The sequence below is a fragment of the Streptomyces sp. NPDC027189 genome, from assembly GCF_055566975.1.
Window position 1 is genome coordinate 115,344 of record NZ_JBVHRI010000013.1, and the last position, 55,825, is coordinate 171,168.

Annotated in this window: 54 protein-coding genes and 1 tRNA gene (1 of these 55 running past the window's edge); 39 read left to right on the forward strand and 16 right to left on the reverse strand. The window is 70.5% G+C overall.

The window, feature by feature from the left end; all coding sequences use genetic code 11:
- From ACZ4RZ_RS28410 to ACZ4RZ_RS28465, 12 genes are all read left to right on the forward strand, one after another.
- On the forward strand, positions 1–341 hold the 3' portion of the coding sequence (locus tag ACZ4RZ_RS28410; protein WP_467748776.1) for a YqgE/AlgH family protein. 232 nt of this gene lie to the left of the window's left edge; the window shows 341 of its 573 coding nt (coding positions 233–573); its start codon lies off the left edge, out of view; its stop codon occupies positions 339–341.
- 29 nt (positions 342–370) lie between these two features.
- Positions 371–676 (forward strand): DUF3039 domain-containing protein, encoded by a 306-nt coding sequence (locus ACZ4RZ_RS28415; protein ID WP_362017694.1) that lies wholly within the window; start codon positions 371–373, stop codon positions 674–676.
- A gap of 100 nt (positions 677–776) precedes the next feature.
- Positions 777–1,868 carry a hypothetical protein gene (locus ACZ4RZ_RS28420; RefSeq protein ID WP_467748777.1) on the forward strand — a complete coding sequence of 364 codons (1,092 nt, stop codon included), beginning with the start codon at positions 777–779 and terminating at the stop codon, positions 1,866–1,868.
- Positions 1,869–2,046: 178 nt separating this feature from the next.
- Positions 2,047–3,354, forward strand: coding sequence for an extracellular solute-binding protein (locus ACZ4RZ_RS28425; RefSeq protein ID WP_467748778.1), 1,308 nt, complete (start codon positions 2,047–2,049; stop codon positions 3,352–3,354).
- Between the two features lie 329 nt (positions 3,355–3,683).
- Positions 3,684–4,661, forward strand: coding sequence for a carbohydrate ABC transporter permease (locus ACZ4RZ_RS28430; RefSeq protein WP_467748976.1), 978 nt, complete (start codon positions 3,684–3,686; stop codon positions 4,659–4,661).
- Between the two features lie 11 nt (positions 4,662–4,672).
- Complete coding sequence (locus ACZ4RZ_RS28435; protein ID WP_467748977.1) at positions 4,673–5,518, forward strand: carbohydrate ABC transporter permease; 846 nt, start codon at positions 4,673–4,675, stop codon at positions 5,516–5,518.
- An 18-nt stretch (positions 5,519–5,536) separates the two neighbouring features.
- On the forward strand, positions 5,537–7,183 hold the full coding sequence (locus tag ACZ4RZ_RS28440) for a beta-N-acetylhexosaminidase (RefSeq protein ID WP_467748779.1): 1,647 nt from the start codon (positions 5,537–5,539) through the stop codon (positions 7,181–7,183).
- Positions 7,184–7,463: 280 nt separating this feature from the next.
- A complete protein-coding gene (locus ACZ4RZ_RS28445) occupies positions 7,464–8,357 on the forward strand; it encodes an FAD binding domain-containing protein (protein ID WP_467748781.1) in 894 nt (297 codons plus the stop codon).
- Positions 8,354–9,892 (forward strand): (2Fe-2S)-binding protein, encoded by a 1,539-nt coding sequence (locus tag ACZ4RZ_RS28450; protein ID WP_467748782.1) that lies wholly within the window; start codon positions 8,354–8,356, stop codon positions 9,890–9,892. Before ACZ4RZ_RS28445 ends, ACZ4RZ_RS28450 begins: the two co-directional genes overlap by 4 nt.
- Positions 9,889–12,195, forward strand: a complete 2,307-nt coding sequence (locus tag ACZ4RZ_RS28455; RefSeq protein ID WP_467748784.1) for a xanthine dehydrogenase family protein molybdopterin-binding subunit — start codon at positions 9,889–9,891, stop codon at positions 12,193–12,195. Before ACZ4RZ_RS28450 ends, ACZ4RZ_RS28455 begins: the two co-directional genes overlap by 4 nt.
- On the forward strand, positions 12,192–12,320 hold the full coding sequence (locus ACZ4RZ_RS28460) for a hypothetical protein (protein ID WP_399080656.1): 129 nt from the start codon (positions 12,192–12,194) through the stop codon (positions 12,318–12,320). Before ACZ4RZ_RS28455 ends, ACZ4RZ_RS28460 begins: the two co-directional genes overlap by 4 nt.
- A gap of 386 nt (positions 12,321–12,706) precedes the next feature.
- Positions 12,707–13,864: an SUKH-4 family immunity protein gene (locus ACZ4RZ_RS28465; RefSeq protein ID WP_467748786.1), complete on the forward strand. Its 1,158-nt coding sequence runs from the start codon at positions 12,707–12,709 to the stop codon at positions 13,862–13,864.
- Positions 13,865–13,936: 72 nt separating this feature from the next.
- On the opposite strand, the gene ACZ4RZ_RS28470 is transcribed toward ACZ4RZ_RS28465, so the two are convergent.
- Positions 13,937–14,008, reverse strand: a tRNA-Cys gene (locus ACZ4RZ_RS28470).
- 364 nt (positions 14,009–14,372) lie between these two features.
- Between ACZ4RZ_RS28470 and ACZ4RZ_RS28475 the strand changes: the two genes are divergently transcribed.
- The 7 genes from ACZ4RZ_RS28475 to dapE all read left to right on the forward strand — a co-directional run bounded on the left by ACZ4RZ_RS28475 (position 14,373) and on the right by dapE (position 22,447).
- Positions 14,373–15,797: an MFS transporter gene (locus ACZ4RZ_RS28475; protein ID WP_467748787.1), complete on the forward strand. Its 1,425-nt coding sequence runs from the start codon at positions 14,373–14,375 to the stop codon at positions 15,795–15,797.
- Positions 15,798–15,845: 48 nt separating this feature from the next.
- Positions 15,846–16,037: a hypothetical protein gene (locus tag ACZ4RZ_RS28480; RefSeq protein WP_467748789.1), complete on the forward strand. Its 192-nt coding sequence runs from the start codon at positions 15,846–15,848 to the stop codon at positions 16,035–16,037.
- Positions 16,034–16,420 (forward strand): type II toxin-antitoxin system death-on-curing family toxin, encoded by a 387-nt coding sequence (locus ACZ4RZ_RS28485; protein ID WP_467748791.1) that lies wholly within the window; start codon positions 16,034–16,036, stop codon positions 16,418–16,420. Before ACZ4RZ_RS28480 ends, ACZ4RZ_RS28485 begins: the two co-directional genes overlap by 4 nt.
- A gap of 169 nt (positions 16,421–16,589) precedes the next feature.
- Positions 16,590–18,389, forward strand: a complete 1,800-nt coding sequence (locus ACZ4RZ_RS28490; RefSeq protein ID WP_467748792.1) for a DEAD/DEAH box helicase — start codon at positions 16,590–16,592, stop codon at positions 18,387–18,389.
- Between the two features lie 596 nt (positions 18,390–18,985).
- Entirely contained in the window at positions 18,986–19,627 is a 642-nt protein-coding gene (locus ACZ4RZ_RS28495; protein WP_467748793.1) for an IclR family transcriptional regulator, read from the forward strand.
- Between the two features lie 277 nt (positions 19,628–19,904).
- The gene (locus ACZ4RZ_RS28500) at positions 19,905–21,380 is read left to right on the forward strand and encodes an amino acid permease (protein ID WP_467748979.1); all 1,476 of its coding nucleotides are present in this window, start codon (positions 19,905–19,907) and stop codon (positions 21,378–21,380) included.
- The gene (gene dapE / locus ACZ4RZ_RS28505; protein WP_467748794.1) at positions 21,377–22,447 is read left to right on the forward strand and encodes a succinyl-diaminopimelate desuccinylase; all 1,071 of its coding nucleotides are present in this window, start codon (positions 21,377–21,379) and stop codon (positions 22,445–22,447) included. Before ACZ4RZ_RS28500 ends, dapE begins: the two co-directional genes overlap by 4 nt.
- Here the strand turns inward: dapE and ACZ4RZ_RS28510 are convergent.
- On the reverse strand, positions 22,419–24,026 hold the full coding sequence (locus ACZ4RZ_RS28510; RefSeq protein ID WP_467748796.1) for a PucR family transcriptional regulator: 1,608 nt from the start codon (positions 24,024–24,026) through the stop codon (positions 22,419–22,421). The genes dapE and ACZ4RZ_RS28510 overlap by 29 nt on opposite strands.
- A 214-nt stretch (positions 24,027–24,240) precedes the next feature.
- Between ACZ4RZ_RS28510 and ACZ4RZ_RS28515 the strand changes: the two genes are divergently transcribed.
- From ACZ4RZ_RS28515 to ACZ4RZ_RS28525, 3 genes are all read left to right on the forward strand, one after another.
- On the forward strand, positions 24,241–25,167 hold the full coding sequence (locus ACZ4RZ_RS28515) for a chorismate synthase (protein ID WP_467748797.1): 927 nt from the start codon (positions 24,241–24,243) through the stop codon (positions 25,165–25,167).
- A complete protein-coding gene (menC, locus tag ACZ4RZ_RS28520; protein ID WP_467748798.1) occupies positions 25,164–26,285 on the forward strand; it encodes an o-succinylbenzoate synthase in 1,122 nt (373 codons plus the stop codon). The genes ACZ4RZ_RS28515 and menC overlap by 4 nt, the downstream gene beginning before the upstream one ends.
- Before the next feature lie 138 nt (positions 26,286–26,423).
- The gene (locus ACZ4RZ_RS28525; RefSeq protein ID WP_467748800.1) at positions 26,424–27,212 is read left to right on the forward strand and encodes a S16 family serine protease; all 789 of its coding nucleotides are present in this window, start codon (positions 26,424–26,426) and stop codon (positions 27,210–27,212) included.
- Here the strand turns inward: ACZ4RZ_RS28525 and ACZ4RZ_RS28530 are convergent.
- The 7 genes from ACZ4RZ_RS28530 to ACZ4RZ_RS28560 form a co-directional block, all read right to left on the reverse strand.
- A complete protein-coding gene (locus ACZ4RZ_RS28530) occupies positions 27,209–27,391 on the reverse strand; it encodes a hypothetical protein (RefSeq protein ID WP_467748980.1) in 183 nt (60 codons plus the stop codon). The two genes, ACZ4RZ_RS28525 and ACZ4RZ_RS28530, sit on opposite strands and share 4 nt — an antisense overlap.
- A gap of 12 nt (positions 27,392–27,403) precedes the next feature.
- On the reverse strand, positions 27,404–28,012 hold the full coding sequence (locus tag ACZ4RZ_RS28535) for an ArsR/SmtB family transcription factor (protein WP_467748801.1): 609 nt from the start codon (positions 28,010–28,012) through the stop codon (positions 27,404–27,406).
- Positions 28,013–28,109: 97 nt separating this feature from the next.
- Complete coding sequence (locus ACZ4RZ_RS28540) at positions 28,110–29,075, reverse strand: glycine betaine ABC transporter substrate-binding protein (RefSeq protein ID WP_467748803.1); 966 nt, start codon at positions 29,073–29,075, stop codon at positions 28,110–28,112.
- Complete coding sequence (locus ACZ4RZ_RS28545; protein ID WP_467748804.1) at positions 29,072–29,926, reverse strand: ABC transporter permease; 855 nt, start codon at positions 29,924–29,926, stop codon at positions 29,072–29,074. The genes ACZ4RZ_RS28540 and ACZ4RZ_RS28545 overlap by 4 nt, the downstream gene beginning before the upstream one ends.
- Entirely contained in the window at positions 29,923–31,218 is a 1,296-nt protein-coding gene (locus ACZ4RZ_RS28550; protein WP_467748805.1) for a betaine/proline/choline family ABC transporter ATP-binding protein, read from the reverse strand. The genes ACZ4RZ_RS28545 and ACZ4RZ_RS28550 overlap by 4 nt, the downstream gene beginning before the upstream one ends.
- Positions 31,211–31,858, reverse strand: a complete 648-nt coding sequence (locus ACZ4RZ_RS28555; protein ID WP_467748806.1) for an ABC transporter permease — start codon at positions 31,856–31,858, stop codon at positions 31,211–31,213. Before ACZ4RZ_RS28555 ends, ACZ4RZ_RS28550 begins: the two co-directional genes overlap by 8 nt.
- Before the next feature lie 22 nt (positions 31,859–31,880).
- Positions 31,881–32,351, reverse strand: a complete 471-nt coding sequence (locus tag ACZ4RZ_RS28560; RefSeq protein WP_189184758.1) for an Lrp/AsnC family transcriptional regulator — start codon at positions 32,349–32,351, stop codon at positions 31,881–31,883.
- Between the two features lie 122 nt (positions 32,352–32,473).
- Here ACZ4RZ_RS28560 and hppD point away from each other — a divergent pair, with 122 nt between their 5' ends.
- The 4 genes from hppD (at position 32,474) to nthA (ending at position 35,058) form a co-directional block, all read left to right on the forward strand.
- Positions 32,474–33,619 carry a 4-hydroxyphenylpyruvate dioxygenase gene (gene hppD, locus ACZ4RZ_RS28565; protein ID WP_467748807.1) on the forward strand — a complete coding sequence of 382 codons (1,146 nt, stop codon included), beginning with the start codon at positions 32,474–32,476 and terminating at the stop codon, positions 33,617–33,619.
- Between the two features lie 258 nt (positions 33,620–33,877).
- Positions 33,878–34,204, forward strand: a complete 327-nt coding sequence (locus ACZ4RZ_RS28570) for a hypothetical protein (protein WP_467748809.1) — start codon at positions 33,878–33,880, stop codon at positions 34,202–34,204.
- Positions 34,197–34,484, forward strand: a complete 288-nt coding sequence (locus ACZ4RZ_RS28575) for an SH3-like domain-containing protein (RefSeq protein WP_467748810.1) — start codon at positions 34,197–34,199, stop codon at positions 34,482–34,484. The genes ACZ4RZ_RS28570 and ACZ4RZ_RS28575 overlap by 8 nt, the downstream gene beginning before the upstream one ends.
- Complete coding sequence (gene nthA / locus ACZ4RZ_RS28580; RefSeq protein ID WP_467748812.1) at positions 34,474–35,058, forward strand: nitrile hydratase subunit alpha; 585 nt, start codon at positions 34,474–34,476, stop codon at positions 35,056–35,058. The genes ACZ4RZ_RS28575 and nthA overlap by 11 nt, the downstream gene beginning before the upstream one ends.
- 13 nt (positions 35,059–35,071) lie before the next feature.
- On the opposite strand, the gene ACZ4RZ_RS28585 is transcribed toward nthA, so the two are convergent.
- Positions 35,072–36,664, reverse strand: coding sequence for a tetratricopeptide repeat protein (locus tag ACZ4RZ_RS28585; protein ID WP_467748813.1), 1,593 nt, complete (start codon positions 36,662–36,664; stop codon positions 35,072–35,074).
- Positions 36,665–36,756: 92 nt separating this feature from the next.
- On the opposite strand from ACZ4RZ_RS28585, the gene ACZ4RZ_RS28590 reads away from it, so the two are divergent.
- Complete coding sequence (locus tag ACZ4RZ_RS28590; RefSeq protein WP_467748815.1) at positions 36,757–38,172, forward strand: FAD-binding oxidoreductase; 1,416 nt, start codon at positions 36,757–36,759, stop codon at positions 38,170–38,172.
- Positions 38,173–38,182: 10 nt separating this feature from the next.
- Here the strand turns inward: ACZ4RZ_RS28590 and ACZ4RZ_RS28595 are convergent, their stop codons facing one another.
- Complete coding sequence (locus ACZ4RZ_RS28595) at positions 38,183–38,656, reverse strand: SsgA family sporulation/cell division regulator (RefSeq protein ID WP_467748817.1); 474 nt, start codon at positions 38,654–38,656, stop codon at positions 38,183–38,185.
- A 307-nt stretch (positions 38,657–38,963) separates the two neighbouring features.
- Here ACZ4RZ_RS28595 and ACZ4RZ_RS28600 point away from each other — a divergent pair, with 307 nt between their 5' ends.
- Both ACZ4RZ_RS28600 and ACZ4RZ_RS28605 read left to right on the forward strand, forming a co-directional pair.
- Positions 38,964–40,556, forward strand: coding sequence for an RDD family protein (locus tag ACZ4RZ_RS28600; RefSeq protein ID WP_467748818.1), 1,593 nt, complete (start codon positions 38,964–38,966; stop codon positions 40,554–40,556).
- A 98-nt stretch (positions 40,557–40,654) separates the two neighbouring features.
- Complete coding sequence (locus ACZ4RZ_RS28605; RefSeq protein WP_467748820.1) at positions 40,655–41,362, forward strand: RDD family protein; 708 nt, start codon at positions 40,655–40,657, stop codon at positions 41,360–41,362.
- 112 nt (positions 41,363–41,474) lie between these two features.
- Here ACZ4RZ_RS28605 and ACZ4RZ_RS28610 read toward each other — a convergent pair whose 3' ends face one another.
- Positions 41,475–41,768, reverse strand: a complete 294-nt coding sequence (locus ACZ4RZ_RS28610) for a hypothetical protein (RefSeq protein ID WP_467748821.1) — start codon at positions 41,766–41,768, stop codon at positions 41,475–41,477.
- Positions 41,769–42,207: 439 nt separating this feature from the next.
- Between ACZ4RZ_RS28610 and ACZ4RZ_RS28615 the strand changes: the two genes are divergently transcribed.
- Both ACZ4RZ_RS28615 and ACZ4RZ_RS28620 read left to right on the forward strand, forming a co-directional pair.
- Positions 42,208–44,562 carry an immune inhibitor A domain-containing protein gene (locus tag ACZ4RZ_RS28615; RefSeq protein WP_467748822.1) on the forward strand — a complete coding sequence of 785 codons (2,355 nt, stop codon included), beginning with the start codon at positions 42,208–42,210 and terminating at the stop codon, positions 44,560–44,562.
- A 121-nt stretch (positions 44,563–44,683) separates the two neighbouring features.
- Positions 44,684–45,025 (forward strand): hypothetical protein, encoded by a 342-nt coding sequence (locus ACZ4RZ_RS28620; protein ID WP_467748823.1) that lies wholly within the window; start codon positions 44,684–44,686, stop codon positions 45,023–45,025.
- Positions 45,026–45,451: 426 nt separating this feature from the next.
- On the opposite strand, the gene ACZ4RZ_RS28625 is transcribed toward ACZ4RZ_RS28620, so the two are convergent.
- Complete coding sequence (locus ACZ4RZ_RS28625; RefSeq protein WP_467748825.1) at positions 45,452–46,036, reverse strand: isochorismatase family protein; 585 nt, start codon at positions 46,034–46,036, stop codon at positions 45,452–45,454.
- Between the two features lie 279 nt (positions 46,037–46,315).
- Positions 46,316–47,644, reverse strand: a complete 1,329-nt coding sequence (locus ACZ4RZ_RS28630) for a nicotinate phosphoribosyltransferase (protein WP_467748826.1) — start codon at positions 47,642–47,644, stop codon at positions 46,316–46,318.
- Between the two features lie 91 nt (positions 47,645–47,735).
- Between ACZ4RZ_RS28630 and clpS the strand changes: the two genes are divergently transcribed.
- From clpS to ACZ4RZ_RS28665, 7 genes are all read left to right on the forward strand, one after another.
- Complete coding sequence (gene clpS / locus ACZ4RZ_RS28635) at positions 47,736–48,053, forward strand: ATP-dependent Clp protease adapter ClpS (RefSeq protein ID WP_467748827.1); 318 nt, start codon at positions 47,736–47,738, stop codon at positions 48,051–48,053.
- Between the two features lie 106 nt (positions 48,054–48,159).
- Positions 48,160–48,765 (forward strand): DUF2017 domain-containing protein, encoded by a 606-nt coding sequence (locus ACZ4RZ_RS28640; protein WP_467748828.1) that lies wholly within the window; start codon positions 48,160–48,162, stop codon positions 48,763–48,765.
- A gap of 400 nt (positions 48,766–49,165) precedes the next feature.
- On the forward strand, positions 49,166–50,617 hold the full coding sequence (locus ACZ4RZ_RS28645) for an amino acid permease (protein ID WP_467748830.1): 1,452 nt from the start codon (positions 49,166–49,168) through the stop codon (positions 50,615–50,617).
- Positions 50,618–50,737: 120 nt separating this feature from the next.
- Positions 50,738–51,160 (forward strand): M67 family metallopeptidase, encoded by a 423-nt coding sequence (locus ACZ4RZ_RS28650; RefSeq protein ID WP_467748831.1) that lies wholly within the window; start codon positions 50,738–50,740, stop codon positions 51,158–51,160.
- A gap of 100 nt (positions 51,161–51,260) precedes the next feature.
- A complete protein-coding gene (locus tag ACZ4RZ_RS28655; protein WP_313904860.1) occupies positions 51,261–51,362 on the forward strand; it encodes a putative leader peptide in 102 nt (33 codons plus the stop codon).
- Positions 51,363–51,476: 114 nt separating this feature from the next.
- Positions 51,477–51,755 (forward strand): MoaD/ThiS family protein, encoded by a 279-nt coding sequence (locus tag ACZ4RZ_RS28660; RefSeq protein WP_189184774.1) that lies wholly within the window; start codon positions 51,477–51,479, stop codon positions 51,753–51,755.
- Positions 51,756–51,772: 17 nt separating this feature from the next.
- Positions 51,773–52,723 carry a PLP-dependent cysteine synthase family protein gene (locus ACZ4RZ_RS28665; RefSeq protein WP_406169646.1) on the forward strand — a complete coding sequence of 317 codons (951 nt, stop codon included), beginning with the start codon at positions 51,773–51,775 and terminating at the stop codon, positions 52,721–52,723.
- Between the two features lie 139 nt (positions 52,724–52,862).
- Here ACZ4RZ_RS28665 and ACZ4RZ_RS28670 read toward each other — a convergent pair whose 3' ends face one another.
- Complete coding sequence (locus ACZ4RZ_RS28670) at positions 52,863–53,321, reverse strand: type II toxin-antitoxin system PemK/MazF family toxin (RefSeq protein ID WP_467748833.1); 459 nt, start codon at positions 53,319–53,321, stop codon at positions 52,863–52,865.
- A 261-nt stretch (positions 53,322–53,582) separates the two neighbouring features.
- On the opposite strand from ACZ4RZ_RS28670, the gene ACZ4RZ_RS28675 reads away from it, so the two are divergent.
- Entirely contained in the window at positions 53,583–54,335 is a 753-nt protein-coding gene (locus ACZ4RZ_RS28675) for an MBL fold metallo-hydrolase (protein WP_467748835.1), read from the forward strand.
- Between the two features lie 94 nt (positions 54,336–54,429).
- Here ACZ4RZ_RS28675 and ACZ4RZ_RS28680 read toward each other — a convergent pair whose 3' ends face one another.
- Positions 54,430–55,680 (reverse strand): PTS transporter subunit EIIC, encoded by a 1,251-nt coding sequence (locus tag ACZ4RZ_RS28680; RefSeq protein ID WP_467748836.1) that lies wholly within the window; start codon positions 55,678–55,680, stop codon positions 54,430–54,432.
- Between the last annotated feature and the right edge of the window lie 145 nt (positions 55,681–55,825).

The window sequence follows — 55,825 nt, forward strand, 5'->3', positions numbered from 1 at the left end:
CGGCGCTGGGCGTCGCGGTCATCCCGGGCGGCGCGTCCAGTGAACGCGCGCCCCTCGGCTGGCGGCGTGTGCACGGTGCGATCGGCCTCGTCGACCTGGAGGCCCCGCCCGAGATCCTCGCCTCGGCCCTCGGCTCACTGAGAATCTTCGCCGGGTACGCGGGCTGGGGCCCGGGTCAGCTGGAGGACGAACTGGTCGAGGGCGCCTGGTACGTCGTCGAGTCCGAACCCGGAGACGTCTCCTCCCCGTCACCCGAACGGCTCTGGCGCGAGGTCTTGCGCCGCCAGCGCAATGAGCTGGCGATGGTGGCGACGTATCCGGACGACCCGTCGCTCAACTGATGCGCGCGGGCTTCAGTACCCTTGCACTCATGAGCACTCTTGAGCCTGAGACCCAGCCCCAGCGAGGCACGGGGACGGGGACCCTCGTAGAGCCGACGCCGCAGGTGTCGCACGGCGACGGGGACCACGAGCGCTTCGCCCACTATGTCCAGAAGGACAAGATCATGGCGAGCGCCCTCGACGGCACGCCCGTCGTGGCCCTCTGCGGCAAGGTGTGGGTCCCGGGCCGTGACCCGAAGAAGTACCCCGTGTGCCCCATGTGCAAGGAGATCTACGAGTCCATGGGTGCCGGCGGCGACAAGGGCAAGGACGGCAAGGGCGGCGACAAGAAGTAACGCCCCCGGGTCGCCCGGCGCAGTAGGCCGCGTAGACCGAGCACGGCCGCGGTGCCCCAGGTCAGGGGCGCCGCGGTCTTGTCGTACCCGGGGGTGGGGCGTGGAGTTGTTGCTGCGGGCGCGGGAGCTGGCGGAGGCGCGGAAGTACCGCGAGAGCCGGGCGCTGGTGGAGCGGGCGGAGCCGGAGAGCGCGGAGGAATTGAGCCTGGCCGCGCTGGTGCTGGTGGAACTCCGGGATCCGCAGGCGGCCTTGCCGTTGGCCCGGCGGGCGGTCGCGCTCGCTCCGGACTGCTGGCAGGGGCATCTCGCCCTCGCCGATGCCGCCGGTCAACTGCGGCGGTGGAAGGAATCGGTCGCCGCCGGCCGTACGGCCGTGGCGCTGGCGCCGGAGGAGGCGGCGGCGCATCGGGCGTTGGCCGTGGCCCTGAACAGAACGCTGGGCGGCGGCCGAGAGTCCAGACAGGAAGCGAAGCGCGCCAAAGAGCTGGGCGGTCGCCGTGCGATGCGGATGCCGGGGCGGCACAGTCCGTGGCTGCTCCTCATGCTCGTGCCGGTGCTGCTCTCCGGCACGCTGCTGCTGGTGCGTGACTGGTCGGACGGTGTCGAGAACGTGCTCCAGCTGTTGCGCATCGTTCCGATGGGGGTGGTTCTGCTGTGTGTGGTGGCGCCCAGTCGGGCCGGCCTCACCTGGCGCGAGCGCATCGCCGAGATACGGGCCGCGAACGATGAGCGGTACGGCGGAGGGGGCCGCGCGGCACGCGGGCGGGCCGGTCTTGCCGCGGCTCCCTGGGGGTTCGCGGTGGGCTTTGGCACCGGAGCGCTCGCCCAGTTCGGGAAGTTCGGGAGCCCGTTGCCCGCGTCGTTCGCCGTGCCGGCGGTGCTGGTCGGCGCCTGCGTGGTGCCGATGCTCGCACGGCGCACCGTACGTCTCTGGTACGGGGAGCGCTTCCTGCGTGAGGTGTTCGTGCCGAGTCTCGCGGTGCGGGTCCATCTCGTCGCCGCCGGCGGGCTCGGCGGGGGCGTCCTGCTGCTGACGCTCGGGGACGCGCCGCGGGAGACATGGCAGGTGCTGCTCACGTCGACCGTTGTGTGGGGGCTGTTCTGCCTGGTGTCCGTACCGTTCCTTCCGGGGCCGGAGGAGGCCGAGACGAAGGCGGACCGGGGGGCCGGGGAGCAGGTCACCGACGCCTGACCGTTGCGTCGCGACAGGGCCGCCGATGGTGTGACCGTTGCACGGAGTGCGTCCCGTGGTCACAGAGTGGTTGAGACCTCTTGTGGGCATGTTCATGTACTCCATAGCCTCCGGAGTGTTGTGCAGAGCAAAACCGCCATTGCGCATGTTGCAACGCACCCCCACCGGAGGATGCTCGATGAAGCTCTCTGCGAAGCTCCCTGTCCGAACCGCCGCCGCCCTCGCGGCCCTTGTCGTCGCCACCGCCTGCGCCCCCCAGACCTCCGACAACTCCTCCTCCGGCAAGGACGAGAAGACCGGCACTCTGCGCGTCTGGCTCTTCCAGGAGGTCAACAACGCGCCGAAGCAGAAGGTCGTCGACGCGGCGCTCGACACCTTCAAGAAGGCCCACAAGGGCACCAAGGTCACCGTCGAATACATCCCCGTGGAGACCCGCGCCCAGCGCATCAAGGCCGCCTTCAACGACCCCAAGAGCGCCCCGGACGTCATCGAGTACGGCAACACGGACACGGCCGGCTACGTGAAGGACGGCGGACTCGCCGACGTCACCAAGGAGTTCACCGACTGGAACGAGGCCAAGGACACCGACCCGACGGCCAGGCAGTCGGTGACGGTGGACGGCAGGATCTACGGCGCCCCGTACTTCGTCGGCGTACGCGCCCTCTACTACCGCACCGACGTCCTCAAGGGACTGGGCCTCGAAGTCCCGAAGACCCAGGCCGAGTTGGCCGATACCGCCCGGAAGATCCACGCGGCGAAGCCCGACCTGTACGGTCTCGCGGTCGGCGGTGCCTACACCTACGGCGCGATGCCGTTCATCTGGTCCAACGGTGGTGAACTCGCCGAGGGCAAGGGCGGTTCGTACGCCTCCACCATCGACAGCGCGGACGCACAGAAGGGCATCAACGCCTACACCTCGCTCTTCGGCGACGACAACTGTCCGGCTGCCAAGTGCGCGGGCATGGGCGGCAACGACACGGTGACCGCCTTCGCCTCGGGCAAGGCGGGCATGGCCATCGGCGGTGACTTCAGCCATGCGGCGATCGAGGCCGGGAAGGTCAAGGGCAAGTACGCGGTCGTACCGCTGCCGGGTCTGAAGGCGGGCGAGATCGCCCCGGCGTTCGCGGGCGGCAACAACATCGGCGTTCTGAAGAGCACCTCGCACCGCACGCTCGCGGTCGACCTGATGAAGCAGCTGGCGTCGAAGAAGACCCAGAGAGAGCTCTTCGACGCGATGGGCTTCCTGCCGACGTACGGCGACGTGCGCGACGACGTCGCCGAGAAGGAAACGTTCGTCGCCCCCTTCGTGAAGACGCTCGCCGCGGGCGCCAAGTTCGTGCCCGCGTCGCCCGCCTGGGCGCAGATCGACGCCTCGCTCGTGCTGCCGACGATGTTTCAGGAGATCGTCAGCGGCAAGAAGGACGTGGTGGCGGCTTCGAAGGACGCGGCGAAGAAGATGAACGACGCGTTCAGCTCCGCTGGGTGAAGCCGATGAAGAAGCGCGCAGCGTCGACGGGCATCCCGCCCGAGGGCGACTCGGGCACTGACTCCGACGTCGGCCGCGGGTCCGGCTCTGGCACCGGATCCGACTCCGCGGCCGGCACCGGATCCGACCCTGGCGCCGGATTCGAACCCGGCACTGGATCCGACTCCGGCGCGGGCAGCGGCTCCGGCTCCAGCTCCGGCTCCAGCTACGGCGCGGGCCGCTCCGGTGAGCCCGACGCGGCCGCGTCCGGCCAGGTGGCGGCGGGTCCTCCGGCGCCGCGGAGCGGCGGCGCGCCCGTGCGCGACCTGCTGCCCGCGGCCGCCCAGGGGGTGCCCGGGCACCCCGCCGGGCCCGGCAGATCCGGGCCCGGGACCGGCAACCTCCGTCGCGGGACCGCCCATCCCCGCCTCGGCCCCGGTAAGTTCCGCCGCACCCGGGCCGGTTGGACCCCTTGGCTCTACCTCGCGCCCGCCCTCCTCGTCCTCGGCGGCCTGCTCGTCTACCCCATCTACCAGCTCGGCCTGATCTCGTTCCTGCACTACACCCAGGCCCAGGTCAGCGGCGGTGAGCCGACCACCTTCGAGGGCTTCGGCAACTACACGACGCTCTTCGCCGACGACCAGTTCTGGCAGGTGCTCCTCGCGACGCTGGTGTTCGCGGCGGCCTGCGTGGTCTCCACCCTGGCCGTCGGCTGCGCGCTCGCGGTGCTCCTCACGCGCGTGCGGGCCGTACCGCGTCTCGCGCTGATGCTGGCCGCGCTCGGCGCCTGGGCCACCCCGGCCGTCACCGGCTCCACGGTCTGGCTGTTCCTCTTCGACCCCGACTTCGGCCCCGCCAACCGGGTCCTCGGGATCGGCGACCACTCATGGACGTACGGGCGTTACAGCGCCTTCGCGCTCGTGCTGCTCGAAGTGGTGTGGTGCTCCTTTCCGTTCGTGATGGTGACGGTGTACGCAGGGATCCGCGCCGTACCGGGTGAGGTGCTGGAGGCGGCGGCCCTGGACGGTGCCTCGCAGTGGCGGATCTGGCGCTCGGTGCTCGCGCCGATGCTCCGGCCGATCCTGGTGGTCGTCACCATCCAGTCGGTCATCTGGGACTTCAAGGTCTTCACACAGATCTACGTGATGACGAACGGCGGTGGCATCGCCGGGCAGAACCTCGTGCTCAACGTGTACGCGTACCAGAAGGCGTTCGCCGCCTCCCAGTACAGCCTCGGCTCGGCGATCGGCGTGGTGATGCTGGTGATTCTGCTGGCGGTCACATTGGTCTATCTGCGGCTGCTGCGCAGACAGGGGGAGGAACTGTGAGCTTCCCGACGGTGAACTTCCTACGGGGTGTCGTACGGCGTCCATGGCTGCTGGCCGCCGAGGCGTCCGCGCTGCTGATCGCGGCCGTCGTCGCCCTTCCCCTCTACTGGATGGTGCTCAGCGCCTTCAAACCGGCCGGAGAGGTCGAGTCGACCGAGCCCCGCCCCTGGACGCTTTCGCCCTCCCTGGATTCCTTCCGGCGCGTCTTCGGACAGCAGGAATTCGGCCGGTACTTCCTCAACAGCCTTGTCGTAGCGGGCTCCGTGGTCGTCGTCTCGGCGCTGATCGCGTTTCTCGCGGCGACGGCCGTGACACGATTCCGCTTCCGTTTCCGGACCACCCTGCTGATCATGTTCCTGGTCGCGCAGATGGTGCCCGTCGAGGCTCTGACGATCCCCCTCTTCTTCCTCATGCGGGACTTCGGTCAGCTGAACACGCTGGGCTCGCTGATCCTGCCGCACATCGCCTTCTCGCTGCCCTTCGCGATCTGGATGCTGCGGGGTTTCGTAAAGGCCGTGCCGGACGCGCTGGAGGAGGCCGCGTACATCGACGGGGCGAGCCGGGCGCGATTCCTCTGGCAGATTCTGTTCCCCCTGGTCTTCCCGGGCCTTGTGGCCACGAGCGTGTTTTCCTTCATCTCGGCCTGGAACGACTTCCTGTTCGCCAAGTCCTTCATCATCAGCGACACCTCGCAGTCCACCCTGCCGATGGCCCTTCTCGTCTTCTACAAGCCGGACGAGCCCGACTGGGGCGGGGTGATGGCGGCCTCCACCGTGATGACGATTCCGGTGCTGATCTTCTTCGTACTCGTACAGCGACGACTGGTCTCCGGCCTCGGCGGAGCGGTAAAGGACTAGCGGTAAAGGACTGATGGCATGACGGACATGCAGCTGATTCCGGCGCCCCGGGAGCTCAACTGGTCACCGCCCGCCCCGGGGTACGAGAGCCTGGACGCGGAGACGACGATCGAGGCGCGGCCGGGCACCGGGGGCGTGGCGCGCTGGCTGCGCTCCACGCTGGGCGCGGCCACCGGGTTTCCGCTGGCCGACGGCCAGGACACCGACAACCGCATCGTCCTCGCCATCGATCCGGAGCTCGCCCCCGAGGGCTATCGCCTCGTCGTCGACGGGTCCGCGCGTCGCATCGAGGGAGGCAGCGCCGCCGGAGTCTTCTGGGGTGCCCAGACCTTCCGGCAGCTGCTCGGCCCCGACGCGTACCGACGGGCTCCGGTGCGGCCGGGACGGGACTGGGAACTTCCGATGGTGACCATCGAGGACGCGCCCCGATTCCGCTGGCGCGGCCTGATGCTCGACGTCGCCCGTCACTTCATGCCCAAGGACGGAGTCCTCCGCCATCTCGACCTCCTGGCCGCGCACAAACTCAACGTCTTCCACTTCCACCTCACCGACGACCAGGGATGGCGTGTCCAGATCAAGCGCTACCCGAAGCTGACGGAGGTCGGATCCTGGCGGGCGCGCACGAAATTCGGCCATCGCGCCTCTCCGCTGTGGGAGGAGAAGCCGCACGGGGGCTTCTACACGCAGGACGACATCCGCGAGATCGTCGCGTACGCCGCCGAGCGGCATATCAGCGTCGTCCCCGAAATCGACATCCCGGGCCACTCGCAGGCCGCCATCGCCGCGTATCCGGAACTGGGCAACACCGACGTCATCGACACGACCTCCTTGACCGTCTGGGACAACTGGGGCGTCTCCAAAAACGTACTTGCCCCCACTGACAACACCCTGCGCTTCTACGAGGGGGTGTTCGAGGAACTCCTGGAGCTCTTCCCGGCGGACGCCGCGCCGTTCTCGGGGTTCGTCCACATCGGCGGCGACGAGTGCGCCAAGGACCAGTGGAAGCAGTCGCCGACGGCCCAGGCGCGCATCAAGGAACTCGGGCTCGCGGACGAGGACGAGTTGCAGTCCTGGTTCATCCGGCACTTCGACAACTGGCTCTCATCGCACGGGCGTCGGTTGATCGGCTGGGACGAGATCCTGGAGGGCGGGCTCGCGGACGGCGCGGCCGTGTCCTCGTGGCGCGGCTACCAGGGCGGCATCACGGCCGCCCGCGCGGGCCACGACGTCGTCATGTGCCCCGAGCAGCAGGTGTACTTGGACCATCGTCAGCACGCGGGCGAGGACGAACCGGTGCCCATCGGCTATGTCCGCACCCTGGAGGACGTCTACCGCTTCGAGCCGGTGCCGCCGCAGCTCACCGAGGCGGAGGCACGGCATGTGCTGGGTACTCAGGCCAATGTGTGGACCGAGGTGATGGAGGACCACACGCGCGTGGACTACCAGACGTACCCCCGGCTCGCCGCCTTCGCCGAGGTCGCCTGGAGCGCCCTGCCCGCCTCCGCCGAACGGGACTTCGCGGACTTCGAGCGCCGGATGACCGCCCACTACGCGCGACTTGACGCCCTGGGAGTGGCCTATCGCCCGCCCGCGGGACCGCTGCCGTGGCAGAAGCGACCCGGTGTGCTCGGACGCCCGATCGAGGGGGCGCCCCCAAACGTGTGAGGTGACTCCCAACCGGTGTGTCCCGTCGTGTTCACCCTGCCACGGTCGCCTCACAAGGCAAAAGGCACCCAAGGGTCACCGAAGAGTGGCAATTCACTCTCACCGGTGATGCCGTGCCAAAACGGACCATCTCCCTGGTGAGAGGGGCGAATGCCTCCTAGCGGACCCCCGCGTCGGCGGTCGGGGAAGATGTGCCAGAGTTGCCACGTCCGCCCTGTCAGCACGTACCGTACGGCAGCACAGGTGGGACCAGGTGGGGCAGCGGGAAGGGGCAGCCGGTTTGACCACGCACGCACCGCAGGCGGCGCAGGCCGTGACGCTGCCCGCCTCTCTGGACGAGGCAGTGGCGGCGCTGGCCGCCATGCCCGCCGCCGTCCCGGTGGCCGGCGGCACCGACCTCATGGCCGCGGTCAACTCCGGACAGCTGCGGCCCGCCGCGCTGGTCGGCCTCGGCCGGATCAGCGAGATCCGCGGCTGGCAGTACCAGGACGGCCACGCGCTGCTCGGGACGGGCCTCACCCACGCCCGTATGGGGCGCCCCGACTTCGCGGCCCTCATCCCGGCGCTGGCCGCCGCCGCGCGCGCGGCCGGACCGCCGCAGATCCGCAACGCGGGCACCCTGGGCGGCAACATCGCTTCGGCAGCCCCTACGGGGGACGCGCTGCCCGTACTGGCCGCCCTGGAGGCCACGTTGATCATCGCGGGCCCGGGCGGAGCCCGCCGCGAGATCCCTGTCTCGCACCTGCTCGCGGGCGTGGAAATGCTCCGCGGCGGCGAACTCATCGGCTACGTGCGCGTGCCGCTGCTGCACGCGCCGCAGGTCTTCCTGAAGGCGACCGGACGCACGGGGCCCGGGCGCGCGATCGCGTCCGTGGCGCTCGTCCTCGACCCCGCTCGGCGCGGAGTGCGGTGCGCCGTCGGGGCCATAGCGCCGATGCCGCTGCGGCCGCTGGACGCCGAGGCGTGGGTCGCCCAGCTCATCGACTGGGACGGGGAGCGGACGCTCGTGCCCGAGGCGCTGAACGCCTTCGGGGAGTACGTCGCCGCGGCCTGCATCCCCGACCCCGTCCCGGCCGAGGACGGCTCCGTGCAACCGCTTCCACCCGCCGTACTGCACCTGCGGCGCACCGTCGCCGCGCTGGCCCGACGAGCACTGGGGAGGGCACTGTCGTGACCGACGACCAGCACGGAGAGGGCACTCCGCAGAGCGGCGGCCGATGGGATCCGCTGCCCCAGGGCGACTACGACGACAGCGCGACCGCCTTCGTCCAGCTCCCCGAAGGCGGTATCGACGCCCTCCTCGCCGACCGGGACAGCCCGCTCGCGGCGCCCGGGCACGGTTACGTGCCCCCGCAGATCACGGTCGCGCCCACGGCGCCCGGGGCGACGGACCCGGCGGCCACCGGCACCTGGGCGGTGCCCGCCGAGGCCGTCCAGTGGCCGGATCCGAACGCCGCGCCCCAGGCGGGCGAGCCGCAGCAGGGCGCGAACGACCGGTTCTCGTACCACCCGGGAGCCACCGGGCAGTGGGACTTCGGTCAGGCGGTCGCACAAGAAGCCACCACCGATGGGCATTCCGGGCACTCGGAACCCTCCGGATATTCGGCGCACTCCGGGCATGACGTGACCGGGCAGTGGTCGATTCCGGTCGCCGGTGGTGATCTTCCGGACGAATCGGGCGAGTTCACCACATCGGCGCTCGTCGAACAGTGGGGTGGAACACCGCCCGCCACGCTCCCCGGCGGCGCGGCCGCTCCCTGGGCGACGGAGGCCATCGGACAGGCGTGGTTCGCCGAGCCGGAGAAAACGGCCGCTGAGGCTCCCGCGGAGCCTCCGGCGCAGTCGCATACGGAATCGCCCGCGCAGGCCGCCCAGCAGGCCGCCGGGCCCGTCCACGGGGCTCCCGAGCCGGTCGCCGGGCCCGGGCCCGTGGCCGGCGAGCCTGCACAGGCACCCGAACCGGACCCGGCACCCGAGGATCGCGAAGCCCCGGAGACCTCCGAGAGCGCCGTCGCCGAGGAGGCACGGGACGCGGACACCCCCGCCTCGGCCCCGCACGACGAGCACCCCCTCGCCTCGTACGTCCTGCGCGTCAACGGCGCCGACCGTCCCGTGACCGACGCCTGGATCGGCGAATCGCTGCTCTACGTGCTGCGCGAGCGGCTCGGCCTCGCGGGCGCCAAGGACGGCTGCTCGCAGGGCGAGTGCGGCGCCTGCAACGTGCAGGTCGACGGACGGCTCGTGGCGTGCTGCCTGGTGCCCGCCGTCACCGCCGCCGGCAGCGAGGTGCGCACCGTCGAGGGCCTGGCCGCCGACGGGCAGCCCTCCGACGTGCAGCGGGCGCTCGCCAAGTGCGGCGCCGTGCAGTGCGGTTTCTGCGTACCGGGCATGGCGATGACCGTGCACGACCTCCTCGAGGGCAACCCCGCGCCGACCGAGCTGGAGACCCGCCAGGCGCTCTGCGGCAACCTGTGCCGCTGCTCCGGCTACCGCGGGGTCCTGGACGCCGTGCGCGAGGTCGTCGCCGAACGCGAGGCGCACTCCGCGGCCGCCGCCGAAGCCGCGCCGGACGCGGACGAGGCACGCATCCCGCACCAGGCGGGCCCCGGCGCGGGCGGCGTCCACCCGTCGGCGTACGAGGACACCGCTCCGTACGATCCCCAAGCGCCGCATGAGCAGCCGTACGGCCAGGACGGAGGCCAGGCGTGAGCAACGAAGCCGCGACCGCGACACCGGCGGCACCCGAGACCGGCCCCGAGCCCGTGCCGCACGGGCTCGGCGTCTCGCTGCCCGCCGCCGACGCCCGCGCCAAGACCGAGGGCACCTTCCCGTACGCGGCCGACCTGTGGGCCGAGGGCCTGCTGTGGGCCGCCGTGCTCAGGTCGCCCCACCCGCACGCGCGCATCGTGTCCATCGACACCAGCCACGCGCGCGAGATGCCCGGCGTCCGGGCGGTCATCACCCACGAGGACGTGCCCGGCAGCGCGCTGCACGGCCGCGGCAGGGCGGACCGCCCGGTGTTCGCCTCCGAGGTCGTACGCCACCACGGGGAGCCCATCGCGGCCGTCGCCGCCGACCACCCGGACACCGCGCGCATGGCCGCGGCCGCCGTCATCGTCGAGTACGAAGTACTCGACGCGGTGACCGACCCGGAGCAGGCCTTCGAGGCCGAACCCCTGCACCCCGACGGCAACCTGATCCGGCACATCCCGCTGCGCCACGGCAACCCGGCCGCGGCCGGCGAGATCGTCGTCGAGGGCCAGTACCGCATCGGCCGCCAGGACCCGGCCCCCATCGGCGCCGAGGCCGGCCTCGCCGTGCCCCGTCCCGACGGTGGGGTCGAGCTCTACATCGCCTCCACCGACCCGCACACCGACCGTGACACGGCCGCCGCCTGCTACGGCCTGGAACCCGAGCGCGTGAAGGTCGTCGTCACCGGCGTCCCCGGCGCCACCGCCGACCGCGAGGACCAGGGCTTCCAGCTCCCGCTCGGCCTGCTGGCCCTGAAGACCGGCTGCCCGGTGAAGCTCACCGCTACGCGCGAGGAGTCCTTCCTGGGCCACGCCCACCGGCACCCCACTTTGCTGCGCTACCGCCACCACGCGGACGCCGATGGCAAGTTGGTGAAGATCGAGGCGCAGATCCTGCTCGACGCGGGCGCCTACGCGGACACCTCCGCCGAGTCGCTGGCCGCCGCCGTCTCCTTCGCCTGCGGCCCTTACGTCGTCCCGAACGCCTTCATCGAGGGCTGGGCCGTACGCACCAACAACCCGCCCTCCGGCCACGTACGCGGCGAGGGCGCCATGCAGGTGTGCGCCGCCTACGAGGCGCAGATGGACAAGCTGGCGAAGAAGCTCGGCATCGACCCGGCGGAACTGCGCCTGCGCAACGCGATGGCCACGGGGGATGTGCTGCCGACGGGCCAGACGGTGACGTGCCCGGCTCCGGTCGCCGAACTCCTGCAAGCCGTGCGGGACTTCCCGCTTCCCGCCCTCCCCAAGGACACGCCCGAGGACGAGTGGCTGCTGCCCGGGGGCCCCGAGGGCGCGGGCGAACCGGGTGCCGTACGCCGTGGTGTCGGCTACGGCGTCGGCATGGTCCACATGCTCGGCTCCGAGGGTGCGGACGAGGTCTCGACGGCCACGGTGAAGGTCCACGACGGCGTCGCCACGGTGCTCTGCGCGGCCGTCGAGACCGGCCAGGGCTTCACCACGCTGGCCCGGCAGATCGTCCAGGAGACGCTCGGCATCGACGAGGTGCACGTGGCGCCGGTCGACACCGACCAGCCGCCGGCGGGCGCGAGTTGCCGCGGCCGTCACACATGGGTGTCGGGCGGCGCGGTGGAGCGGGCCGCGAAAATGGTCCGCACACAACTGCTCCAGCCCTTGGCGCACAAGTTCGGCATGTCCACGGAGCTGCTGCAGATCACGGACGGCAAGATCACGTCGTACGACGGTGTGCTGTCGACGACTGTCACCGAGGCGATGGACGGCAAGGAGTTGTGGGCCACCGCGCAGTGCCGCCCGCATCCGACGGAACCCCTGGACGCCGCCGGGCAGGGCGACGCCTTCGTGGGCCTGGCTTTCTGCGCGATCCGCGCGGTGGTGGACGTCGACATCGAGCTCGGCTCGGTCCGTGTCGTGGAACTCGCCCTCGCCCAGGACGTGGGCCGGATCCTCAACCCGGCGCAGCTCACCGCCCGGATCGAGGCAGGCGTCACCCAGGGCGTCGGCGCCGCGCTGACGGAGAACCTGCGCACGGCCCGCGGCCTGGTCCGCCACCCCGACCTCACCGGGTACGCCCTCCCCACCGCGCTGGACGCCCCCGACATCCGCATCGTCAAACTGGTCGAGGAACGTGACGTGGTCGCTCCCTTCGGCGCGAAGGCGGTCAGCGCGGTGCCGGTCGTGACGTGCCCGGCGGCGGTCGCGTCCGCCGTCCGCGCGGCGACGGGTCGCCCGGTCAACCGGCTCCCCATCCGCCCCCAGGCCGCGGTGGTGACGCCGTCATGAGCGTTCCCGAGCCCGAGCCGCCGCGCTATGAACCTCCGCCCAGCGTCGGGAAGCTGATGCTCTGGGTGCTGCTGTTCGTGTTGGCGGCCGTGGTGGTCGTCGTGGGTGGCGTGTACCTCAGCTGAGGGCTCGGTCGAGGGCTCGGTGGGGTGGGCGATTTTTTCGCCCCCTCCGCCCCTACCCGTCCCGTACCTGGGGGCTGCGCCCCCAGACCCCCGCTCAAAAGATCGCGCAGTTCCCCGCGCCCCGTTCAGGGGCGCGGGGAACTGCGCGACCAGCCACCACGGGTAGGGGCGGAGGGGGCGAAGAACAGGGCCCGGGCGCGGGTGGTCCGGGCCGGGGCCGGGGGTTCTGGGGCGTATGTTTCCCCGGTGTGGGCGGCCCGTTCCTGCGTGTTTCTGGCGTTGTCAGTGGTGCGGCGTATGGTTCTCGGTCAGTGGGGAACTGCCGCTGGGCGGCGGGGTGTTCCCACCCGGGGGAAGCACGATGCGTTCACATGCGCGGGGGAGCCATGAGTACGACTGACACCGATGTCGGCGGCGTGATCACACTGACCGACGACGAGCTGGAATCGTTTGTCACGCACGCGGCGACGCGGCGTTGGCTGACGGGCCCAGGACTGCCGTCCGACGGCGCGCTGCTGGGGTTCGGCACGCTGCGGGAGCACGGGCTGCGAAGGCTCGCGGACCTGGCCGGCGACGCGGAGAAGCTCGCCGAGGAGCTGAGGGACCAGCTCGTCATAGGGGCGCTGCGGAACCTCGACAGGGACCTGGAGTCGATCGTGCTGGACGGGACGACGGGGGAGGTCTCCACGACGTACGTGTACCGGAACCCGGCCCTGATGGACCTGTCTCCCCTCGCCCCCTCCCTGGAGGCGCTGCTGCGCTTCGCCGCCGCGACGGAGGAACTGACGGCGTCCCGAGGCCAGTTCGGCCCGAAGGCGGTCACGGAGGCGTCGGACCGTCTGACCGCGGTCTTCGAGTCGGGCGCGGGCAGCGAGGTGCCGGCGTACTGGCGGATGGCCGCCCTGATCCGCCCGCTGGCCCGGATCGCGGGCCCGGGTGACGGACTCGTCCTGGACCTGCCGAAGCGGCTGCTGGACGAGGAGTTCGGCGCGGGCGAGATCATGCGCTTCGAGGACGTCGACTTCCCGTCCGCGCTCGCGCACGAACCGACACGCCGGTTCCTGCGGGAGACGGGCCTGCCCGAGGACGGGCTCCTCTTCCAGCTGGACACGGAGGTGCCGCTGCCGGCTCTCAGTGAGTACTACGCGGACGAGCGCCCCGGCGACTTCACCGCCGACGAACTCCCCGCCGCCGCGGACCGTCTGATACGCCTCGGCCATCTGCTGGAGGACACGAGCCTCGTCGTGGACGGCACCACGGGCGCGGTTCTCGCCTGGAGCGAGCCGGACCTCACCCTCCGCCCCCTCAACTCCGACATCTCCACCCTCGCCTTCACCCTCTGGCTGCTCCACCGCGAGAAGACGATCGACGCGGCCCACGACCTGACCGACTCCTACGAACAACTCGCCGCCACGATGGCCCAGACCCTCGCCACGGTCGACCCCGTCGCCTGCGACCCGACCCCGTCCCTCCCCGGCGACGACGGCCGGCGCTACTGGCCCGAGATATTCGAGGACCAGGCGGGCGGAACGATGTACGCGTAGCCGGACGCCGACCGCACGCCCCGCACACGCGGATCGGCCGCCCCCTGGACGGGGACGGCCGACACCATCGGGAGGCCGTGGCGGGGATCGAACCCGCGTAACTCGCTTTGCAGGCGAGTCCCTGAACCACTCGGGCACACGGCCGTATGCATCGGCCGTGGCGGGAATCGCACCCGCGTCACTTCCCGCGGGCGGAGCCCGCTGATGGATGCGGCGCAGGCGAGTCCCTGAACCCTCGGGCGCACGGCCGAACACATTGGCCGCCGCTCACGCGGACGGCCAATGTCAGGTGCGGCACGGCTCACTCGTTCCGAACCTGATGAGAAGACCGTAGGCGGGGGCACGGGCGGGGCTCAAGGGATGGGCGGGCGCTGCAATGGGACTGCCATACGCCGTTCATGAACCGCCCGGTGGCCCGGGTCCGTGGCTGGTCGTACGACCAAAGGCCCAGTCGATCACCGTCTCCGGACAGGGGTCAATGTCAGTTGCGCCCCTTACGCTGACAGTCATGGCAGCCCTGGAAACGAGTGATGTCGCGACGGCACCGTCGGAGGTGGAAGGCGGTGTGCTGAGCCGCCCGTACCGGGCGCTCAGTGTCGGGATCGTCTCCGTCGTGCTGGTGATCGCCTTCGAGGCGACTGCCGTGGGGACGGCGATGCCCGTGGCGGCGCGGGAGCTCGACGGGGTGTCGTTGTACGCGTTCGCGTTCTCGGGGTACTTCACGACGAGCCTGTTCGGGATGGTCCTCGCGGGGCAGTGGTCGGACCGGGACGGGCCGCTGGCGTCGCTGACCGCGGGGATCGGGGCGTTCGCGGCGGGGTTGTTGCTGTCCGGGACGGCGGCGTCCATGTGGGTGTTCATCCTCGGGCGGGCCGTGCAGGGGCTCGGCGGCGGGCTGGTGATCGTCGCCTTGTACGTGGTGGTCGGGCGGGCCTATCCGGAGCGGTTGCGGCCGTCGATCATGGCGGCGTTCGCGGCGGGGTGGGTGGTTCCGTCCGTGGTCGGCCCGCTCGCGGCGGGCGCGGTGACCGAACACCTGGGCTGGCGCTGGGTGTTCGTCGGGATTCCCGTCCTGGTCGTCTTTCCGCTGGCGCTCGCGCTGCCCCAGATACGGCGGCGTACGTCGGCAGGGGCGGGGGAGGCCGTCCCCGCGCCCCTCGACCGGCGGCGTATCCGGCTGGCGCTCGGGATTTCGCTGGGCGCCGGGCTCCTCCAGTACGCCGCCCAGGACCTGGCATGGCTGTCGCTCGTCCCGGCCGCCGCCGGTGCCGCGCTGCTCGTCCCGGCCGTCCTCGGGTTGCTGCCGCGCGGTACGTACCGGGCGGCGCGCGGGCTGCCGTCCGTGGTGCTGTTGCGCGGGGTCGCGGCCGGGTCGTTCATCGCAGCCGAGTCCTTCGTGCCGCTCATGCTGGTCACCCAGCGGGGGCTCTCGCCGACACTCGCCGGGTTCTCGCTCGCGGCGGGCGGCGGGACCTGGGCGCTGGGTTCGTATGTGCAGGCGCGGCCGCGCGTGGAGCCCTACCGGGACCGGCTGATGTTCCTCGGCATGGTGCTGGTGGCGGCCGCCATCGCCGCCGCGCCCAGCGTGCTGATCCACGCCGTGCCCGTGTGGATCGTCGCCGTCGCCTGGGGGTTCGGCTGCTTCGGCATGGGTCTGGTGATCGCCTCGACCAGTGTGCTGCTGCTCCACCTCTCGGCGCCCGAGGAGGCCGGCGCCAACTCCGCCGCCCTGCAGATCTCCGACGGGCTGTCCAATGTGCTGCTGCTCGCCGTGGGCGGCGCGGCCTTCGCGGCGCTGGGCGGTGGCACGGTCACGGACGCGGCCACGTCCGCCTCCGGTTCGCATCCCGCCGCCTTCGCCGCCGTGTTCCTGCCCATGGCCGCGGTGGCGCTGGTGGGCGCCTGGGTGACGACGCGGCTGCGGGAGCGGTGATCGTAAAACCCGTCGGAACGGGCCGGTGCCGTGCTTTAGCTTCTTCGCATGGAACTTCGCCTCGACCCCGCCCTGGCGCAGGCGCTCGACGACCTCGCCGACGCGCAGGACCGCCTGCCGGAGGAGATCGCCCAAGCGGCCGTACGCGGGTATCTGCGGGAGGAGGGCGCGCACGTCCGCGCCCTCGCCACCCGGCTCGCGAAGGAGCACGCCGAGCTGTTGAGGAGGCTGGGCGAATGACCGGCACCCACACCCGTCACCTGACCGTCGCCGAGGTGACGGACCTCGCGGAGGTCGCCTTCGGCGGCCGCGCGCCCGAGGCCCGGGAGCCGGGGCTGCTGGCCTCGGCGGTCCACCGCCCCCGCGCCCGGATGCTCGGCGTCGCCGCGTACCAGGACTTGCACGAGCAGGCCGCCGCGCTGTTGCACGCCATCGCCGCCAACCACCCCCTCGTGGACGGCAACAAGCGGACCGCCTGGCTCGCCGCCGCGACCTTCCTCGCCGTCAACGGCGTCGACCTCGTGTCCTGCGACCAGAACGCGGCGTACGACCTGGTCATCGATGTGGCCTCCGGTGAGGAGAGCGACATCGGGGTGATCGCGGACCGGCTGCGCGGTCTGTGAGGTGGATCCCATCCACGGGTGACCCGGCGTCGTCCGCGCGTTGACACATCCGGGCCGCCGGTAGGGTGGCCCGGTTGTCATACGTAGCCGAGCTGCCCGCCCGTCGCCCGCCACCGCCCTACCTGACGCGCTGTGCGCGGCCCCTTCCATTCGACACCCCACGGAGACCGTGACTACCACCGCCGCCAGTGCCTCCTCCTCGCATCACCTCTCACCCGCCTTCCCCGGCCGCGCCCCCTGGGGCACCGCCAACAAGCTGCGCGCCTGGCAGCAGGGGGCGATGGAGAAGTACATCCAGGAGCAGCCGCGCGACTTCCTCGCCGTCGCCACGCCCGGCGCCGGTAAGACGACGTTCGCGCTGACGCTCGCGTCCTGGCTGTTGCACCACCATGTCGTGCAGCAGGTGACCGTGGTCGCGCCGACCGAGCATCTGAAGAAGCAGTGGGCGGAGGCGGCCGCGCGGATAGGGATCAAGCTGGATCCCGAGTACAGCGCGGGTCCGCTCAGCAAGGAGTACCAGGGCGTCGCCGTGACGTACGCCGGTGTGGGCGTGCGGCCCATGCTGCATCGGAATCGGGTGGAGCAGCGCAAGACGCTCGTCATCCTCGACGAGATCCACCACGCCGGTGACTCCAAGTCCTGGGGCGAGGCCTGCCTCGAGGCCTTCGAGCCCGCCACCCGCCGGCTCGCGCTCACCGGTACGCCCTTCCGGTCCGACACCAACCCCATCCCCTTCGTGACGTACGAGGAGGGGAACGACGGGATTCGGCGGTCCGCCGCCGATTACACGTACGGATACGGGTCCGCCCTCGGCGACGGCGTCGTGCGGCCCGTCATCTTCCTCTCCTACAGCGGCAATATGCGGTGGCGTACGAAGGCGGGGGACGAGATCGCGGCGCGGCTCGGCGAGCCGATGACCAAGGACGCCATCAGCCAGGCCTGGCGTACCGCCCTCGATCCGCGCGGCGAGTGGATGCCGAGTGTGCTGCGCGCCGCCGACCAGCGGCTGACCGAGGTGCGCAAGGGCATTCCGGACGCCGGTGCCCTCGTCATCGCCTCCGACCAGGACTCGGCGCGCGCGTACGCCAAGCTCATCCGCGAGATCACTGGCACGAAGGCGACCCTCGTCCTCTCCGACGACACGGGTGCCTCGAACCGTATCGACGAGTTCAGCCACAACGGCGACCGGTGGATGGTCGCGGTGCGGATGGTGTCCGAGGGCGTCGACGTGCCCCGGCTGGCGGTGGGGGTCTACGCGACCACCATCTCCACCCCCCTCTTCTTCGCCCAGGCCGTCGGTCGTTTCGTACGGTCCCGGCGGCGCGGTGAGACCGCCTCCGTCTTCCTCCCGACCGTCCCCGACCTCCTCGGCTTCGCCAACGAGATGGAGGTCGAGCGCGACCACGTCCTCGACAAGCCCAAGAAGGAGGGCGAGGAGGACCCGTACGCCGAATCCGAGAAGGAGATGGAGGAGGCGAACCGGGAGCAGGACGAGGACACCGGGGAGCAGGAGCAGTTCTCCTTCGAGGCGCTGGAATCGGAAGCGGTCTTCGACCGGGTCCTCTACGACGGCGCCGAGTTCGGGATGCAGGCCCACCCGGGCAGTGAAGAGGAGCAGGACTATCTCGGGATTCCGGGACTCCTCGAACCCGACCAGGTTCAGCTGCTGCTGCAGAAGCGGCAGGCCCGGCAGATCGCGCACAGCCGCAAGAAGCCGGACGAGGAGGCCGATCTCCTCGAACTCCCGGCCGAGCGGCGGCCCGTGGTCTCCCACAAGGAGATGCTGGAGCTCCGCAAGCAGCTCAACACCATGGTCGGCGCGTACGTCCACCAGAGCGGCAAACCGCACGGCGTCATCCACACCGAGCTGCGGCGCGTGTGCGGGGGGCCGCCGAGCGCGGAGGCGACGGCGGGGCAGCTGCGGCAGCGGATCGCCAAGGTGCAGGAGTGGGCCACCCGGATGCGGTGACGCCGGGCGCTGTGCCTGAGCGCGTGGGTGGCTTCGGGGCGCGGAGCGTGTGACCTTCCCGCGTTCGGTGCGGGTGCGGGCGTCGCGTACGGGCGGGTGTTCCCGCCATACAGGCGTCCTGCCACAGAGGCGTTCCGCCTACAGGCGTCCTGCCACAGAGGCGTTCCGCCTACAGGCGTCCTGCCGCAGAGGCGTCCCGCCTACAGGCGTTCCGTCATACAGGCGTGTGTTCCCTCCGTCATACAGGCGTGTGTCCCCTCCGACGGGCGCGTGTTGTGCCGTGTGCGCTGTGTGCAAGGGTGGTGCACGCCCAGTGGTGGGGTGCCGTGCGTAACGGGGCAAAGAGAAAGAGTCCGTACCAGCCAACGCCCGGATTCTGGACGGAGACTTCCGCTGAGCGGACCGGCTCGCTACTGTCCCGCTACGCACACGCCCCGTGGCAGCGCCGCCGCGGAGCGCAGCCGTGAAGCGACTCGCGCCCGGGAAGAACTCGGGTCGTCAGCCGACCGGCGGCCTCTGAAGCGCGTCGCCGACGGGACTCGGTGTCGCAACCGCCGCGAGGGGGCCGTCGACCTCACCACTAAGGAGTGGGCGTCGTGACCGCGGAGACCTCTCAGACGCTCGACCGGGGACTGCGCGTCCTCAAGCTGCTCGCTGACACGGATCACGGGCTGACCGTAACCGAGCTCTCGAGCAAGCTGGGTGTCAACCGGACTGTTGTGTACCGGTTGCTCGCCACGTTGGAGCAGCACGCGCTGGTACGCCGTGATCTGGGTGGCCGGGCCCGGGTCGGGCTCGGGGTGCTGCGGCTGGGCCGCCAGGTGCATCCGTTGGTACGGGAGGCCGCGCTGCCCGCGTTGCGGTCGCTGGCCGAGGACATTGGGGCCACCGCTCATCTCACGCTGGTCGACGGGACCGAGGCGCTGGCCGTCGCGGTCGTGGAGCCGACGTGGACGGATTACCACGTTGCGTATCGCGCCGGGTTCCGGCATCCGCTGGACCGGGGGGCTGCGGGGCGGGCGATTCTTGCGGCTCGGCAGGCGCCGGTGGGGGAGCCGGGGTACACGCTTACGCATGGGGAGTTGGAGGCGGGGGCCAGTGGGGCTGCGGCGCCGCTGATCGGGGTGACGGGTGTTGAGGGCAGCGTCGGCGTCGTGATGCTCGCCGACTCTGTGCCCGAGCGGGTCGGGCCTCGCGTTGTGGACGCGGCCCGGGAGGTTGCGGACGCCCTGCGCTGACGCCGATCCAGCCTTGCGCTGACGCCGGTTCACTGGGTGCCCGGCGTCGGGGCTGGGCTCGGGGCAGGTCGCGCAGCCCGGCCGTTGCGGGGTGCCGCTTTCTTTGGGATGGGCGTCGCCCCTGGCGGCACGCATGCCCACAGCTACGTGGGCTTTGGCCGACCCGACAAAGCCACCCCCGTAACTCTGGCCGATACGCCCACCGTCCATCTGGCTCTCCTCCGCATCATCAGGGCACTGATGGCGGAACGGCGGAGGGAGTGGCCCGGTGGAGACAGTGCGTACGCGGGCGGATGTCGGGCAAGAGGGCGGGTGGGCGGCTCGGCTGACGCGGCGGCAAGGGGTTGGGGCGCTGGTCGCCGAGGCTGCCGGGAGTCCACTCAGGCGGACCATGGGGGTCGGGCAGCTCACGTTGCTCAGTGTGGGGGCCACGCTCGGGACCGGGATCTTCGTCGTGCTCGGGGAGGCCGTTCCCGAGGCCGGGCCCGCGATCGTCGTGTCGTTCGTGCTCGCCGGGGTGACCGCGCTGTTCTCCGCGCTGTCGTACGCCGAGCTGGCCGGCATGATCCCGGGCTCCGGGTCCTCGTACAGCTACGCCTACGCGACCCTCGGCGAGCTCGTGGCCTGGGTCTGCGGCTGGTGTCTGATCCTGGAGTACGGGGTGTCCGTGGCGGCCGTGGCCGTGGGCTGGGGCCAGTACGTCAATGAGCTGCTGGACCTGACCGTCGGGGTGACGCTGCCCGATTCCCTCAGTGCGCCGCCCGGTGACGGCGGTGTGCTGAACATCCCCGCTGCCGCCATTGTCGTCCTCGCCATGGTCGTGCTGCTGCGGGGCGCCCGGGAGAGCGCCGTCGCCAACACCCTCATGGTCGGCGTGAAGATCGCCGCCCTGGTCATGTTCTGCGCGGTCGCCTTCACCGCCTTCCGCGCCGGGAACTTCACGCCCCTGTTCCCGCTCGGCACGGCCGGCATGAGCGCGGGCGCCGCCTCGCTCTTCTTCTCCTACATCGGCTTCGACGCCGCGTCGACGGCGGGCGAGGAGGCCAAGAACCCGCAGCGCGATCTCCCTCGCGCGATCATCCTCTCCCTGGTCCTCGTCACCGCGCTGTACGTCCTCGTCGCGGTCGCCGCGCTCGGCGCCATGCCGTGGCAGAAGTTCGAGGGGACCGAGGCCACGCTGAGCGAGGTACTCGTGCAGTCGGTGGGCGGCGGCAGTCTCTGGCCGATCCTGCTCTCCATCGGCGCGGTCGTCGCCACCACCAGCGTCGTCCTCACCGTCCAGTACGGGCAGATCCGCATTCTCTTCGCGATGTCCCGGGACGGGCTCGTACCGTCGCTGTTCTCCAAGGTGCACCCCACCACCGGCGTGCCGCGCGCGAACACGGTCATCGTCTCCGGCTTCATCGCCGTGCTCGCCGCGCTCGTCCCGCTGGGCGCCCTCGCCGATGCCACCAGCATCGGCACGCTCTTCGCCTTCATGCTGGTCAACCTGGCCGTCATCCTGCTGCGCCGCCGCAGCCCCGAGGCGCCCCGCTCCTTCCGGGTGCCCTTCTCGCCGGTCACGCCGATCCTGGGCGTCGGCTTCTGCGCGTACATGCTGTTCAGCCTGGGGACGGACACGTGGGTCGCGTTCGGCGTGTGGATGGCCGTCGGCCTGGTGATCTACCGGCTGTACGGGATCAAGAACTCCAAGCTCGGCCGCGAGGCGCCCGACGGACACGCGGCGCACGACGCACACGAGGAGCCGGCGTGACCTCCCTCGACCTCACCACCGACGTAGTCACCCTCACCCGTGCCCTCGTCGACATCCCCTCCGAGAGCGGCGAGGAGGCCCGGCTCGCGGACGCAGTAGAGGCGGCCCTCACCGCGCTCCCGCACCTCACCGTCGAACGCGTCGGCAACTCGGTGGTAGCCCGCACGGACCTGGGCCACCCCGAACGGGTCGTGATCGCGGGCCACTTGGACACCGTCCCCGCCGCCGGGAACCTGCCCTCGCGCCTGGAGGGCGACCTGCTCCACGGCCTCGGCGCCTGCGACATGAAGGGCGGCGTCGCGGTCGCCCTGCGGCTGGCGGCCACCGTCCCCGCGCCGGCCGCGCGCGACATCACGTACGTCTTCTACGAGTGCGAGGAGGTCGAGGGCGACCGCAACGGGCTCGGCAGGATCGCCGCCGAGCGGCCGGAGCTCCTCAAGGCCGGCTTCGCGATCCTCATGGAGCCCTCCGACGCCGGGGTCGAGGCCGGCTGCCAGGGCGTCCTCATGGCCGACATCACGGTGCGCGGCGAGCGCGCGCACACCGCGCGCGCCTGGATGGGCGCGAACGCCGCGCACCGCGCCGGGGCCGTCCTCCAGCGGCTGGCCGAGCACACACCCGCGCGGGTCGTGATCGACGGCCTGGAGTACCGGGAAGGGCTGAATGCCGTCGCCGTGCGGTCCGGCGTCGCGGGCAATGTCGTCCCCGACGAGTGTGTGATCACGGTCAACTCCCGTTTCGCGCCGAGCCGTTCGCCGGATGAGGCGGAGGCGTACATACGGGACCTCTTCCCGGAGTACGACGTCGAGGTCACCGAGGTCGTGCCGGGCGCCCTGCCCGGGCTCGGCCAGGAAGCCGTGGCCTCGCTCGTCGGCGTACTCGGCGTGACGCCCCGTCCGAAGCTCGGCTGGACCGACGTCGCCCGGTTCGCCGCGCTCGGTGTCCCGGCGCTCAACTACGGCCCCGGAGACCCGGTGTTGGCGCACACGGCGGGCGAGTACGTGCCGGTGGCGCAGCTGCACGGGTGCGAGGAGCGGCTCAGGAGCTGGCTGGCGGTGTCGCCCTGAGCCCCGCCAGCGTCCGCAACTGCAGCCACAGCACCAGCCGTTCGTCGGGATCGTCGAGGTCGATGCCGAGCTGTTGCTGGGCCTGCCGGAGGCGGTAGCGGCAGGTGTTGGGGTGCACGGCGAGCAGCCGGGCCGCGCCCGCCATGTCGCAGCCGGCGTCCAGCCAGGAGACGAGGGTGCGGGCGTAGTCGGTGCCGTGCTCTGTGTCGTACGAGAGCACGGTCCGCCACGCCCCGGCACTCAACTCCCGCCGCTCGCCCAGGACTTCGGTGAGGCGGAGGAGGGTGACGCGGGGTCGTACCTCCGCCACACACGCCACCGGCAGCTCCGGTCCGAGGACGCGCAGGACGAGGTCCGCGTCGGCGCGGGAGGCCGTCACCTCCGCGAGCCCGGGCACGACATCGCCCAGCCCCGCCCGCACCGGAACCCGCAGCGCCAGTCCGGCCCGCCGCACGATGTCCTCGGCGAGCCGCTTGTGGCGCGCCCCGCCGCGCTCGCCGAGCGCGGGCAGCAGCGCGTACACGACTCCGTCGACGAGGACGCACGCGTGCCGCCCGTAGCGCGCTTCGCACTGGAGCCGTACGAGATCCAGGAGCCGTAGCGCGGTCTGCTCGACGTCCGCCGCCGAGACGGCCGAGTCGAGGACGAAGGCGGCCACGCGGACGGGCGCCGGGTTTCCGTCCGGGTCGAGGCCGAGGCCCAGGCGGTGGGCCGCGCCGGCCGGGTCGGCGGTGCCGTCGAGCAGGCGGCGCAGCAGGTCCCCGTTCTGGTGCCGGGCCAGCTCCTGCGCGGCCCGCGCGCGCAGCATGAGCAGCGCCGCCGTGGACGCGCCCTGTGCGAGGGCCTCCTCGGCGTCGGGCGCGAGGTTGCCGTCGTCCACGACCCAGAGCGAGCCGAGGGTCTCGCCGCCGGCGCGGACGGCGACGGCGAGGCGGGCGAGGAGACCAGCCGGGTCACCCGGGTCGCCGCCGTCGAGCGCGGGCAGCCGGACCGGGCCGTCGGCCGCGAACAGCACCCGGTACTGCTCCGAGTTCTCCGGGCTGGTCGGCACCCGGAGGCCGAGGATGCCCTGCCTGCGGTCCTCGTCGACCGGCTGCCCCGGCACGGTCGAGTACGCGAGGATCCGCTGGCGCGGGTCCTCGACGGCCGTGGCACCGCCGACGGCCGTGGCCACCGCGTCGGCCAGCGCGAAAAGGTCCCCGAGCCCGGTCCCCGCGGTCGATGGACGGGCGCCGATCGCCGAGGCGAGCAACAGATGCACGTGGTGCCAGGCGGCGTCCTCGTCCACCGAAAGCAGGGCCACACCCGCGGACTCCGCCTCCGCGAGCGGGCCGTCCGGGCCGCGGACCACGAGCCCGCTCATCCCCGCCTCCGCCGCGGCCCGCGCCAGCGACCCCGCCGCGGACGCGCGCACCCCGACCGCGAGCAGCAGCGCCCCGGGCGCACGGGGCAGTGGGGCGTGGGCGTCGTACAGCAGCGCCTCGGTGACCGGCACGGCGAGCCCGGCCGGCGCGGTGTGCAGGCGCACGGAGGGGCCGCCTATGACGTCCAGCAGGTCGCCGAGAGTGCAGGCATCCATGGGGCTCCTTCTCCGGGGTTGGCCGATCGGGGTCGGACGTTCGGGGTCGGACGTTCGGGGTCGGCCGACCGGGATTGGCCGACCGGGATTGGCCGACCGGGATTGGCCGACCGGGATTGGCCGATCTCATCAGGAACGTACGCGCGTGTTGTCCTGATGCACAACGCGGGAGTCGTCGTCAGCTCCGAGACTCGACCCCATGACAGGAGACGGCATGGCAGGCGGCCTCATGGCGGGCGACCCCGTGGCAGACGGTTTCGGGGCCGACGGTTTCGTGGCAGTGGCGACGGACTCGGCGCCGGGCGAGGCAGCGGCGACCGGTGTGCGAGATCTCGCGTCGGCCGCCGCCGACGCGGCAGGCGTCACCCTCCGCACCGTCCACGACGTCACCGGCATCGCCGCCGTGGCCGACTTCTTCAGCGACGTCTGGCAGACCCCGCGCAGCACCCCGCCGTACCCGGCCGAGGTGCTGCACAGCCTCGTCCACGCGGGCGGCGCGGTGCACGCCGCGTATTCGCCGGCCGGCGAGCGGCTCGCCGGAGCCTCCGTGGCCGTCTTCGGGCCGCCCGGCGACGCGTACGTGTACTCCTTCGTGGCCGCGGCCCTCGCCTCCGACCGCGGAGTCGGGTACGCCGTGAAGCAGGCCCAGCGTGTCTGGGCCCTGGAGCGCGGCGCCCGCACCATGCGCTGGACCTTCGACCCGCTGGTCGGCCGCAACGCCCGCTTCAACCTGGTCAAGCTGGGCGCCGCGGGCACGGAGTACCTCGTCGACTTCTACGGGCCGATGGCCGACGGCGTGAACGACGGCGACGAGAGCGACCGGCTGACGGTGACCTGGGACCTCGCCGTAGCCCCTTCCCGTACCGCCGTGGAAGGCGACCGCGACGCCGCGCCCGCCACCCACCGCGCCCCCGACGGCGACCCGCTGGCCCGCCGCGACCTCGCCGACAGCCGTGTCTGGTGCCGGGTACCGGACGACATCGTCAAGCTGCGCGCCGCCGACCCGCTGCTGGCACTGCGCTGGCGGCATGCCGTCCGGGAGGTCTTCACGGAGGCCTTCGCGGAGGGGTACGCCGCCACGGGGATGTCCAGGGACGGCTGGTACAGCCTCACCCGCCCGTCCAAGGAAGGCCGCGCATGAAACTCGAACGCGTCGAAGTCGTCCACATCGCCCTGCCTCTCGTCACACCCTTCCGTACGTCCTTCGGGACCATGACGACGAAGGACACCTTCCTCCTGCACGTCGTCACGGACGCGGCCGAGGGCTGGTCGGAGTTCGCCGCCGACCCCGAGCCGCTGTACTGCTCGGAGTTCGTGGCCGGCGCCGAGATCGTGCTCCGCGACTTCCTGCTGCCGCGCGTGGCCGCCCTCCCGGAGCTCACGGCGGCCGCGCTCGCGCCCGCGATGGCGAAGATCAAGGGGCACGAGCTGGCCAAGGCGGCTCTGGAGACGGCCGTCCTCGACGCCGAGCTGCGCGCGCACGGCATGCCGCTGGCGACCTACCTCGGGGCCGTGCACGACCGTGTACCCGCCGGGGTGTCCGTCGGCATCAAGGAGTCCGTCCCGGCACTCCTCGACGACGTCGAGCGCTACCTCGCCGAGGGGTACGTCCGTATCAAGCTGAAGATCGAACCCGGCTGGGACCTGGAGCCCGTACGGGCCGTGCGCGAGCGCTTCGGGGAAGGGCTGCCCCTCCAGGTGGACGCGAACACGGCGTACTCGCTCGCGGACGCCGAGCACCTGCGCCGGCTCGACGCGTTCGGGCTGCTGCTCATCGAGGAACCGCTGGAGGAGAACAACCCGCATGCGCACGCCCAGCTCCAGAAGCGCATCGCCACCTCCGTCTGCCTCGACGAGTCGCTGCACAGCGCCCGCGACACCGCGTCCGCGATCGCCATGGACGCCTGCCGGGTCGTGAATGTGAAGCCCGCCCGGGTCGGCGGCTATCTGGAGGCCCGCCGCATCCACGACGTCGCGCACGCGCACGGGCTGCCGGTGTGGTGCGGCGGCATGCTGGAGACGGGCATCGGCCGCGCCCCCAACCTCGCGCTCGCGGCCCTGCCCGGCTTCACCCTCCCCGGCGACACCTCCGCCTCCAGCCGCTACTTCGCCGAGGACATCACCGAGCCGTTCGTCCTTGAGGACGGCCATCTGCCGGTCCCGCGGACGCCCGGCATCGGCATCGAACCGCTCCCGGAGGCGCTGCGCCGCTTCACCACCGCACGGCGGGACCTGTACGGGGGCCGGGCTCAGCGGTGACGTTGGATTGATCCGGTCCGGGGGGCCGGGCTCAGCGGTGACGTTGGATTGATCCGGTCCGGGGGGCCGGGCCCAGTGGTGACGTTGGATTGATCCGGTCAGGGGAGCCGCGTCGAGCGGTGACGTTAGATTGATCCTGTGCTCTCTCGCCTCACACGCCCCAAGGCCGTCGCCCTCTGCGCCCTTCCCGTCGTGGCTCTGCTCGCCACGGCGGTGTTCGCGCCGCTGCCGTTCTCCGTGGCGCAGCCCGGCATGACGGCGAACGTCCTCGGCGAGAACAAGGGCGACCCGGTGATCACGATCAGCGGGGCGCCCACGCGGGACACCAGCGGGCAGCTGCGGATGACGACGATCGAGGCGACGGGCCCGGACGCGAGCGTCTCGCTCAGTGATGTGCTCGACGCCTGGTTCGCCACCGACCAGGCCGTGTTGCCGCGCGACTCGGTCTACCCGAGCGGGAACAGCGTCAAGGAGATCGAGCAGCACAACGCCGAGCAGATGAAGGAGTCCCAGGACACGGCGACCGAGGCGGCGCTCTCGTACCTCCACGAGAAGAACGACGTCAAGGTCACCCTCAAGCTCGCCGATGTCGGCGGTCCCAGTGCGGGACTGCTCTTCTCGCTCGGCATCGTCGACAAACTGGACGGCGACGGCAGCGGCGGCGACCTCACCGGGGGCCGCACCATCGCGGGTACGGGGACGATCGACGCCGACGGCAAGGTCGGCGCGGTCGGGGGCGTCGCCCTGAAGACCCAGGCCGCCCGCCGCGACGGCGCGACCGTCTTCCTGGTCCCGAAGGCGGAGTGCTCGGACGCCAAGGCGGAGCTCCCCAAGGGGCTGCGGCTGATTCCGGTGATCACCCTGAAGGGCGCGGTGGACTCCCTGGTGGCCCTGGAGAAGGGGAAGGGCTCGGTACCGAGCTGTTAGGCGACCGCCGGTTTCGGGGCCGCGGCGAGGCGGAGGCCGACTTCTACCAGGGTCCAGCCGAGGCGGGTGCGCAGTTCGCCCGGCTGCCTGGCTTCGGCCGCGAGCCGGTGGGCGTCGGCCTCGGCGCGGAGCTCGGCGGCGCGGGTGTGGTGCAGGGCGAGGTGCGTGTCGGGGTGCAGCATCGGTGCCTCTCAGTCCTGGTTGATGGGAAAGACGTGGGTGTGGATGCGGACCTGCTCGGTGTCAGGGGTGTCCTCGGCGGGAGCCGACGCACGGTAGTTCTCCATGAGTTCGTGCATCCTGGCGACGAGCTCGGTGGCGAGCTCGGGCGTCAGCCGTAGCGTCATGTCGCTCATGTCCGTGGCCCCGGACCAGGCCGTGGGCCATTCGTCCCGGGTGGCGATCCAGGTGGACAGCTCGCGGGTGTGGGTGTTCGCGATCTCGTGCAGGAAGGTGTCCACCGCTCCGCGCAACTCCGGGTCGGAGCCCGTGAACCGGGTGCTGTCGTAGATCAGCCCCTGGTGGACGGCCTTCCACCAGCGCTCTCGCCCCTTGCCGTGTTCCGGGGCGTCCTCGACGAAGCCGTGCGCGGCGAGCTGGCGCAGGTGGTAGCTGGTCGCTCCGCTGGACTCGCCCAGTTTCGCGGCCAGTTGGGACGCGGTGGCCGGTCCGCCGCGCCGCAGCGCGCTCAGCAGCTGCATGCGCAGCGGGTGCGCGAGGCCGCGCAGCGAGCGGGCGTCGAGGGTGCGGGGGGCCAGTTCGTTCGAGGCCGGTGTCGTCGGTTCTTCGCGCTCCTGCATGCATGCAAAGGTAGCGTTGCAAAGAAGTAGTTGCAAGGGGTTCTTTGCAACTACTTCTTTGTACGCGTGTCGGGCGCCCGGTCCCCGGCCGTACGTGTCACCCCTCCTTGACGAACCCCTCCTGCGTCATCCAGTCCAGCGCCACCTCGTGCGGATCCTGCCCCTGCACGTCCACCTTCGCGTTCAGCTCCTGCGCCACCGTGTTGTTCAGCTTCTTCGTCACCGGCTCGATGACCTCGGCGATCGCCGGATACCTCTTCAGGGCCTTGGAGTTGATCACGGGCGCCGCGTTGTAGTTGGGGAAGAACTTCTTGTTGTCCTGCATCACCACCAGGTTCATCGACTTGATGCGCCCGTCGGTGGTGAACACCTCTCCGTACGTGCAACTCCCCTTCGCCACCTGGGTGTAGATGATCCCGGTGTCCATCTGCGTGATGTTCTTCGCGGGCACGCTCATCCCGTACGCCTTCTCCATGCCCGGCAGCCCGTCGGCCCGGTTGGCGAACTCGCTCTCCACGCACAGCGTGACCGCGCTGGGATCCGACTCCGACAGCGCGGCCACGTCGGAGAGCGTCTTCGTGCCGTACTTCTTGAAGTTGGCCTGGTTCATGGCAAGCGCGTACGTGTTGTTGAGGGCGGACGGTGGCAGCCACGTCACCCCGTTCTTCGAGTCGGCGTCGTGCACGGCCCGCCACTGCTCCTGCGGGTCCGGGATCGGCTTGCCGTTGCCGAGGTAGGTGATCCACGCCGTGCCCGTGTACTCGTACATCGCGTCCGCGTCCCCGTTCTTGACCGCCTCGCGGGAGCCGATCGACCCCTGGATGCCGGTGCGGTCGAGCACATCCGCGCCGGCCGCCTGGAAGGCGATGCCCATGATCGCGCCGAGGATCAGCTGCTCGGTGAACTCCTTGGACGTCACGGTGAGATGGGCGCCCTTGAGTGGCTGCCCCTGCCCGATGGAGCCGGGCTCGACGTCGTCGGCCATCGGGGAGCCGCTGGTCAGCCCGCAGCCGGAGGCCAGCACCAGCCCACCGGCGACCGCGCAGGTCACGAAGCGCCTCATGTCCCCGCCTCCAACCCGTGCGGCCTCAGCAGCAGTTCCGCCAGCGATGCCAGCCAGTCGACGAGCAGCGCCAGGGCGACGGTCAGGATCGAGCCAAGCACCAGGACCGGCATGCGCTGGGTGGTGATCCCGGTGGTGATGAGGACGCCGAGACCGCCTCCGCCGCCGAAGGTGGCGAGGGTCGCCGTGCCGACGTTCAGGACCAGCGCTGTCCGTACGCCGGCGAGGATCAGCGGGACGGCCAGCGGGAGTTCGATGCGGCTGAGCACGCCCAGCGGCGACATACCGATGCCGCGCGCCGCCTCCAGCAGCGTCGGGTCGTTGGCCTTCAGCCCCGCGATCGTGTTGGAGAGGACCGGCAGGATGGCGTAGATGGTGATGCCGATCAGGGCCGACTTCTCGCCGGTGCCGAGCCAGATGACCAGCAGCGCCAGCAGGCCGATCGCGGGGGTGGCCTGCCCCATGTTGGCGATGGTCATCGCGATCGGGGTCAGCTTCCGGAACGCCTTGCGGGTGAGCAGGATGCCCAGCGGGATGGCGATGATCAGCACGAAGAACGTGGAGATCGCGGCCAGTTGGACGTGCTGCCACAGGGCCTTCGACACCTGGCCGTTCGACAGCGCGTTCTCGGAGATCGCATCGAGGGTCGCCTGCTGGAACCAGAGCCAGGTGGCGAGCAGCAGGGCCGTCAGGGCCGCCGGCATGAAGGTCAGCCGTTGCCAGGAAATCCGGCGCTTGAGTGTGACGGGCGGCGGCGGTGCCTCCTGCTCGGCCTCGTCCTCGTCCCGGAAGGCGAGCCCCTTGACGTCGTGCTCGCCCTCGGGCCGCTGATCGGTGGGCGGTGTGTTCACGCCTTCGCCTCTCCGGCGTCCACGCCCTCCTGCTCGAAGTGGGTCTGCTGGGCGCGCGCCTCCTCCAGCTCGTGCTGGGCCTCCATCGCCTCCAGTCGGTCTGCCTCAAGGAGCTCGTGCACGGAGTTCATCAGCGTCTCCATGTCGACGACGCCGATGTACTCGCCGCGCCGCCCGGTGACCGCGACCCGGCCCGTGTTGTCCGTGAGCACCGCCTCCAGGGCGTCCCGTAGCGTGGCGTCCCTGGTCACCGTGTCGTGCACCAGCGTGCCGGCCCGCGCCAGCGAGCCCTTGGCCCGCATCAGGTCGCCGCGCCGCAGCCACTTGTACGGGCGCCGGCGCTTGTCGAGCAGCAGGATCTCGTTCGTACCGCTCGCCCGGAGCAGGTTGAAGATCGATTGGAGGGGGTCGTCGACGGTCACTGTCGGATAGTCGGTGATCTCCACATCCCGTACGCGCGTCAGATTGAGTCTCTTGAGAGCCGCCCGCGCGCCCACGAACCCCGACACGAAGTCGTCGGCCGGGTTGGTGAGGATCGCCTCCGGGGTGTCGAACTGCGCGATGTGCGAGTGCTCGCGCAGCACCGCGATCCGGTCGCCCAGCTTGATCGCCTCGTCGAAGTCGTGGGTGACGAAGACGATCGTCTTGTGCAGCTCCTGCTGGAGCCGGATCAGCTCGTCCTGGAGGTGGTCGCGGGTGATCGGGTCCACCGCACCGAACGGCTCGTCCATCAGCAGGACGGGCGGGTCGGCCGCCAACGCGCGTGCCACGCCCACGCGTTGCTGCTGCCCGCCGGAGAGCTGGCGCGGATAGCGGCCGTGGAACTCGGCCGGGTCGAGCCCGACCAGGTCCAGCATCTCCTCGACCCGCGACCTGATCCTCGGCTTGGACCAGCCGGCCATCTTCGGTACCAGCGCGATGTTCTGGGCGACCGTCATGTGCGGGAAGAGCCCGGAGGACTGGATCGCGTACCCGATCTTGCGGCGCAGCTTCACCGGGTCCATGTGGGTGACGTCCTCGCCGCCGATGCGGATGCGTCCGCCCGTCGGCTCGATCAACCGGTTGATCATCTTCAGGGTCGTGGACTTGCCGCATCCGGACGGGCCCACGAAGACGACGAGTTCGCCCGCCCTGATCTCCATGTTGACGCTGTCCACGGCGGGTTCCCGGCTGCCGGGATAGCGCTTGGTGAGGTGCTCCAGTTCGATGGTGGCGCCGGCCGTGGACGTGTGCCCGCCAGCGGCTTTCCCGGCGGTCCCAGTGGTCCCAGTGGTCTCAGTGGTCTCAGGCACGGATCCCCCGCGGAATGGTCAGCCGCCCGATGAGGACGTACGCGGCGTCGAACAGCAGCGCCAGGATGATGATCCCGATCGTGCCCGCGAGAACCTGGTTGAGCGCGTTCTTGCTGCCCAGGGAGCCGATGCCGCGGAAGATCTCGTTGCCGAGGCCGGGCCCGGAGGCGTACGCCGCGATCGCCGCAATGCCCATCAGCATCTGTGTCGAGATCCGGATGCCGGTCAGGATCGGCGGCCAGGCCAGCGGCAGCTCCACCCTCACCAGCCGGGCAGGCCGCGACATCCCGATGCCCGTCGCCGCGTCCACGAGCGAGGGATCGACCCCGCGCAGGCCGACGATCGAGTTCCGCACGATCGGCAGCAGCCCGTACAGCGTCAGGGCGACCACCGTCGGCGGCACGCCCAGGCCGACGATCGGGATCAGCAGACCGATCATGGCGAGCGACGGGATGGTCAGGATGGTGGCGGTGGTGGTCGTGGCGAGGCTGCCGGCCCACTCGCTGCGGTAGGTGACGACGCCGATCAGCACGCCGATGGCCGTCGCCACGACCATGCACTGGAAGACCGCGCTGGCGTGCTGGTACGCGTCCGTGAGCAGCTGCTGGTGGCGGCTGCTGAGGTACTCCCAGAAGGTCACGCCACCTCACCCCGGTCATCGGTCAGTGCTCGGTCGCCGCCTGCTCCACCAGCGGGATGATCCGCAGCGGAACGGGGTTCTCCATGACGATCGCCGTGGAGGCCCGGACGATGCCATCAAAACCGACAACCCGGTCGATCACACGCTGGAGATCGGCGTTCGAGCGGGCCACGAGCCGGCACAGCATGTCCCCGCTGCCGGTCGTGGTGTGCAGTTCGAGGACCTCGGGTACGGTCGCCAAGTGGGCCCGCACGTCGGCACCTTGCCCCTGCCGGATCTGCAGGGTCGCGAACGCCGTGACCGGGTAGCCGAGCGCGGCCGGGTCCACCTGCGGCCCGAAACCCCGGATGACTCCATTCGATTGAAGCCGGTCGAGCCGGGCCTGCACCGTGCCGCGGGCGACCCCGAGCCGCCGGGACATCTCCAGGACGCCGATGCGCGGTTCCTCGGCGAGCAGCACGAGGAGCCGGCCGTCCAGATGATCGATCGCCATGGGGGCCTCCGAGATGGTCATCCTGTACAGAACGCCCGCAGCAACGAGCGATCGTCTGGGCAGATTGTCCAGCCGACACGCAAACTATTGCGCACCTTGCGGAACGGAGGGAGTCTGCGGCCATGACTCAGACCACCCACCACACTCCCGAAACCGCCCGGCAGGCAGACCCCTTCCCGGTCAAGGGAATGGACGCGGTCGTCTTCGCCGTCGGCAACGCCAAGCAGGCCGCGCACTACTACTCCACCGCCTTCGGCATGCAGCTCGTGGCCTACTCCGGACCGGAGAACGGCAGCCGCGAGACGGCGTCGTACGTCCTCGAGAACGGCTCGGCACGCTTCGTCTTCACCTCCGTCATCAAGCCCGCCACCACCTGGGGCCACTTCCTCGCCGAGCACGTGGCCGCGCACGGCGACGGCGTCGTCGACCTCGCCATCGAGGTCCCGGACGCGCGCGCCGCGTACGCGTACGCCGTCGAGCACGGTGCCCGCTCGGTCGCCGAGCCGTACGAGATCAAGGACGAGCACGGCACGGTCGTCCTCGCCGCGATCGCGACGTACGGCGAGACCCGCCACACCCTGGTCGACCGCTCGGGCTACGAGGGCCCCTACCTCCCCGGCTTCGTGGCCGCGAAGCCGATCGTCGAGCCCCCGGCCCGCCGCACCTTCCAGGCCATCGACCACTGCGTCGGCAATGTCGAGCTCGGCCGCATGAACGAGTGGGTCGGCTTCTACAACAAGGTCATGGGCTTCACGAACATGAAGGAGTTCGTGGGCGACGACATCGCGACCGAGTACAGCGCGCTGATGTCGAAGGTCGTCGCGGACGGGACCCTGAAGGTCAAGTTCCCGATCAACGAGCCCGCGATCGCCAAGAAGAAGTCCCAGATCGACGAGTACCTGGAGTTCTACGGCGGCGCGGGCGTCCAGCACATCGCGCTGAACACGAACGACATCGTCGAGACCGTACGCGCCATGCGCGCCGGGGGAGTTCAGTTCCTGGACACGCCGGACTCGTACTACGACACCCTCGGCGAGTGGGTGGGCGACACCCGCGTCCCCGTCGACACGCTCCGCGAACTGAAGATCCTCGCCGACCGCGACGAGGACGGCTATCTGCTGCAGATCTTCACCAAGCCGGTCCAGGACCGTCCGACCGTGTTCTTCGAGATCATCGAGCGGCACGGCTCGATGGGCTTCGGCAAGGGCAACTTCAAGGCCCTGTTCGAGGCGATCGAGCGGGAGCAGGAGAAGCGCGGCAACCTGTGAGTCCGTAGAACCTGCGACCGCGGGCGCCAGTCGAGACGCTCATGTCCTGTGGGCGCCGGGGGGCGCCCACAGGACATGAGGGCGACCGTGCCTCCGGCACACCGAACTACCGCGTCCATGACCTCGACGCGTTCGTCGCCGGCGACTACTCGACCCACCTCGCCGGCTTTCCGCGGGCTCGCCTCCGGCGACGAGGGGGCCCGCAAGTGCTCGATCCACCACAAGCCGTACGCGCCCACGGAGTCGTAATCTGACCGCATGGCCAGGATCAACGACGTGGGCGGCATGCAGGGGTTCGGTGCCATCGACACCACCGACGACACCGAGCCCTTCCACGCGGACTGGGAGGCGCGGGTCGTCGGACTCTTCAACGCCCTGCGCGCCCAAGGGGTGTTCAACACCAACGAGTTCCGGGACGCGATCGAGTCGATGCCGGCCAAGGAGTACCTGGCTGCCTCGTACTACGAGCGGTGGTTCACCGCGATCTGCGCCCTGCTGGAGCACAAGGGCGTGATCGAGCCGGGCGAACTGGACGAGCAGGGTGCGCCGGCTGCGCCGACCGAGCTGGAGGCGCGCGATGGCTGACCGCTTCGCGCCCGGCGCCCGGGTCCGGACCTTCCACCACGACCCGCCGCACCACACCCGCCTGCCGCGGTACGCGCGCGGCAAGCGGGGCGTCGTGGTCGAGCCGGAGGGCCGGGCGGAGCTCGCCGACGTCAGCGCGCAGGGACGCGGGGACGCCCCCGTCGAGCAGGTGTACGCCGTCCGCTTCGCGGCCCGCGATCTGTGGGGCGAGGGCGACCACCATGTCGTACTGGACTTGTGGGAAAGCTACTTGGAAGAGGACCGGCACGATGAGCGGTGACCATCACGACGACGCGCCGGTCTCCCGGCGGGTGCGGCGCCTGGAGACCCTCCTGGAGGAGAAGGGGGTGCTCTCGGGCGGGGCGCTGGACGAAGCGATCGACGCGTTCCTGGCGCAGTCCTCCCCGGCGAACGGCGCGCGGGTGGTGGCCCGCGCCTGGGCCGACCCGTCCTTCAGGTCCCGTCTGCTCGCCGACGGCACGGCGGCGGTCCAGGAACTCGGCTTCATGGACGGTTCGTATCAGCGCCTGAGGGTCGTCGAGAACACGGAGAGCGTGCACAACGTCATCGTCTGCACCCTCTGCTCCTGCTACCCGCTCCGCCTCCTCGGCCCCTCCCCGAGCTGGTACAAGTCCGAGTCCTACCGCTCCCGCGTCGTCCGCGAGCCCCGTGCCGTCCTCGCCGAGTTCGGCCTCGCACTCCCGTCCGGCACGGAGATCTCCGTGTGGGACTCCAGCGCCGAGACCCGCTACATGGTCCTCCCACGCCGCCCCGCCTACACGGAGTCCCTCCGGGAGGAGGAACTGGCGGCCCTGGTCACCCGCAACGCGTTGATCGGCACGGCGGCGCTCTGATCGCGCCCGCCGCTCAGCGCGACCCCGAGGGCTTCGGTGCGGGCGTCCGTGCGGGGTTCGGTGCGGGCGTACGCGCGGGTTTCGGTGCGGGCGTACGCGCGGGCTGGGGCGCCGGCTCCGGTGCCGGCGGTTCCGTGTACTCCTCGGGCTCCTCCTCCAGCGGCTCGGGCGGCCCGACCGCGGGCGGCTCGCCCAGACCCTCCAGCGTCTCCTGGGCCAGCGGCACGAAGAGCGGCGAGAAGTAGGGGTTGATGAGCAGGGCCTCGGTGAGATGGCGGCGGGCCGGGCCGGAGAGGTCCAGGGCGCGTTCGATCTGGCCCAGGTGATACATGTACAGCGCGCTGCGCACACCGCCCCCGTGCTCCTTGTCCAAGACCTTCGTCGCGAACTTGACCGCCTCCTCGTCCGCCCCGGTCCGGTGCAGCGCCCAGCCCAGCGCGTCCGCCACGGGAATCGCGGGGCGCCGCTCCCACTCATCACGCAGCCGCCGCACCGCTTCCGCCGGGTCACCGTGGTCCGCCTCGAAGAGCCCGAGGACCAGCTCGTCGTCCGCACCCCCGGCGGTTTCCTGCTGCACCCGCTCCCGCAGCAGGTCGTACTGCTCGCGCGCGGCCTGGTCGAGCCCCAGCTTCTCGTACAGCTCGCCCAGCTCCAGCGCATACCGCGGCGCGGGCCGCTTGCCCAGCGCCGTCCGGTACGCGCGCAGCGCGTCCGCCGTACGCCCGAGCGCCGCCAGCGCGCGCCCCTGACCGGCGAGGGCCCCGGGCGCGTCGGGGTCGGCGCCCAGCGCGGCCTTGTAGTAGCGCAGCGACTGCTCCGGGTCACCGCGCTCCCATGCCAGCTCACCGGCCTGCTGGAGAAAGTCCGCCTCCTCGGCGGGCGTCTGCGCGCCCGCCGCTGCGTCGGCGATCGTGGCCATCGCGTCCTCGCGCCAGCCGCGGTCCCAGTAGACCCGCGAGGCCTGTGCCTGCACCGCCGGTCCGGAGTGCAGTTTCTGCAGCTTTTCGAGGGTCCTGCGAGTGGCCTTGAAGTCCCCGAGGCCGGTGTACGCCTCGATCAGCAGCGGATACGTCGTCCACCGCTTCGGCGACTGTTTCACGGCCGCCTCGCCCCACTCCTTGGCCTTCTGGAAGTCGCCCCGCGCGTTGGCGAGCGCGGTCAGGCCCTCCAGCGCTTCCGCGTTCCCCTCCGGTCTGACCTGCAGCGACGTTCGCAGCGCCTTCTCGGCCTTGGAGTAGTACGCGGGCGTCGCGGTTCGCCGCGCCTCCTCCACATACGCGCCGCCGAGCACCGCCCACGACTGCTCGTCACGCGGATGGGCCCGCAGATGGGCCTCGCGATCCCCGATGAGCGCCGCCAGATCGGGCAGCGAGGCGGGCACCCCGGCCGCGACCGCCCGCTGCGCCCGGGTCACCGGGCCGGGCCCCGCCGAGGGCGGCACCACGGCCTGCCGCGCCGGGGGCAGCAGCACCAGCACACCGCCCAGCACGACACCGCCCACGACCACCCCGATCAGCACGCGCTTGGCGACGGGGGAGAAGCGTGGCCCGCGGGGTTCCTGGGGCTGCAGCCCGGAGAGAACCGGCTGCCGCTTTTCGATCTCCATGCCGCTCACTGTGCGCCAGTACGAAGACCACATCCCGGCAGCAAAAGCCTCGGGCGGACGGGGTTCACACCGATGGCCCCGAGTGCGACGCTGTGATCATGAGCCGTATCGAAGCCCCGCACGATGAAGACACGGCAGCGACCGGCAACCTGGTCGACCGCCTGCTGAGCGGCCTGCCGGCCGAAGCCGTCCTCACCGACCCGGACGTCACGGCCTCGTACGCCAACGACATGGCGAGCTTCTGCGAGGCGGGCACGCCCGCCGTGGTCGTCATGCCGCGCACCGTCGAACAGGTCCAGCACGTCATGCGCACCGCGACCGAACTGCGCGTCCCGGTCGTCCCACAGGGCGCCCGCACCGGTCTGTCGGGCGCAGCCAACGCCTCGGACGGCTGCATCGTGCTGTCCCTGGTGAAGATGGACCGGATCCTCGAGATCAACCCCGTCGACCGCATCGCCGTGGTCGAACCCGGCGTCATCAATGCCGCGCTCTCCCGCGCGGTCAACGAACACGGCCTGTACTACCCGCCGGACCCCTCCAGCTGGGAGATGTGCACGATCGGCGGCAACATCGGCACGGCATCCGGCGGCCTGTGCTGCGTGAAGTACGGGGTGACGGCCGAGTACGTCCTCGGACTGGAGGTCGTCCTCGCCGACGGACGGCTCATGAACACCGGCCGCCGTACGGCGAAGGGCGTCGCCGGGTACGACCTCACCCGCCTCTTCGTGGGATCGGAGGGCTCGCTCGGCATCGTCGTGCGGGCGATTCTGGCCCTGAAGCCGCAGCCGCCCCAACAGCTCGTGCTGGCCGCGGAGTTCGGGTCGGCACGCGCCGCCTGCGACGCCGTCTGCCGGATCATGGAGGGCGGCCACGTGCCCTCCCTGCTCGAACTCATGGACCGTACGACGGTGAAGGCCGTCAACGACATGGCACACATGGGCCTGCCGGAGACCACCGAGGCCCTGCTCCTGGCCGCCTTCGACACCCACGACCCCGCCGCCGACCTCGCCGCGGTCGGCGCGCTGTGCGAGGCGGCGGGCGCCACCCAGGTCGTACCGGCGGAGGACGCGGCCGAGTCCGAACTCCTGCTTCAGGCGCGGCGGTTGTCGCTCACCGCGCTCGAAGCGGTCAAGGGCACGACGATGATCGACGACGTGTGCGTGCCGCGCTCCCGGCTCGGCGACATGCTCGAAGGGATCGAGCGCGTCGCCGACAAGTACGCCCTGACCATCGGGGTCTGCGCGCACGCAGGCGACGGCAACACGCATCCCACCGTCTGCTTCGACGCGTCCGACCCCGACGAGTCCCGGCGCGCCCGCGAGTCCTTCGACGAGATCATGGCGCTGGGACTGGAACTCGGCGGCACGATCACCGGCGAGCACGGAGTGGGCGTCCTGAAGAAGGAATGGCTGGCGCGTGAGATCGGCCCGGTGGGAGTGGAGATGCAGCGGGCCATCAAGACGACGTTCGACCCGCTGGGCATCCTGAACCCGGGCAAACTGTTCTGACACCCTGGCGCTACTCACCGTCCTTGGACTCGTCCGAAGGCCACGCGTCGCGCAGCCACAGGTCGTCGGCAGGCGTCGGAGCGAGCAGCTCGGCCAGGCCGTCGTCGATGCCGAGCCGCTCGGCCTCAGAGCCTGGGGGGACCGCCCGCAGGGTGCGCTCCAGCCAGGCCGACACCTGCGCGGCCGGCGCTGCGAGCAGGGCGTCACCGTCGGGCGAGCTCAGCGCCATCAGCATGACGCTGCGGCCCGCGACCTTCGTCGGCCACACCCGCACATCGCCGTGCCCGCACGGCCGGAGCACCCCCTCGACGAGCAGCTCGCGGGCGAGGGTCCAGTCGACGGGGTGGTCGGTGCCGATGTGGAAGGTGATGTGGACGGCGTAGGGATCGTCGGTGCGGTAGCTGAGCCGCGTCGGGACGGGGATGCCGCGCTCGGGCGACAGGACGAGTTTGAGCTCGAGCTCGCGTTCCACCACGATGTGCATGTCGTGTTTCCTCTCGCGTACGGGGCCCTGTGGGCGGGCCCGTACGAGTGGAGAGCGCGTTGGTCCGGAACCATTACGCGGGTTCCGGGAATTTTTTGACCGGCTTCGGGCCGGCGCCCAACCGGCTTCGGGCGTCCTCGCCGACGAGGGGGACCCCTTTCCCGGACAACCTCGGAACCCGGCTCGCAAGACATGGCGGAACCATGCCCGAAAGGGGTGGGTACGGCGGGAGCGGCCGTGACAAGTGCGCCCGTCTGATAGATGTGGAGCCCTAAAAAGACCCCCGAGCAGATACGGGACGACGGACATGAGCGCCCCAACCCCGGCCCCCGGTGACGACAGGCCCCGCGAAGGGTATTACCCGGATCCCTCCATTCCTGGATATGTCCGGTACTGGAACGGTGCCGCCTGGGTACCGGGTACGAGCCGTCCGGCGCCGTCCGACGGCGAACCGCTCGCACCGCCGCCGGGCGCACGCCCGGCCCATGTGCCCGCACCGGCGCCGGCCCCGGCGGAGGAGACGGGTCCGCACTTCTTCGACGAGGACCCCCAGCCCAGGGTGTCCCCCTCCGATGCGCAGCACGGCAGCCGGCCCGAGCCCGCCGCCGCGTGGGGTGCCGACCGCTCCCAGCAGTCCGGCTTCGGCGGTGAACAGGACCGCCGGGTGTCCTGGGGCGCGCCTCAGGGCGCCGACCCTCGTGTGCCGCGCGCGGCACAGCCGGGCGACGACATCGTTCAGCCCGACGGCAAGTCCTCCCGCACGGACGGTACGGCGACGATCCCGCCCGCGGACTCCGGCAGCGACCGGCAGCCCCCGGCGTCCGGCGGCACCGTGGTGTTCCGCCGTCCCACGGGGCCGGTGCGGCCCGCGGGGCCGGAGGACACGCCGGGCGCGGGCAGCACGGGGAACCCGGATGCCGCCACGCCCGGCGCCAAGGACCCCCTCCCTTCCGAGGGCACCATGGCCTTCCGTGCGCTCTCCCCGCGCACGGAGCGCCGGCACGGGGCGCAGACCGGGGGCACGGGCCCGGCGGCGGGCGCACCCGGCACGGCCGGGGCGGCCGGTACTTCCGGTACGCCCGGTGCTTCTGGCGTTCCCGGCGCTTCTCCCGCGTCTCCCGCTTCCGGCGCTCCCGGTGCGAGCGGCCACGCCGGTGGTGGCTTCGGCGCCGGGCAGGCCGCCCAAGCGGCGGCCGCCGCCCGCAACGTCCCCGACACGCCCGCCACTCCCTCCGTCCCCCAGCAGTCCGGTGGCCCCACCCCCATGACCTCCGGCCCCGGCGGCGGACAGCCCTCCTGGGCCCAGCAGGTGCACCGGCTCGCGGGTGCCACGGACGACGAGGGGCAGCCGGTCGCGCCGTGGAAGCCGCCGGTCGACGACGTGTTCCAGGCGGCCGCGCGGCGGCAGTCGGCGGCGCGGCCCGCGGGCCTGGGCAAGCGGCTGGCCGCACGGCTCGTGGACACCGTCGTGCTCGCCGGTGTCACCGCCGTGGCCGCCGTGCCGCTGGGCACCAAAGCGATCGACCACATCAACGAGAAGATCGACGCGGCCAAGCTGTCCGGCGAGAAGGTCACGGTCTGGCTGCTCGACGGCACGACGACCAGTTGCCTCGGCATCGTCCTCGCCGTCCTGCTCCTCTTCGGTGTCCTGTACGACGCGCTGCCCACCGCCAAGTGGGGCCGCACCCTCGGCAAGAAGCTGTGCGGCATCGAGGTGCGCGACATCGAGGGCCACGAACCGCCGACCTTCGGCCTGGCCCTGCGCCGCTGGCTCGTCTACAGCGTCCCGGGCCTGCTCGTGGTCGGTGTCGTCGGCGTGCTGTGGTGCTTGTTCGACAAGCCGTGGCGGCAGTGCTGGCACGACAAGGCGGCCCACACCTTCGTGGCCGCGTCCTCGTGAATCCGCGTCCTTCCTGACCCCCCTCCGGCGTAGCCGTCCGGTCCCCCGGACGGCCCTCGCCGGATGCGGAGCCGGAGGGTTCGCGGTCGACTCGGGCCATGAGCAGTGAACCGCCGCCCCCCGGCTCCGGTCAGCCGCCGGACGAAGACCCGTTCAAGAAGCAGCCCCCGCCCGCCGAGGGCGGCGGTTCCCCGTACGACAGCCCCCCGCCGCCCGCGGGCGGCGGTTCTCCCTACGGCAATCAGCCTCCGCCGTACGGAGGCGGTCAGCCACCCCCCTACGGCGGAGGCGAGCCCCCCTACGGAGGCGGCGATCCCTACGGCAGCGGCGGCCCCTACGGCGGCGATCCGCTCGCGGGCATGCCCCCGCTCGCCGACAGCGGCAAACGGGTGCTGGCGAGGATCCTCGACATGATCCTGGTGGGCATCGTCGTGTGGCTGGTGTCCCTGGCCTTCGGGTTCCACCAGTACACAGTGGACACGGACAAGATCAAGTTCGGCGAATCCTTCGGGAAGGAAGTGATCGCCGCTGTGCTCTACGTCGCGTACGACACCGTCATGATGAGCAGGTCGGGACAGACCCTCGGCAAGAAGCTGCTCAACCTGCGGGTGGCCAACCTCGACAACGGTTCCACGCCCTCCGTGCAGACCATGCTGACGCGCTCGCTGGTCCTGTGGCTCCCGTTCGCGTTCTGCTGCGCGTGCATCTGGACCGCGATCGCGGGCGGCTGGAGCTTCTTCGACAAGCCCTACAAGCAGGGCCTGCACGACAAGGCGGCCAAGACGGTGGTGGTCAGCACCAGTTGACGTACACGGTCGGCCTCGCAGGGGCTGACCCCAGGGCGGCGGCAGGGCTCCGAAAACCGGCGGATCCGTGTTTCACGGAGCCCGCCGGTTCACGTACGAGGCGTACCGGGCGTCAGGGGCCGGCCGGTTCGCGTACGGGCTCAGGCGCCGCGGCGGCGGACACGGACGCGGTCTCGCGGTGTACGGGCACCCGCTCCACCGGAGCGGGAGCCGGAGCCGCCGCGGACGGCGTGGGCTTCGGCAGCGGGACCGTCACGGCGACGAGCAGCCCGAGCGCGAGCGCCGAGAGGGTGATCAGTGCGATCCCCAGGCCCGAACTCGTCTGAGACAGCAGCAGCATGGCGAGGGTGGAGAAGATCACGGTGCAGGAACCGTAGGCGAGCTGTGCGGCGGTCGGACGAGGCATGGCAATCGTGTCCTCGGATGGGGGTTCTCCCCCCGGTGCCTCTCGCGATGGGGGAGGTGCGGATAAGAATCGGGGGTGAGACAACGGTGTCGGCTTGGCAATCCGCCGACTTCCGACGCTCCGCCAATCGACTCTATTCGCCTGCATGCCCGAGTGGAACGACTGGTAAGCGTGACCTTACCCACGGTGCCGGTGCACAGGGGGCGCACGGAGTCATCACGTCCATCAAGTGGACATACGGGCGCGCCCGTTGGGGGTTGCGCGAAGCGTTCGGATAGCGAACCCCCGCTCCGCATAGTGCACTTGCCAGGTTCAAGTCAAGATCTGTCTTTTCTTTGGTAACTCCGGTCGAATGTCGTCACTTGAATCGCGTAGACGCGCGCGGACCTCCATGACCAGGACCCCCATCCGCGTGAGCGGGCGCGGGGGAGGACATCAAGTGACCAGAAGACCATGGACGTTCAGAGCAGCAGCGGTGGGCGTCGCCCTCGCGGCGGCCACCGCCACGTTCTCTACGTTCGCCGTGGCGGAGGCCGACTCGGCCGCCAAGTCACCGGCCGTGGACCGCCACGACCCGCAGCCGGCCAGGAACACGGTCGACCACGACCTCGACGGGCCGCTCAGCAAGACCCGGAACGCTCAGCGCCAAGAGGCCCTGAACCAGGTCATATCCGGCGACGCCAAGGTCCAGGACCGCAACGGCTCGCAGGTCGTCCAGCTGAAGAGCAAGAAGGGCGACAGCAAGTACGTCGAGCTCGGCCGCGAGAAGACCGACAAGATCTTCACGATCCTGGTCGAGTTCGGCGACAAGGTCGACAGCACGGCCGGCGGCACCGCCGGCCCGCTGCACAACCAGATATCCCAGCCGGACCGCACCAAGGACAACAGCACGGCCTGGCAGGCGGACTACAACCAGAAGCACTTCCAGGACCTCTACTTCGGCACCGGCAAGAACGTCGAGTCGATGAAGAAGTTCTACGAGAAGCAGTCCTCGGGCCGCTACTCGGTCGACGGCGAGGTCGCGGACTGGGTCAAGGTCCCGTACAACGAGGCCCGTTACGGCAACAACGCCTGCGGCTCCACCAACTGCCCGAGCGTGTGGAACGTCGTCAGCGACGGCGTCACCGCCTGGGTCGCCCAGCAGAAGGCGGCCGGCAAGACCGACGCGGCCATCAAGGCGGACCTGGCGAACTTCGACCAGTGGGACCGCTACGACTTCGACGGCGACGGCAACTTCAACGAGCCCGACGGCTACATCGACCACTTCCAGATCGTGCACGCCGGTGAGGACGAGTCCGCGGGCGGCGGCGCCCAGGGCACCGACGCGATCTGGGCCCACCGTTGGTACGCGTTCGGCACCGACGCGGGCGCCACGGGTCCGGCCGACAACAAGCTCGGCGGCGCGCAGATCGGCGACACCGGCATCTGGGTCGGCGACTACACCATCCAGCCGGAGAACGGCGGACTCGGCGTCTTCGCCCACGAGTACGGCCACGACCTCGGTCTGCCGGACCACTACGACACCGCGGGCGGCGACAACTCCACCGGCTTCTGGACGCTGATGTCGTCCGGTTCCTGGCTGGGCACCGGCAAGCAGTCCATCGGCGACCTGCCGGGCGAGTTCAACGCCTGGGACAAGCTGCAGCTCGGCTGGCTCAACTACGACACGGCCAAGGCCGGCAAGCAGTCCACGCACAAGCTGGGCGTCGCCGAGTACAACACCTGGAACAAGCAGGCGCTCGTCGTCACGCTGCCCGACAAGGAGGTCACGACCACGGTCGTCACCCCCGCACAGGGCTCGACCCAGTGGTGGAGCGGCAGCGGTGACAACCTCAAGAACGCGCTGACCCGTTCGGTCGACCTCACCGGTAAGTCCTCGGCCACGCTGACCCTGGACGGTTACTACGACATCGAGGCCAACTACGACTTCCTCTACACCGAGGTCTCGACCGACGGTGGCGCCAACTGGACCGCGATCGACGGCACGGTGGACGGCCAGCCCATTCCGCACGACGCCAGCGACAAGCCGGCCCTGACCGGCACGGTCGATGGCTACAAGAAGCTGTCGTACTCCCTGAACGCCTACGCGGGCAAGAAGATCGACGTCCGCTTCCGCTACCAGACCGACGGTGGCGTGGCCCAGAAGGGCTTCGCGGCCGACGAGATCGCCGTGACCGCCGACGGTTCGGCGCTCTTCTCGGACAACGCCGAGACGGCCGACGCCGCTTGGACGGCGACCGGCTTCTCGCGGATCGGCGCGTCCTTCACCAAGGACTACGCGCAGTACTACCTTGCCGAGAACCGCCAGTACGTCTCGTACGACAAGACCCTCAAGGTCGGCCCGTACAACTTCGGCTTCTCGACGACCCGTCCGGACTGGGTGGAGCACTACCCGTACCAGAACGGCTTGTTGATCTGGAAGTGGGACACCTCCCAGGCGGACAACAACACCAGCCAGCACCCGGGTGTCGGCCTCGCGCTTCCGGTCGACGCGCACCCGAAGGCCCTGTGGTGGTCCAACGGCACGCTGATGCGCAACCGCATCCAGGCCTACGACTCGACGTTCAGCCTGTACCGCACGGACGGCATCACGCTGCACAGCGCGGACGTCGCGACGAAGATCCCGTCGTCGAAGGGGGTGTCGGTCTTCAACGACCACACCAGCGACTACTACGACAACAGGAACCCGACCGGCGGCGTCAAGATCACTGACACCAACACCAAGATCCAGATCGTCAAGGAGGCCAAGGACGGCTCCACGATCTCGCTCCGGGTCGGCCCCGCGGTGAAGTAGTCGGCATTTTCGCAGGTCAGAAGGCGATCGGCGGCGACCCCTGGCGGGTTGCCGCCGATCCGTGTTTAGGTGCGTCCTGTGGCTCGCTTATTGACACTGACTCGCACGGGGGTGTGACCGCATGGCCGCAGGAGGTTTCTGCAAGCTGCCGAACGGCAGCGTGGTGGTGGCGTTGAACCTGCCCAGCCCGTCGGGCTCGGGCGGCGGCTGCGTACGCTTCCTGGTCCTCGCCCAGAACCGCGCCCGAGCCCTGACGCGGCTGCGCAACCTGGGCATGCGTGCGGTCTACCTCCGCGGCAACGCGGCGCCCCCCACCCCGGACGAGATCACCGCGGTCCTGCACCACCCCGACGGCCTCATATGGCGGACGGCCCCTGACCACGGTGTCACGGGCCTTGAACCGGCCCAGGAGCTCTGGCACCCGATCAGAGCGCTGCTGAGACGACCAGCGGCACAGGCGTGAGACGGGCGTCTTGAGACTGCGGGAACTCTGAATCCTCCGGGCGAGCGGATTCCCGCCGCGACCGCGGGCGGGCGGCGACGGTGAGTAGCCACGGCGGTGGCTGCGACGACGGCGAGTAGCTATGACGGTGCGCAGCGGCAACGGTGAGTAGCCGTGACGGCGGGCAGCCGTGACGGCAGCAGCGGCGACGGTGAGTAGCCACGACCGCGGGCAGCCGTGACAGCAGCGGCGGCGGGCAGCCGTGGCGGCAGCAGCGGCGACGGGATGCCGTGGCGGCACAGTCAGGACGGCGGAAGCGGCGGGCAGCCGTGGCGGCACAGTCATGACGGCAGCGGCGACGGTGAGTAGCCACGACGGGCAGCGGTGGCGGTGCGTTTCGGTGGTGCCGGACCCGGTGGAACCTCCGTGGGGCGCTCCCCGCAGGGGCTAGACGACAGGCTTGCCCGTCAGTTCCACACCCGCTGCCCGCAGCTCCTCCAGGGCCCGCTCCGTCGTCTCCTCGGCCACCCCGGCCGTGAGGTCGAGCAGCACCTGGGTGCGGAAGCCCTCGCGGGCCGAGTCGAGGGCGGTGGCGCGGACGCAGTGGTCCGTGGCGATGCCGACCACGTCCACCTCGCCGATCTCCCGGGCCCGCAGCCAGTCGCCCAGCGAGACCCCGTTCTCGTCGACGCCCTCGAAGCCGCTGTACGCCGCCGCGTAGGCACCCTTGTCGAAGACGGCGTCGATCGCGCCGGAGGCGACGGCCGGGGCGAAGTTCGGGTGGAAGCCCACCCCCTCCGTGCCGGCCACGCAGTGCGCGGGCCAGGTGTGCACGTAGTCGGGGTTGTCGGCGAAGTGGCCGCCGGGGGCGATGTGGAGGTCGCGGGTGGCCACGACATGGCGGTAGCCGGCGGGCGCCTGCCCGATCAGCTCCGTGATGGCGGCGGCCACATCTGCACCCCCGGCCACCGCGAGGCTGCCACCCTCGCAGAAGTCGTTCTGCACGTCTACGACGATCAAGGCGCGGCGCATGGTCGGTGTCCTTCGGCTTGGCAGGAGGTCGGTGGATGGGGTGCGGGCCCGGCCGTTGCTGCTTGTACCGAGCCTAGAGACTTCAAGTGCGCTGCGGGAGGGGGCTTTTGGCTTCCGCGAGCCGCGCAGGCACGCTGCCGTTGCATTCCCGCTCACCGGTTGTTCATGCGTGTGGCCGCACGAGTGGGCACCAGTGGGGCCACTGGGGCGCCGCACCGGTGTGGCCGGCGCCCACGTCTCGGGCGTACTCCGTGGATCTGGGGCGTACTCCGTGGGTTCTCAGACGTACTCCGTGGGAATCACCGGCTCTCCGCGCGAGAGCTGCGTCGCCGACAGCGGCAGGTTGGCGCGGGCCGTCGCGTGCCGGTCGCGTACGACGTCGAGGGGCTCGCGGGCGACCACCTGGCCGCCCTTGATCAGCTCGACCAGGAGCTGGTGGTCGACCAGCTCACCGGGGACCGGCCCGGTGCCGATCACCTCGGTCTCGGCGACCCCGTGCTCGTCGAGCCGCCGCGCCGCCCACTTGCGCCCGCCGATGGACGTCTTGCCGCCCGAGGACTTCTTGGCGACGGCCTCCAGCGGCGCCTTGAGGTCCGCCGACTCTGCGCGGGCGACCAGCTTGTAGACCATGGAACAGGTGGGATGGCCGGATCCCGTCACCAGCTGGGTGCCGACGCCGTACGCGTCCACGGGCGCCGCCGCCATCGAGGCGATCGCGTACTCGTCCAGGTCGGAGGTCACGATGATCTTCGTGCGGGTCGCGCCCAGTTCGTCCAGCTGCTGGCGTACCCGGTGCGCGACCAGCAGCAGGTCACCGGAGTCGATGCGCACTGCGCCCAGGCCGGTGCCGGCGACCTCGACGGCCATCCGGACCGCCTCGGCGACGTCGTACGTGTCCACGAGCAGCGTGGTGCCGCGGCCGAGCGAGTTCACCTGCGCCTGGAAGGCGTCCCGCTCGCGGTCGTGCAGCAGGGTGAAGGCGTGCGCGGAGGTGCCGACGGTCGGAATCCCGTAGCGGAACCCGGCGGCCAGGTCGGAGGTGGTGGTGAAGCCGCCGATGTACGCGGCCCGCGCGGCGGCGACCGCGGCCAGCTCGTGCGTGCGCCGGGCGCCCATCTCGATCAGCGGCCGCTCCCCGGCGGCGGAGGCCATCCGGGAGGCGGCGGCCGCGATCGCCGAGTCGTGGTTGAGGATGGAGAGGATCACCGTCTCCAGCAGCACGCACTCCGCGAAGGACCCCTCGACCCGCAGGATCGGCGAGCCCGGGAAGTAGACCTCGCCCTCGGGATAGCCCCACACGTCGCCGCTGAAGCGGTACGAGGCGAGCCACTCCAGGGTCGGTTCGTCCACGATCCGCTGCTCGCGCAGAAAGCCGAGGACGTCCGCGTCGAAGCGGAAGTTCTCGACGGCGTCGAGAACGCGGCCGGTCCCGGCCACGACCCCGTAGCGCCGCCCGTCGGGCAGCCGCCGCGTGAAGACCTCGAAGACCGAGCGCCGCTCGGCGGTCCCCGCGGCCAGCGCGGCCTGCAACATCGTCAGCTCGTACTGGTCCGTGAAGAGCGCCGTCGAGGGAACATCCACCGGCAGCCCAAGGTCCGCTGTGTTCATGACGGGATCGTACCCCCATCTCGTCACTCTGACGATTTGTGGGTCTGTTTAGTGGGGCCCGTTTGTGCGGGTACCCGTGTCTGGTGGCAGCATGGGCGGTGTGACGGCTCCCGCACCCCTAGAGATCGAAAAGACCGAGTCGGCGGAGGAGGTCTTCGCCGTACCTGAGCCGGACGTCCCCTGGTTGACGATCGTCCACAACGACCCGGTCAACCTGATGAGCTACGTGACGTATGTCTTCCAGACGTACTTCGGCTACACCAAGGACAAGGCCACCAAGCTCATGCTCGACGTCCATCACAAGGGCCGGGCGGTCGTCTCCAGCGGCACGCGCGAGGAGATGGAGCGCGACGTACAGGCCATGCACGGCTACGGTCTGTGGGCCACCCTTCAGCAGGACCGAAAGTAGCCCGAAAGCAGCCCGAGCCCCGGAAGCCGGAAACGGCGAGCAGCACCGGAAGCAGCCCGCACAGCCCGCACACGTGGCGCAGGACCGGAAGTAGCGAATTCACTCCATGCCAGGACACTTCGAACCGCTCCCCGGCGGCGGCGCGGCCGTCGCGCTCGACGAGGTCGAGATCTCCATCATCCGCTCCCTCGCCGTCCAGCTCCTGGAGCTCATCGGTCCCGGCCCCGCGGAGAACGCCCCCGACGACCCGCTGGCCGAGCTGTTCGCGGAGGGCCCCAGCGAGCCGCCCACCGACCCCGTGCTGCAGCGCCTCTTCCCCGACGCCTACAGCGGCCCCGCCGTCGAGGCCGACTCGCCGGAGCAGGCCGAGGAGCAGCGCGCGTACTCGGCGGAGTTCCGCCGCTTCACCGAGAACGACCTGCGCGCGGCCAAGCGCGAGAACGCCCTCGTGGTGATCCGCTCCCTCGACGCGCTCACCACGGCGGGTGACGGCGGCGCCGTCCTCAAACTGTCCGCCGAGGAGTCCGAGCAGTGGCTGCGCGCCCTGAACGACCTGCGCCTGGCGATCGGCTCCCGGCTCGATGTCGTCGACGAGGAGGACACCGACCTCCTCTACCGGCTCCCGGACGAGGACCCGCGCAAGCCGATGGTGATGGCCTATCTGTGGCTGGGCGGCCTCCAGGAGAGTCTCGTCGAAACGCTCATGCCCTGATGCCCCGAACGCTCATGCCCTGATCTGTCGAACCGCTCATGCCCTGATCCGTCGAAACTCTTATGCCCTGATCTGTCGGTATAAGTGCCCTCTGGTGTTCGCTCAACGGACGCTCAATTCCGGATAACGATCGCGTCACCACTGTGGCCGGTTATGCACCCCTGGACGTCCGTTCGTCCGCTTTTTCCTGTGGCGTGCCTTACATCAGCCACCGCCGATCAATGTTGCGGCCGTGATAAATCTTCACGACCGCCCGACGGGACACCACCCATGTCCGGTCGGGTGCGCCACCAGCCGGCGGATCGCCGGCCAGGCATAAAGCTCCACCATCCGGGGGGATCGGAACCCGATCCGAAGCCAAGGCACTGGCTCGGATCGGCTGGAGAAAGGCGCACCACACATGACCTCATCGCAGGTCGACAAGCAGTACGACGGCAGTGAGGCCGTGGGCGGCGACGCCCCCGAAGAGGGGTACGAGCGCGGGCTCGGCAGCCGTCAGGTCCAGATGATCGCGATCGGCGGCGCCATCGGCGTCGGCCTGTTCCTGGGCGCCGGGGCGAACATCGCCAAGGCCGGACCCAGTCTCATCTTCATGTACGCCCTCGCGGGCGTGATCATCTTCTTCATCATGCGGGCGCTCGGCGAGCTCCTGCTCTACCGCCCGGTCTCGGGATCCTTCGCGGAGTACTCCCGCGAGTTCCTCGGCCCGTTCTTCGGCTACTTCACCGGCTGGACGTACTGGCTGATGTGGGTCGTCACCGGCATGGCCGAGCTCACGGCCGCCGCGATCTACGTCCACTACTGGTTCCCGCAGGTCCCGCAATGGGTGACGGCGCTGGTCTTCCTGGTCGTCCTGTTCGTGGCCAACCTGATCTCGGTGAAGCTCTTCGGCGAGATCGAGTTCTGGTTCTCGATGGTCAAGGTCACCGCGCTGATCGGCATGATCGTGATCGGCCTCGGCGTCCTCACCTTCGGCTTCAGCTCGGCCGGTGACACGGCGTCCGTCGCGAACCTCTGGCAGTTCGACGGCTTCTTCCCCAAGGGCATCGGCTCGTCCCTGATGACCCTGCAGGGCGTCATGTTCGCCTACCTCGCCGTCGAGCTCGTCGGCGTCACGGCGGGCGAGTCCGAGGACCCCGAGAAGACGCTCCCCAAGGCGATCAACACCCTGCCCTGGCGCATCGCCCTCTTCTACGTCGGCGCCCTCACGGTCATCCTCTGCGTCGTGAAGTGGACGGAGTTCGCACCGGGCGTCAGCCCCTTCGTCGAGGCCTTCGCGAAGATCGGCATCCCGGCGGGCGCCGGCATCGTCAACTTCGTCGTGCTGACCGCGGCCCTGTCCTCCTGCAACTCCGGCATGTACTCCACGGGCCGCATGCTGCGCACCCTGGCCGACAACGGCGAGGCCCCGAAGGTCTTCAACAAGCTGTCCTCGACCAAGACCCCCGCGATCGGCATCACGATCTCGGTGCTCTTCATGGGCATCGGCGTGGTCCTGAACTACATCGTCCCGGAGAAGGCCTTCGGCTACGTGACCTCGGTGGCCACCGCGGCCGGCATCTGGACCTGGCTGATGATCCTGGTCAGCCACATCCTGTACCGCCGCGCGGTCGACGCCGGGCGCCTGCCCGCTTCCTCCTTCCCGGCCCCGGGCGGCGCGAAGTGCAGCTGGATCGCGGTCGTGTTCCTGCTCTTCGTCACCGGCCTGATCGCGTACGACGCCGACTCGCGCATCTGCCTGTACGTGATGGCCGGCTGGGCCGCCGTCCTGGCCGTCGGCTGGGCGATCCTGAAGGCGCGGAACCCGGAGGTCGCCGAGCGCCGCGAGCCGACGTTCGAGAAGGTCGGCTGACCTTCCGGGCAAGGTCGGCCGGCGTTCCTGACCGAGGTCGGCCGACCTCCCTGGTCACCATGTGGGCTGCTCCGTACCACCCCTCGGTACGGAGTGGCCCTTCTGCTTATCCTGGCGAACATGCTGACCATCACCCAGGCCCTCTTCGACCAGATCGTCGCGCACGCGCGCCAGGACCACCCCGACGAGGCGTGCGGCGTCGTCGCGGGCCCGGTGGGCACCGGCCGCCCCGAGCGGTTCATCCCGATGCTCAACGCCGCCCGCTCGCCCACCTTCTACGAGTTCGACTCCGGCGACCTGCTGAAGCTGTACCGCGAGATGGACGACCGCGACGAGGAGCCCGTGATCGTCTACCACTCCCACACCGCGACCGAGGCGTACCCGTCCCGCACGGACATTTCGTACGCCAACGAGCCCGGTGCGCACTATGTCCTGGTCTCCACCGCCGACACGGACGACGCCGGCCCCTTCCAGTTCCGCTCGTACCGGATCGTGGAGGGCGAGGTGACGGAGGAGGAGATCAAGGTGGTGGAGGCGTACTGATCCGGACCGATACCGACGCGATCCCGCAATTCGGTCAGAATTCATCCACTATCTGAGATCACATTCCGGGACCCGGACCGGGAATCGATACGATGAGCCCATGGTTTCCCACGACGTGAGCGACAAGACGCCGGGCATGCTGCTCGTGGCGCGGCTGCACGTCGACCTGTGCAGGCTGCAGAGCGCCATCTGTACGCGCTGATCCCTGCCGCCGCCGTACGGCCGTGAGCCGCGGCTCCGCAACCGGCGTACCCCCTGCTTTCCCGCGCTGCCGCGCGCCCACCGACTGACTTCCTCCCGACAGGAGCCCCAAGCCATGGCCATCGAGGTCCGCATCCCCACCATCCTCCGCACCTACACCGGCGGCGAGAAGGCCGTCGAGGGCGGCGGCGCGACCCTCGCCGAGCTCCTCGCCGACCTCGAGACCCGGCACGCGGGCATCCAGGCCCGCATCGTGGACGGCGGCGAGCTGCGCCGCTTCGTCAACGTCTACCTGAACGACGAGGACGTCCGCTTCCTTGACGGAATCAACACCAAGCTGACCGACGGCGACAACGTCACGATCCTGCCGGCCGTCGCCGGTGGCATGGCCTGATCGGCCGCTGGTCTCCCATGCGCTACGACTCCCCGCTCGCGGCGGTGGGCAACACCCCTCTGGTGCGCCTGCCGCGGCTCTCGCCGTCCGCGGACGTCCGCATCTGGGCGAAGCTGGAGGACCGCAACCCGACGGGTTCGGTCAAGGACCGTCCGGCCCTGCACATGATCGAACAGGCCGAGAAGGACGGCCGGTTGACGCCCGGCTGCACGATCCTGGAGCCGACCTCCGGCAACACCGGCATCTCGCTGGCCATGGCGGCGAAGCTCAAGGGCTACCGCATGGTGTGCGTGATGCCCGAGAACACCTCGCAGGAGCGCCGTGACCTGCTCGGCATGTGGGGCGCGGAGATCATTTCCAGCCCTGCGGCGGGCGGCTCGAACACCGCCGTGCGCGTCGCCAAGGAGCTGTCGGCCGAGCACCCGGACTGGGTGATGCTCTACCAGTACGGCAACCCGGACAACGCCGGCGCGCACTACGCGACGACGGGCCCCGAGATCCTCGCCGACCTCCCCTCGATCACCCATTTCGTGGCGGGCCTGGGCACGACCGGCACGCTGATGGGCGTGGGCCGCTTCCTGCGCGAGCAGAAGCCCGACGTGAAGATCGTCGCCGCGGAGCCGCGCTACGACGACCTGGTGTACGGCCTGCGCAACCTCGACGAGGGCTTCGTGCCCGAGTTGTACGACGCGTCGGTCCTCACCTCGCGCTTCTCGGTCGGCTCGGCGGACGCGGTGACCCGTACCCGCGAACTCCTCCAGCAGGAGGGCATCTTCGCGGGCGTCTCCACGGGGGCCGCGCTGCACGCCGCGATCGGCGTCGGCAAGAAGGCCGTCGCCGCCGGTGAGTCCGCCGACATCGTCTTCGTCGTGGCCGACGGCGGCTGGAAGTACCTCTCGACGGGCGTCTACACGGCGGCGACCACGGAGGAAGCGATCGAGACGCTGCAGGGGCAGCTCTGGGCGTAGGGGTTGCGGTGGTGGGTTTTCCGCTCCCTCCGCCCCTACCTGTCCCGTAACTGGGGGCTGCGCCCCCAGACCTCGCTCAAAAGATTGCGCAGTTCCCCGCGCCCCTGAAAGGGGCGCGGGGGGCGAGAAGCACCCCGCCTCAGCCCGCCAGGTAGCGGACCTGATCCCACAACACCGGGTCCACTACCCCCACGCGGCGCCGGAAGTCCCACACAGGGACGTCCCGCAGCTCATCCGTCTCCAGGAAGCTCGCCCGTCCGTGCGCATCCCCCACGGCCCCCGGCGGCAACGGAATCACCCCGGCCCGCTCGTCGTGGTACTTACTGGTGATCTTCGCGACGGTAGCGCGATCCCCCCGCACGGCCAGCACCAGACAGGGCCGATCCTTGATCCCCGGCCCGTCCTCGTACGGAACGGTCGCCCACCAGATCTCCGCCGGTCGCGGCCGAGGCGCCCCCCGCCGCCGCACACCCGCCCGTCCGGGCGGACGGGTAGGCCGGGCAGGCCGGCGCCCACGGCGCCCCCAGCCGTCCACCAGCGTCGCGACCAACGCGAGCAGCACCACCGCCGCCAGCGCGAGCCACCAGGACGTGTCCATACCAAAGAAGGTACCGGCGCGTATCCCCGCCCGCCCCCTTGCCCGGAGCGACCCGCCAGGGTTCGGCCCACTCCACGTCCATCCGAACCGGTGACAGCACAGGTGAGTTCGCCCACAACGGCCCCTGGTGGAGGAGCGACCGGTCCTTTTGCGCCTTACGCTCGACGGACCGCACGACCCCCGTTTTCCGTAACTGCTCCGAGTACCTGCACCCCGCATCTACTCTCTGCACTTCCTGCCAGCGCGGAGGTTCCAGCTCTTATGAAGCTCACCGTCGTCGGCTGCTCGGGGTCGTTCCCGTCCGCGGAATCGGCCTGCTCGAGCTACCTCGTAGAGGCCGACGGCTTCCGGCTGCTTCTCGACATGGGCAATGGCGCCCTTGGCGAGCTGCAGCGCCACTGCGGTCTCTACGACCTCGACGCGATCTTCCTCAGCCATCTGCACGCCGACCACTGCATCGACATGTGCGCGTACTTCGTCGCGCGCTACTACCGCCATGACGGCGGCCGCTGCGATCCGCTCCCCGTCTACGGACCCGAGGGCACCGAGCAGCGCCTGACCACCGCGTACGGGGACACCCCCACCGCCTTCTCGATGAGCGAGGTCTTCGACTTCCACACGGTCAAGCCGGGCACGTTCGAGATCGGCCCGTTCACCGTGCACACGGACCGGGTGCGCCACCCCGTGGAGGCGTACGGCATCCGACTGGAGCACGAGGGGAAGTCGCTCACGTACTCCGGGGACACGGGGGTGACCGAGGCCCTGGACGAACTCGCCCGCGACACGGACCTGTTCCTGTGCGAGGCCGCGTTCACCCACGGCAAGGAGAAGATCCCCGACCTCCACCTCAACGGCCGCGAGGCAGGCGAGACAGCCGCCCGCGCCGGCGCCCGCCGCCTGCTGCTCACCCACATCCCGCCGTGGACGGACCACCAGACCAACCTGGAGGACGCGCGCGCTGCGTACACGGGTCCGGCGGAACTGGCGATGCCTCGACTGTCGTACGAGATCTGAGCACTCCCGCGCACGAGCTGCGACCGCACCCGCACACGCGAAGGCCCCCGGAACCAATCGGTTCCGGGGGCCTTCGGTTGCGCAGACGGACGCCTCACGCCTTCGTGAGGTCCTCGACCTCCTCCTCGGGCTCACGGCCCGGGGTGGCGAGGTTGAACTTGAGGATCGCGAAGCGGAAGACCACGTAGTAGATCACCGCGAAGACCAGGCCGATCGGGATGATCATCCAAGGCTTGGTGGCCAGGCCCCAGTTCAGGAAGTAGTCGATGGCGCCGGCCGAGAAGCTGAAGCCGTGGTGCACGCCCAGGGCCCAGGTGATGGCCATCGAGAGTGCCGTCAGGACTGCGTGGATTACGTACAGCACCGGCGCGATGAACATGAACGCGAACTCGATCGGCTCGGTGATGCCGGTGACGAAGGAGGTCAGCGCGAGCGAGAGCATCATGCCGCCGACGGCCTTGCGGCGCTCCGGGCGGGCGCAGTGCGTGATCGCCAGGGCGGCCGCAGGCAGGGCGAACATCATGATGGGGAAGAAGCCCGTCATGAACTGGCCCGCGGTCGGGTCGCCGTGGAAGAAGCGGGGCAGGTCGCCGTGCCACACGGCGCCGGCGGAGTCCTTGTAGGAACCGATCTCCTGCCAGGCCACGGTGTTGACGAACTGGTGCATGCCGACCGGCAGCAGCGCGCGGTTGATGGCGCCGAAGATGCCCGCGCCGACGGCGCCGAGACCGGTCATCCACTCGCCGAAGTTGGTGATGACGTCGCCGATGGGCTCCCAGACCAGACCGAAGAAGACGCCCACGGCGGTGCCGATGAAGGCCATCAGGATCGGGACGAGGCGGCGGCCATTGAAGAAGCCCAGCCAGTCGGGCAGCTTGGTGCGGTGGAAGCGCTGCCAGGTGACGGCGGCTATCAGGCCCATGACGATGCCGCCGAGGACCTTGGGATCGTTGTATGTGGCGGCGATGTCCGCGCCCTTGGTGACCTTGGCGTCGGTGATCGGGAACGCGGTCAGCACGTTCTTGTAGACCAGGAAGCCGACCAGCGCTGCCAGGGCAGTGGAGCCGTCGGACTTCTTGGCGAAACCGATGGCGATGCCTACGCAGAACAGCAGCGGCAGGTTGCTGAACACCGCGTCGCCGGCGGTCGCGAACACGGACGCGACCTTGTTCCAGCCGAGGCCGTCCTTGCCGAATACGTCATCCTGCCCGAGGCGAAGCAGGATGCCCGCCGCCGGCAGCACGGCGATCGGGAGCTGAAGGCTGCGGCCGACCTTCTGCAGGCCCTGGAACAGGCCGGATCCCCGCTTCTTCGCGGGGGCCGCCGTTGCGCTGGCGGTGCTCATAGTTCCTCCATGTGCCGGTGCTGCCGGGGGACGGGAAGGGGGTAGGCAGCATCCGCGTGGTCTACACCACTCAGTGGTGTAGACCTGTTGTAGCACGGTGAAGGCTGGATAAGGAACCCGCGATTTTTGTGGGCTCGGCCATAGT

What these genes read in the sequence shown, in the direction of transcription:
- ACZ4RZ_RS28415 (WP_362017694.1), top strand. Translation starts at nt 371, where the DNA reads ATGAGCACTCTTGAGCCTGAGACCCAGCCCCAGCGAGGCACGGGGACG.
- ACZ4RZ_RS28425 (WP_467748778.1), top strand. Translation starts at nt 2,047, where the DNA reads ATGAAGCTCTCTGCGAAGCTCCCTGTCCGAACCGCCGCCGCCCTCGCG.
- ACZ4RZ_RS28440 (WP_467748779.1), top strand. Translation starts at nt 5,537, where the DNA reads ATGACGGACATGCAGCTGATTCCGGCGCCCCGGGAGCTCAACTGGTCA.
- ACZ4RZ_RS28460 (WP_399080656.1), top strand. Translation starts at nt 12,192, where the DNA reads ATGAGCGTTCCCGAGCCCGAGCCGCCGCGCTATGAACCTCCGCCCAGC.
- ACZ4RZ_RS28465 (WP_467748786.1), top strand. Translation starts at nt 12,707, where the DNA reads ATGAGTACGACTGACACCGATGTCGGCGGCGTGATCACACTGACCGAC.
- ACZ4RZ_RS28475 (WP_467748787.1), top strand. Translation starts at nt 14,373, where the DNA reads ATGGCAGCCCTGGAAACGAGTGATGTCGCGACGGCACCGTCGGAGGTG.
- ACZ4RZ_RS28480 (WP_467748789.1), top strand. Translation starts at nt 15,846, where the DNA reads ATGGAACTTCGCCTCGACCCCGCCCTGGCGCAGGCGCTCGACGACCTC.
- ACZ4RZ_RS28485 (WP_467748791.1), top strand. Translation starts at nt 16,034, where the DNA reads ATGACCGGCACCCACACCCGTCACCTGACCGTCGCCGAGGTGACGGAC.
- ACZ4RZ_RS28510 (WP_467748796.1), bottom strand. Translation starts at nt 24,026, where the DNA reads ATGGATGCCTGCACTCTCGGCGACCTGCTGGACGTCATAGGCGGCCCC.
- ACZ4RZ_RS28515 (WP_467748797.1), top strand. Translation starts at nt 24,241, where the DNA reads ATGGCAGGCGGCCTCATGGCGGGCGACCCCGTGGCAGACGGTTTCGGG.
- menC (WP_467748798.1), top strand. Translation starts at nt 25,164, where the DNA reads ATGAAACTCGAACGCGTCGAAGTCGTCCACATCGCCCTGCCTCTCGTC.
- ACZ4RZ_RS28535 (WP_467748801.1), bottom strand. Translation starts at nt 28,012, where the DNA reads ATGCAGGAGCGCGAAGAACCGACGACACCGGCCTCGAACGAACTGGCC.
- ACZ4RZ_RS28540 (WP_467748803.1), bottom strand. Translation starts at nt 29,075, where the DNA reads ATGAGGCGCTTCGTGACCTGCGCGGTCGCCGGTGGGCTGGTGCTGGCC.
- ACZ4RZ_RS28560 (WP_189184758.1), bottom strand. Translation starts at nt 32,351, where the DNA reads ATGGCGATCGATCATCTGGACGGCCGGCTCCTCGTGCTGCTCGCCGAG.
- hppD (WP_467748807.1), top strand. Translation starts at nt 32,474, where the DNA reads ATGACTCAGACCACCCACCACACTCCCGAAACCGCCCGGCAGGCAGAC.
- ACZ4RZ_RS28570 (WP_467748809.1), top strand. Translation starts at nt 33,878, where the DNA reads ATGGCCAGGATCAACGACGTGGGCGGCATGCAGGGGTTCGGTGCCATC.
- ACZ4RZ_RS28575 (WP_467748810.1), top strand. Translation starts at nt 34,197, where the DNA reads ATGGCTGACCGCTTCGCGCCCGGCGCCCGGGTCCGGACCTTCCACCAC.
- nthA (WP_467748812.1), top strand. Translation starts at nt 34,474, where the DNA reads ATGAGCGGTGACCATCACGACGACGCGCCGGTCTCCCGGCGGGTGCGG.
- ACZ4RZ_RS28585 (WP_467748813.1), bottom strand. Translation starts at nt 36,664, where the DNA reads ATGGAGATCGAAAAGCGGCAGCCGGTTCTCTCCGGGCTGCAGCCCCAG.
- ACZ4RZ_RS28595 (WP_467748817.1), bottom strand. Translation starts at nt 38,656, where the DNA reads ATGCACATCGTGGTGGAACGCGAGCTCGAGCTCAAACTCGTCCTGTCG.
- ACZ4RZ_RS28600 (WP_467748818.1), top strand. Translation starts at nt 38,964, where the DNA reads ATGAGCGCCCCAACCCCGGCCCCCGGTGACGACAGGCCCCGCGAAGGG.
- ACZ4RZ_RS28605 (WP_467748820.1), top strand. Translation starts at nt 40,655, where the DNA reads ATGAGCAGTGAACCGCCGCCCCCCGGCTCCGGTCAGCCGCCGGACGAA.
- ACZ4RZ_RS28610 (WP_467748821.1), bottom strand. Translation starts at nt 41,768, where the DNA reads ATGCCTCGTCCGACCGCCGCACAGCTCGCCTACGGTTCCTGCACCGTG.
- ACZ4RZ_RS28620 (WP_467748823.1), top strand. Translation starts at nt 44,684, where the DNA reads ATGGCCGCAGGAGGTTTCTGCAAGCTGCCGAACGGCAGCGTGGTGGTG.
- ACZ4RZ_RS28625 (WP_467748825.1), bottom strand. Translation starts at nt 46,036, where the DNA reads ATGCGCCGCGCCTTGATCGTCGTAGACGTGCAGAACGACTTCTGCGAG.
- ACZ4RZ_RS28630 (WP_467748826.1), bottom strand. Translation starts at nt 47,644, where the DNA reads ATGAACACAGCGGACCTTGGGCTGCCGGTGGATGTTCCCTCGACGGCG.
- clpS (WP_467748827.1), top strand. Translation starts at nt 47,736, where the DNA reads ATGGGCGGTGTGACGGCTCCCGCACCCCTAGAGATCGAAAAGACCGAG.
- ACZ4RZ_RS28640 (WP_467748828.1), top strand. Translation starts at nt 48,160, where the DNA reads ATGCCAGGACACTTCGAACCGCTCCCCGGCGGCGGCGCGGCCGTCGCG.
- ACZ4RZ_RS28645 (WP_467748830.1), top strand. Translation starts at nt 49,166, where the DNA reads ATGACCTCATCGCAGGTCGACAAGCAGTACGACGGCAGTGAGGCCGTG.
- ACZ4RZ_RS28650 (WP_467748831.1), top strand. Translation starts at nt 50,738, where the DNA reads ATGCTGACCATCACCCAGGCCCTCTTCGACCAGATCGTCGCGCACGCG.
- ACZ4RZ_RS28655 (WP_313904860.1), top strand. Translation starts at nt 51,261, where the DNA reads ATGGTTTCCCACGACGTGAGCGACAAGACGCCGGGCATGCTGCTCGTG.
- ACZ4RZ_RS28660 (WP_189184774.1), top strand. Translation starts at nt 51,477, where the DNA reads ATGGCCATCGAGGTCCGCATCCCCACCATCCTCCGCACCTACACCGGC.
- ACZ4RZ_RS28665 (WP_406169646.1), top strand. Translation starts at nt 51,773, where the DNA reads ATGCGCTACGACTCCCCGCTCGCGGCGGTGGGCAACACCCCTCTGGTG.
- ACZ4RZ_RS28670 (WP_467748833.1), bottom strand. Translation starts at nt 53,321, where the DNA reads ATGGACACGTCCTGGTGGCTCGCGCTGGCGGCGGTGGTGCTGCTCGCG.
- ACZ4RZ_RS28675 (WP_467748835.1), top strand. Translation starts at nt 53,583, where the DNA reads ATGAAGCTCACCGTCGTCGGCTGCTCGGGGTCGTTCCCGTCCGCGGAA.
- ACZ4RZ_RS28680 (WP_467748836.1), bottom strand. Translation starts at nt 55,680, where the DNA reads ATGAGCACCGCCAGCGCAACGGCGGCCCCCGCGAAGAAGCGGGGATCC.